The organism is Cohnella nanjingensis, from assembly GCF_014212125.1.
GTDB classification, from domain to species: Bacteria; Bacillota; Bacilli; order Paenibacillales; family Paenibacillaceae; genus Cohnella; species Cohnella nanjingensis.
The window spans coordinates 57,672-115,342 of the sequence record NZ_JACJVP010000021.1 but is presented as its reverse complement, the minus strand read 5'-3'; the positions used below and the strand labels follow the sequence as shown (position 1 = coordinate 115,342).

Sequence of the window (57,671 nt, the reverse complement as noted above, 5' to 3'; positions counted from 1 at the left end):
TTAAGGTTGACAGGGCCTGGTTAAACAAGGACCAATCGGCTTGGAGGAGCGCATATCTAAGTTTGGCGATACGTGGCGTCGATTTCGACTCTTGCGAGCCGTTATTCCAATACTTGATGGCAAGTCCACGAAGTCCAAGCTGGGCGCATGCATCTAAGAGCATCGTCGTTTGATGTTCTTCGGGGCGCGGATAGAGCTTCTCTATGAAGGGCGTTAAGCGTTCCTCCGGCTCCGTGGGAGCGGTGAGCTTCAGCAGCTCGATCAATGCAGATTGCAGGTTGGGATTGGCATAGCATAGCTTGGTCAATACGTTTACGGCTTCGCCGTTCGCGAATCGGCGCAGATAAAGAGAGGCCAACTGCTGCAAAGGCAGCGTACTGCCATAGTTGGGGCTAATGAGCCAAGTCGGTTGGCGGGAGACCGAATCTGCTTTTTGGAGGCAAGTTCGTAAAGCGTAGATCGCCTCTTCATCCAGTCCCAGCAGCGAGAGGAGGTGGCCTTTGAACCAGTAGAAGTCGCAAGCATGTCCCCAACGCTTAATCGCGTGCTCAATGCGGCTGTAGGCATCCGTATAGGCATGCTGCTTCAAGTGACAGGCAATGATATTGGCGTAGCATTGCGGGAGCCACGTCTTGTCCCGTTCCGATGGCTGATCCGCCTCTAGATAGCAGGATAGAGCCTCTTCATACCGATCCTGCATCAAATACTCGTTGCCTAGCGTGAACGAGTCGTAAGGAGTAAATCTGCCTTGCGCACGCAATTCCCGAAAGATCGCTTCGTTGCGTTCCGACTTTTGCTTGCTCTCGATCATCTCGGACGTATAGCCGGCGTGATAGATCGGCAAGTCGTATTCCAATTGAACGAGGGGACCGGATCGGGATGCGAGTTGTTCATGAATCGGACGATCGAAGCGGAGAGCCGGATGACGATTGAACAGCCGGATCGCTTGTGATTGCGAGATTTTCCCTGAACTAGCATGACCTACGAAGTTAAAGATGGGCAAGACGATGCCTGTCGGCTTAGAGGAGTCGAGGCTATGCAAGTAAGCGCGCAGCGCTTCGGCTTGATCCGTACGATTCGATTCCAGATATTCATCGGCGTCTAGTACAAGGATCCATTGCCCCGTTGCTTTGGCGGTAGAGGCATTGCGTGCCGCCGCAAAGTCCTGAACCCATGTGAAATCGAAGACATGAGGCGTAAATGATGCCGCAATCCCCTTTGTCCCGTCTGTGGAGCCGGTGTCCAAGATGACGATCTCGTCGACCCATCCAGATACGCTCTTTAAGCATCGGGCCAACGTAGCGGCTTCATTTTTAACGATCATGCAAAGGCTGATAAAAGGTGTCATACAAACCTCGCGGTGGATGTTATTTCCAAGAGATCGCGCTTCAGTTCTCTTCGAATTTTGTCGATACATGTTATAGACAGTATACCAGAATGGACAGGGCCTTAATATGGAGGAGATCCCGTGCTGACGAGTATCGTTATTGCTACTTTTAATAAATTGGACTACACGCAGCAATGCATAGAAAGCATTCGAACCTATACGGATGCGGGAACTTACGAGATCATTGTCGTGGACAATTGTTCGACAGACGGAACCGTAGAGTGGCTGAGCCAGCAGGCAGATATAAAAAGCATATGTAATGCGGCTAACGAGGGCTTTCCGAGGGCGTGCAATCAAGGGATCGAGATCGCGAGCGGAGAAAACATCCTATTGCTGAACAACGACACCGTCGTCACGGAGAGATGGCTGTCCCAATTAACGGCCAGCCTCTATAGCAGCGAAGATATTGGAGCAGTTGGCAGTGTAACGAATAATTGTTCCTATGCCCAGACGATACCTGTCGACTATGCTTCCATGGCCGAAATGCAAACTTTTGCGGGTAGTTACAATCATGCGGATCCCAACCTCTGGGATGAGCGATTGAAACTCATTGGATATTGCATGCTCATTAAGAAGTCCGTCGTAGACCAAATCGGACTATTGGATGAACGCTTTACGCCGGGCAATTACGAAGATGACGATTACTCTTTGCGCATTCGGTTGGCTGGGTACAAGCTGTTGCTGTGCAAGGATACGTTTATTCATCATTATGGCAGCGTATCTTTCCGTGAAGCGCCACCGGCATATCTGGAGTTAATGAGGAACAACCGTCAAAAGTTTTCCGATAAATGGGGTTACGATCCGGAGAGAGAAGCAACGTTTCGCCATGATTTGCGGTCGCTTCTTAACAAAGGTGACCCCAATATGTCTATACGGTTTCTGGAAATTGGCTCCGGCTGTGGAGGCAACCTTCTTGAAGTTCGAAATGGATTCCCGTATGCGGAGCTCTTCGGTACCGAGAGAAGCGCTAGAGCGGCAGACATCGCTGAACGTTCGGGGGCCAGCATTTTCGTCGGTGCGGCGGAAAATATCATTTGGGAACTGCCGGAAGGTGCGTTCGATTATATACTCGTGTCGGAGTCGATGGCCGAGTGGCCATCGCCTGCCACAGCTCTCGCCCGTCTTCGTGCCCTGCTGAAGCCGGAGGGCATCTTGCTGGCTTATGTACCGAATGCGATGCATGTCCATCGTCTTCGCGCATTGCTTCGCGGCGAAGTCGGACCGCGTCAGCTTAACGGTTTTACCCTCCAAGAAGCGCAAGAACTGTTTCAAAGCGCGGCTTTCGATCAAATCCAAATTTCGGGCGTTAAGCTGCCTTTGTCTGAGAAAGATCGGTTGCAATTACAACACCTTGCCCAGGCTGCAGGTCTCGATGAAACCCTGGCTTACGAGCTGTCGGAATTTCTATTCTTGGCTTCATCGGCAAAAGAGAATATAGAGCCTGAAAGCAATCCAGATCGAATCAAAGAAGTGGTTAACGGGATTCTCATGCAGGAAGATATGGAGGCAAACATTACTGCGTTAGTCGCTTACGACGTAGACGAAGTTGCTGCCGTTATCGACCATGCCGGTGGAGAGCAGAGAGAAGAGCTCACGAACTATCTTGCTGTTCAATTGCTTGAACGGCAGGAGCTAAAGCTAGCGCAAAAGTATCTTCAGCAGGCTTTTGAATGGAATCCGAATCATGAATCGACGATTTTTAATTTTGGATTGGTTGCCTATAGGCTAGACCAATTGGACTTGGCGCTTGAGTGGTTTGAACTGCTGCCAACAAAATCAGAACAGATACAGACTTGGATTCAAAAAATCCAGTTCGAGAAAAATCAAGGAAAGCCGGATGAAAAAAAGTTTGTATTTCTGCTTAGACGAATTGAACAGGATATCGATCGAGAAGAAAGTCTTCAAGAATTGGTCACCTGTATTCAAATGGGGGAAGTTACGCCCGATCAACTGCAGAAAATCGCCCAAATCGCTTTAATCGAGAAGGCGGAGGTGCTGACGCAAGTAGCTATCTTTGCTTTTAATACAGGCGTATTCGACTCCGTGTTGGCACTCTTTGAAGCGGCATTGGCTTTGGAGCCGAATCATGACAGCGCCAATTACCATCTTGCAGAAGTCCTGAGTATATTAGGAGAGAAGGAGTTGGCGTTGACTTATCTAGATCGCGTGAGCCACGTTTTCCCTTCTCTACAACAACTGAAGGATCAACTTAGAGGAGCATGAATATGAGGAGCTTGAATCCCGACAAAGTTTGCTTTATCACCTGCTACAATGACCAAGATCTATACGAAGAATCGCTTCGGTACATTCAGGTCTTGCATGTGCCTGAAGGCGTTGAGGCTGAGTTTATTTCGATTGCAGGCGCAACGAGTCTGGCTGCAGGCTATAACCATGCCATGCAACAATCGGACGCCAAATATAAAGTGTATCTTCACCAGGACGTCTTTATTATCAATCGTAATATGATTCAGGATGTAATATCGCTATTCCAAGAAAACCCCAACTTAGGCATCATGGGATTGGTAGGTGCCGAGAAACTTCCTATTAATGCGATATGGTGGCAAGCCTCATCCATCTGGGGGAAAGTTTATGAAAACCACACAGGTCGAATGGACCTTTTATCATTTCAGGATGTCAATCGTCCCTATCAAAGCGTTGAATCTTTAGACGGCCTACTCCTTGTCACGCAGTTTGATCTTCCTTGGCAGGAGGAGCATTTTGACGGATGGCATATGTACGATCTTTCACAATGTATAGAATTCAAGAAACACGGTTATGACGTCGGCGTTCCCCATCAGCAGAAAGCATGGGCTATCCATGACTGCGGGATCGTCAACGTGAACAATGGGTTCGAGAAGTACCGATATAAGTTTCTTCAGATGTATGGACCTATTCTATTCCCAAAAGTCAGTGTGCTCATCCCTACCTTTAATCGGCCTGAGCTGTTTGAAGCGGCGCTTCAAAGCGCTCTTGGTCAATCTTATCCAAACATCGAAATCATCGTTGGGGATGATAGCACGAATGATGAGACTGAAAAGCTTATGCAAAATTATTTAGCCGCACATCAACATATTCATTATTACCGTAACGAGAACAATCTAGGTCAATTTCAGAACGACTTGAAGCTAATGGAACTTTCCAGCGGAGAGTATGTCAATTTCTTGATGGACGACGATCTCTTTCATCCGGAGAAAATAAGTAAAATGATGAAGGCGATGCTGGAGTTCCCGAATGCAGTTATAGCCACATCTAAACGGCAGGTGATTGATAATCAAGGAAGGAATATGGAGGATATAAGGTCTTCCTCGTCTTTATTTGATCATGATGTGATCGTGAACGGCCTTGAAGCGGGCGAATACGTTTTAGAATCGATAGCCAATACGATTGGGGAACCTACGACAGTCCTGTTTAAAAAATCAGCGTTAATAGAACCATTCGGTACATTTAACGAAAGGATGTATACTTGCAACGTAGATTTGGCTTCATGGTTCACATTGTTAGCAAAGGGAGACTTAATCTATTTTGTCGAGCCGCTTAGCTATTTTAGATTACACGATGGACAACAGCAAAATGGATTGGAGCAAGTGCTCAAGGGAATTGTGGATTATTCGCATTTAATACTCCATGCTCCTTCCAAAGGATTCTTTAAAGATGACTTGATATACTTTCGCACGCTACGGAATTGCGTGGAATACAATCAAAAAATTTTTGATAAAGCATCGGATGAGAAGGAAGCAAGCGAAGCTTTTAAAGTAGCACGTTCATTTCAAGATCAGATAAAGATAAAAATGAAGGAGGTTTCCGAGCGATTACCGCTAGTTAGCATTTTAATACCGGCCTATAATCGTCCGCTTTTTTTGAAGTTGGCTGTAGAGAGCGCGCTGGGGCAAACCTATCCTAATATAGAAATCGTAATTAGTGACGACAGCACAAATAATGAAGTGGAAGAAATGATACGTCCCTTCGTTCAACAATATTCTAACATCAGGTATATTCGCAATGTCACACCGCTTGCTCATTTAAATCTTCAGCAATGCCTAGATTTGGCTTCCGGTGAGTATGTTCAGTTTTTAATGGATGACGATCTTTTTTTACCGAAAAAGATCGAGAGCATGCTTGAATACTTGCTGAGAGATAACGATATTACATTGGTAACATCCTTCCGTGAGATGATCGATGTTAACGGGAATATCATACCTGAAAATGGAATCAATCAAAGGCTATTTGCGAACAATACTATAGTCGAGGGACGCGATATTGGGGAGCATTGTTTGCATCATTTGAGCAACAAAATTGGAGAACCTACAAATGTGCTGTTTAGGAAACAAGACATTGAAGAGTACGGAATGTTTAACGGCAATGCTTTTAGATTTATTAATGACTTTGCAACATGGATGCATCTGTTGTCCAAAGGGAAGATGGCCTATATCGCTGAATCCTTAAGCTATTACCGTATTCATTCTGATCAGAATCAACAAAAAATTCATCTGCGCATGTGGAATATTTATCAATGGTACTCGATGCTCCAAAATGCGCGTTCCGTTGGTTATTTGAAAGAGAATCGTCAATACAAGCAAGCTTTGCATAAGCATCTCAGAATGAGCGTTGATATAATGGGTGAGGCCTTGAGCTTGAATCGGTTGGATTTGTTGGAGGACAAGCAAGCTCGCACGGCACTCCAAAACGTCATTAACGATATTACGGCCGAACTTGCTGAAAATAAGGGTTAACATGATGATTAATGTTACCAAAGCCTATCTGCCCAACCGTGAAAAGTATAAAAGCTACGTAGATCAAATATTTGACTCGGGTCAGATAACCAATCATGGACGATTCACAAAAGAATTGACGAATCGATTGGCTCATTACTTGGGGGTCAAAAATTTATTGCTCGTCTCTAACGGTACATTAGCGCTGCAGGTGGCTTACAAACTGCTAGAGCTCAAAGGCGATGTGATTACGACACCATTCTCCTTCGTAGCTACTACAAGTAGCTTGGTATGGGAAGGGCTAACACCGGTCTTTGTCGATATTGACAAGAATAGCTTTAATATGGATCCCCAAAAAATAGAAGAACGAATTACGGATGCAACAAGCGCAATTGTTCCCGTTCATGTATTCGGTAACCCTTGCAATGTGAAAGCGATTGAGAACATCGCTAAGAAGCATCGGCTAAAGGTCATTTACGATGCTGCACATGCCTTTGACGTGAAGTATAAGAGTGAGAGCGTTCTAAGTTACGGGGATGTCTCTATTCTAAGTTTTCACGCCACTAAGGCATTTCACACCATTGAAGGAGGAGCTCTCATCATTAAAGATGATGAGCTTTTTGAGAAAGCAAAGTGGATGATTAATTTTGGCATTCGGGGCCCTTCCCATATCGTGGGTTTGGGCATTAATGCCAAAATGAATGAATTTCAAGCCATAATGGGATTATGCATACTTGATGATATGGATTATTTATACCAAGCGCGAAGAATGAGGCATGACCGATACGTTCAAGCTTTGCAAGGCATACGGTCCATAGAATTGCCCGAATGGAACCCATTCGGATCAGACAATTATAGTTATTTTCCGGTCTTGTTCGAGTCGGAATCCACGCTGCTGAGCATCGTAGAGGATTTAAAGCGTCTCGACATTCACCCGAGAAGGTATTTCCATCCGTCTTTAGAGAGTTTGAATTATGTGACACCACAAGAAGTGCCAATCTCATCTGATATTGCAAGACGGATTCTCTGCTTGCCTTTATTTGGTGAACTTGATGCAGTGAATCAAGACTGTATTATTGACGTAGTTCGTCAAAGGACTTCATAGACCGCAGGAGGATGTTGGTTTGAATAACTCAAATCATGCGGCTTTTATTATTTTTTCCGGATTCAATCAGAGAGCGGTAATCGCTTTTTGCAGAGTACTTACGACGAGGAGAATTCCCTTTTTTATCGTTGCCTTATCGGAACAGGACCAGATTTTGCAGACGAGTTACAAGGAACGGGTCGTTGCGATTCGTTCGAAATTGAGTTTGCACCAAGAAGATTTGCTAGAACAAGTTAATAAGGTCAGAGAGAAGAGTGGGGTGGAATTACACTATATCTTACCGAGTTCGGAAGCCTTGAATAGGCATCTTCTGATTCATCGAAGGCAATTCGAGAATATAAATTGTCTCATTCCTCTAGTAGATGAGGATTTATACGCTAAGATATCGGATAAGTATTCGTTCGGCTCTATTTGTAAAAAATATGGAGTAGATGTTCCGAATGAGTTGTCTATAAACGACTCAATACATTTCCCGGTTATTGTTAAACCTAGAGAATACCTCGATAGTAAGGGGGCGGCGCACTCACCTCAATTTATCAACAATTTTCAAGAGCTTGAACGGTTCTATGAAGAAGTAAATCATCGAGATGACTTCTACATGCAAGACTTCGTTCCAGGGGATTCTTATTATCTGTTGTATTATATCTCTCGCGATGGCAATATTCGCTCGTTCTCCCAAAAAAATTTGATTCAACAAGGCGCTGGGAAGTCGATTTTGGCTGCTGTACCGTCGAATCTTCATCATTCGGAAATTTCGCATCGTTTTGAGAAATTATTAAAACGTGAAGGCTTTTTTGGATTAATCATGATAGAGGTGAGGTATTTCCAGAACAAGTATTACATGATCGAGGCTAATCCTAGACTGTGGGGGCCCTCGCAATTAGTGGTAGACAGCCGAGCGGGATTATTCGAAATGATGCTTCTGGATCTAGGCTTCGATCTGCAACTAGTAAGAGATGAGATAAACATGTCGGCCCGGTATTTTTGGTTAGGCGGCTTTATGGATGCCATTGCCCATCAAAGCATAGACTTTTACGGCATTTCGCCGGAACAGTTTTTATTTAGCATGAATGAGTTCATCGGCAACGAGGTCTATCTAAGGAATGACACCGTAGAGATTGCCATCTGCCAGAAAAAGATTTGAAACAGGACAGGAGTATATAATGGAACTAAAATCAATACTCGAAAAATTATACAATGATGAATCGAAGCATTCCCGCTACCAAAATATCCCACAATTTGTCAAGGAAGCGTCGAACTATTCCGAAGAAATTAATGAGAATTGGCGCGGGGATACGGCTAGATATGATTATATTAGGCGAACTGTCAAGTTTGGCGACGGCGAGAGCATTGCCGATATCGGAGCTAATACGGGGTTTTTTACGTTAAGCTTAGCCTACGATAACAGAATCAATCAATTTATAGCGTATGAGCCTAATCCCAATCATGCTGCTTTTATTTCAGAGATTGCGGATCAATTTCAATTAACGAATGTTCAGACTAGAAATCGAAGTGTAGGACTACAAGAAATTAATCATATTGAGCGGGTTGACCGAATGATTTTTTTTAATGTGCTCCATCACGCTGGCGTTGACTTTGATCAGGAATTAGTACCTTCAAAAGCGGAATTTAATGATTATATCTTTCAATACATAAGTCGACTTAGGAATAAAACAAAACAACTCATGTTTCAAATGGGTTATAACTGGGGCGGGGATAAGACCAATCCAATCGTTGATTCGGATCAGGTGAGAGAGATGACTCTATATGTGTCGGAGTTATTTATGGATGCCGGATGGAAAATAAAAAAAATTGCGTATTTTTCCTTCAGAAACAAAAGAGGATCCTATGAAGATCTTCACGAAGATCTCGTAAGTGGTATTAGTCGAAATATCAGAGACTCATCGGTATCGGAAAGCTTGGATAAACATATCCAAGAACTTAACATGCTAGGGAATAGCGAGTTCTACAAACGTCCAATATTTGTAGTTGAGGCTTGATTCAACCGATATGCATCATTGTGACATGGCTCAGCCAGATGATAGGCTCCTTTAATATCAGGTGTGGTATTCTCAAGGTTATAAAGGTAGTTTGACACCGCTTTCAAAAAACCCATTGACACAAAACTTTCCATGATGGTATATTCGGGTTGTGGGCCAGGCCAAATCGCCTATGTCAATTGAACATGAAGGGAATGTTGTAGCACATGCAAGGTAAAGTGAAATGGTTCAACGCAGAAAAAGGTTACGGCTTCATCGAAGCTGAACAAGGCGGCGACGTGTTCGTTCACTTCTCCGCAATCCAAATGGACGGATACAAGGCGCTCGAAGAAGGCCAAGCCGTCGAATTTGACATTGTGCAAGGCGCAAGAGGCCCGCAAGCAGCAAACGTCGTTAAAGTGTAATCATACGGCACCTTCTGGTGCTCCTACGAATAGAGATACTGGTTACCTAGTAACGATTTGCCGGCCACCCCGCCTCGGAGAGATCCGAGGCTTTTTTATTATTCCCCTTGGAGGATTCGGCTGAGAAAGAGAAGAGGTGCAAAGCATATGAAGATAGCGTACTTTATCATGGCACACCAGAATATGTCGCAGCTGTTTAGAACGATCAATGCGATCTACGATCCCTGGAATGTCTATCTCCTTCATATCGACGTCAAGGCTGGGGATTCTTATAAGCAAACGGTTGAGCAGGCATTCGCGAATTTTGGCAATATCACCGTCATGGATCCGCGCGACATTACATGGGGAACCTGGACGCAAGTGGAGATTCAACTGCAAGCCATAACCGATTTATTGTCCAATCATGCTTGGGATTACTTCATTAACTTATCAGGCGTGGACTATCCGCTGAAATCCCAAGCGTATATCAAGGAATATCTAAGAGTCAATCCAAGCAACTATTTACATGTCCTCGATGAGCCTAAGGGGCATCGCTATGCGACAGAGAGGTTCACATACACGCAAGACGAAGCGGGGAACCTTGTCCGGGGCGAAGAGAAACCGATGTTTGCCGAAAGTTTTCCGGGTATGGAATCCCATTTCGGGTCCGGATGGTTCATGCTAACCAGAAGCTTCTGCGAATACCTGGTGACCGATTCCCAGCCTCGACGGATGGCAGACTACTATCGCTACTGCCTGATGTCGGATGAGACGTATTTCCAAACCGTCATGATGAACAGCGGCGGGGCATTTCCGCACTTCAAGCACAATCTAAGATACATCGTCATGGATCAAACGGGCCAATTCACCTTGAATGCATCGGTGCTGGATCCTTCCCACGAGGAGAAGATGCTGGGTTCGGGGCTATTGTTCGCGCGTAAAGTGGATTGCACCCTTCATCCGGAGATGGTCAATCGGATTGATCAGGTGCTATTCGAATAGGCAGTTTTACCCGGTTCCATACCTAAGAGCGCTGCACCTCGGCGCTTGATCAGACAAGTTAACAGAAAATTCTCATTTATTTTCGGAATGTTTTGAAACGCCTCCTCGGACTGTGTTAAAATGGAGTCAGCAAAGGAGGTTTCAGCATATGAAATACAATGTTCGTGGTCAGCGCATGGAAGTGACGAACGCTCTTCGGGATTACGTCGAGAAGAAGCTCAGTCGGCTGGAACGGTATTTTGAAGCGCCTCCCCAATCCGATGTCCATGTCACCCTCAGCGTCACCAAGGGCCGGCATGCCGTCGAGGTCACGATCCCTCTCCCGAACTTCATGCTGAGGGCGGAAGAGAAGAGCGGCGACATGTATGCGTCGATCGATCTCGTAGTGGACAAACTGGAACGCCAAATTCGCAAGCACAAGACGAAGATGAACAAGAAGCTGAAGCACCTGAACTCCTCCAAGGTCATGTTCAGGGAAGACGCCGGATCGGCGGGACATACGGCAGCGGCGCTGCTGGTGGACGAGGAAGAGGATTTCGAGCTCGTGCGTACGAAGCGGTTCAAGTTCAAGCCCATGGACGTCGATGAAGCGATCTTGCAGATGAACCTCGTCGGACATACGTTTTACGTCTTTGCGAACTCCGCCACGAAGGAAGTCAACGTAGTCTACCGCCGCACGGACGGTACCTACGGGCTGATCGAGTCGGACAACTAAAACTTAACAATTGGATGCCCCGGCAGATATTGCCGGGGTTTATTAATAGCCGCGCCTCGCGGCGTTCCTTGCCCCCATATCTTCAAGCTGTTAAAATAAGTAGATACGGCCATACCCGCATAAGGAAGGGGTCCAAACATGCTCGGATTGGTTAAAAAGATATTCGGAGACGCCAACGAACGCGAAGTGAAAAGGCTCGCCAAGACGGTGGAGCAGATCAACGCGCTGGAGTCGTCCGTATCGGGACTTAGCGACGAACAGCTTCGCGCGAAGACGGAGGAGTTCCGGGGCCGCCTGGAGAAAGGCGAAGAACTGGACGACCTGCTGCCGGAAGCGTTCGCCGTCGTCCGCGAAGCCGCGAAGCGCGTCCTGAAGATGCGCCACTTCGACGTGCAGCTCATCGGCGGTATGGTGCTCCATCAAGGCAAGATCTCGGAGATGAAGACCGGGGAAGGCAAGACGCTCGTCGGCACGCTCGCCGTGTACCTCAACGCGCTGTCCGGCAAGGGAGTGCACGTCGTCACGGTCAACGATTACCTGGCGCAGCGCGATAGCCAGCTCATGGGTCAAGTCTACGAGTTCCTCGGCATGACGGTCGGGTGCAACCTGAACGGACTGTCCCACGAGGACAAGCAGCACGCCTATGCCTGCGACATTACTTACGGCACGAACAACGAGTTCGGGTTCGACTATCTGCGCGACAACATGGTGCTCTACAAGGAGCAGATGGTTCAACGTCCGCTGCAATACGCCATCATCGACGAAGTCGACTCGATCCTGATCGACGAAGCGCGTACGCCGCTCATCATCTCCGGACAAGCTCAGAAGTCGACGCAGCTGTACTATGCCGCGGATCGCTTCGCGAGCCGTCTCTCGGAGACCGAAGACTATACGATCGACGTGAAGATGCGATCGATCGTACTGACGGAGCAAGGGGTGTCGAAGGCCGAGGAAGCCTTCAACATCGACAACCTGTTCTCGCATGAGCATGTGCTGCTGAACCACCATGTGAACCAAGCGCTTCGCGCGCGTTATATTATGAGGCGCGACGTAGACTACGTCGTGCAGGAAGACGAAGTCATCATCGTCGACGAATTCACCGGCCGTCTGATGTCGGGCCGCCGCTACAGCGACGGGCTGCACCAGGCGATCGAAGCGAAGGAAGGCCTCGAAGTCCAGAACGAGAGCATGACGCTGGCGACGATCACCTTCCAGAACTACTTCCGCATGTACCGCAAGCTGGCCGGCATGACCGGTACGGCGAAGACGGAGGAAGAGGAGTTCAAGCGCATCTACGGCCTTGAGGTCATTCAAGTCCCGACGAACCGCCTGAACATCCGCAACGACATGCCGGATGTCGTGTACAAGTCGGAGAACGGCAAGTTCCGCGCCGTCGTCGAGGAGATCGTGACCCGTCATCAGACGGGCCAGCCCGTGCTGGTCGGTACCGTCTCCATTGAGAATTCCGAGCGCGTGTCCGAGATGCTGAAGAAGAAAGGCATCAAGCACCAGGTCCTGAACGCCAAGTACCATGCCGAAGAAGCGACGATCATCTCGAGCGCCGGCCAACGGGGCACCGTGACGATCGCTACGAATATGGCGGGTCGCGGTACGGACATCCTGTTGGGCGAAGGCGTGCCCGACCTGGGCGGCCTCCACATTATCGGTACCGAGCGGCATGAGAGCCGTCGGATCGACAACCAGCTGCGCGGCCGGGCAGGCCGTCAGGGCGATCCGGGCTCCTCGCAGTTCTACCTATCCATGGAAGATGAATTGATGCGCCGCTTCGGCGCGGATAATATCATGGGAATGATGGAACGTCTCGGCTTCGACGAAGATTCCCCGATCGAGAGCAAGCTCATCAGCCGAGCGATCGAATCCGCGCAGAAGCGGGTCGAAGGCAGCAACTTCGACGCCCGCCGCGTCGTGCTCCAATACGACGACGTCATCAACTTGCAGCGGGAGAAGATCTACGGGGATCGCCGCCAGATTCTGAATGCCGAGAACATCCGCGACATCGTATCCGGCATGATCAAGTCCGTCGTCGAGCGCGCGGTCGACAAGCACTGCCCGGGGGACGACGTGCCGGAAGATTGGGATCTCGAAGGTCTCGTGACCTATGCGCATGCGACGTTCCTGCCGGAAGACACGGTCGAGAAGGACGAAGTATGGGGCAAGGAGAAAGAAGAGATCGCCCGGCTGCTGCTCGGCAAGATCGAGAAGGTATACGACGAACGCGAAGAGCAGATCGGCGTCGAGACGATGCGCGAGTTCGAGAAGGTCGTCGTCCTCCGCGCCGTCGACAGCAAGTGGATGGATCACATCGACGCGATGGACCAACTGCGTCAGGGCATCCATCTTCGCGCCTATGGCGGCAACGATCCGCTCCGCGAGTATCAGTTCGAAGGCCACAACATGTTCCTGAGCATGGTCGAGCGGATCGAGGAAGAGATCACGCTCTACATCATGAAGGCGCAGGTCGAGAGCAACGTGAAGCGTGAAGCGGTCGCCGAAGGCCAAGCGGTCGACACCAAGGCCGAGCAAGGCCCGAAGCGTCCCGCGAAGCAGGAGCAGCGTATCGGACGCAATGACCCGTGCCCATGCGGCAGCGGCAAGAAATACAAAATGTGCCATGGTCGCATAGACTGACCATGACGCGGAAGCGGTGCTTTTCCGTCGGTTCGCCGGGCGGAAGCACCGTTTCGCATGTCGTGCAGCGACGAACTTTCCCATGAGGTGATGAATGATGGCCATCAACGATGCAGCCTACAAGCAAGACCTTCGCGAGACCGCGAAGCGACTACAGTACCTTAGGGGGTCTCTTTGACTTAGATCTGAAGTTAGAGATGATCGCGAACTTCGAAGAGAAGATGAGCGCCCCCGACTTCTGGGACGACAACGACAAAGCGCAAGGCGTCATCGCCGAGCTGAACGCGATTCGGAGCGTCGTCGAGCAGTACCAGCAGCTCTCCTCGGAGCAAGAGGATCTGGAAGGCATGCTCGAGATCCTCGAAGAAGAGACCGACGAAGAGATGGAAGCGGAGTGGGAGACCAGCGTCAAAGCGCTGACCGGGAAGGTAGACGGCTTTGAGCTCCAACTGCTGCTTAACCAGCCTTACGACAAATCTCACGCCATTCTCGAGCTGCATCCCGGCGCGGGCGGGACCGAGTCGCAAGATTGGGCCTCCATGCTCTACCGGATGTACACGCGCTGGGCGGAGAAGAAGGGCTTCAAAGTCGAGCTGCTGGACTACCTGCCGGGCGACGAAGCCGGCATCAAGAGCGTCACGATCATGGTCCGCGGCTACAATGCCTACGGCTATCTGAAGGCCGAGAAAGGCGTTCACCGCCTCGTACGCATCTCGCCGTTCGACGCCTCGGGACGCCGTCATACGTCGTTCGTCTCCTGCGACGTCGTGCCGGAGATTCCGGACGACATTCAGATCGAGATTCGGCCGGAGGATCTCCGCGTCGATACGTACCGCGCGAGCGGCGCCGGCGGTCAGCACATCAACAAGACCGATTCCGCGATCCGGCTCACGCACTTGCCGACCGGCATTGTCGTGGCCTGCCAGACCGAGCGTTCGCAGATCTCGAACCGCGACCGCGCGATGAAGATGCTCCAATCCAAGCTGTACGAGAAGAAGATCCAGGAGCAGCAGGCCGAGTTGGCGGCGATCCGCGGCGAACAGCTTGACATCGCATGGGGCAGCCAGATCCGCTCCTACGTCTTTCATCCGTACAGCATGGTGAAGGACCATCGTACCAGTGTGGAGACCGGCAACGTGCAAGCGGTTATGGACGGCGACCTCGACCCGTTCATCGACGGCTATCTGCGCAGCCAGATCAAGCAGGATCCGTCGGCTTAAGCGCCCGACGTAGACCAGTGGGAACGGGAGAGCCGTATCCGGTACCCGGCGCCGCGTGAACAGACAGACGCCGATGAAGCCCTTCGTTTATCTAAACGCGATAACGCCGCTCTCCCGAATCCCGCTTATCTACCGAATCGCATTTGCATAGCATGAACCACAAGTTCTTACACTATGAAGTGTAGGAACTTTTTTGAGCGTATCAGAAAGGATAAGTTTCGCGCCTGCTTTTCTGATACGTCTCCGATAAACACGTGTCGCCGCTTGGGAAGACGGCCAAGCCGTTTTTACTTGTCCATTCGGATCGGTTCCGTCCTCGCATCCTAACTAGCGACGAACCGTTCTCGCCGACGACGGCTTCGCCTTCTTTTCCGCATGGCGAAGCCGTTTTTTCTTGGTCCTGCGGCAATATACGTTTCACGCCCCATTCATTTCTGGATTATGCGTATCTGAAGGGAAGTCGTCATCGTGTCCAATTCGTCCAATCCCCCCCGCGGCGTGCAGCTGCCATCCGAGCCGCGCCCCAACAAGCGCCGCCGCAAGCCGCGCTCCCGCGCGTTCCAGGAGACGGCCTCGGTCCTCCTCCTGATCGTCGGAGCGTTTATGGTCGCGTTCAGCTTCAACATGTTCCTCCTGCCGAACAAGATCGCCTCCGGCGGCGTGTCCGGCATCTCCGTCATCGTGAACGCGATGCTGAACATCCCGCCGGCTTACACCCAATGGGTGCTCAACATCCCGCTCTTCATCGCCGGCATCTTCTTCTTCGGCAGCCGCTTCGGCATCAAGACCGCCGTCGGCTCCGTCGTGCTGCCGCTCTTCGTCCTGCTCACCGCCCACTGGACGCCGCCCACGCAGAACCCGCTGCTCGCGGCCATCTACGGCGGCCTGGGCGTCGGGATCGGCCTCGGCCTCGTCTTCCGCGGACGCGCCTCCACCGGCGGGCTAGACGTCGCAGCGCAGATCATCCATCGGTTGACGGGCCTTACGCTCGGCATCGCCGTCGCGACCCTGGACGGTCTCGTCATTCTCTCCGCCGGCATCCTCATCTCCCCGGAGAACGCCCTGTACGCCCTGATCGGCCTGTTCGTTACCAGCAAGACGATCGACGTCGTCCAATCCGGCCTGCAGACGTCGAAGGCGGCCTTTATCGTGACCACGCAGCCCGACAAGGTCAGCCAAGCGGTGCTCATCGACTTGGACCGCGGACTGACCAAGCTGCAGGGAGAGGGCGGCTATACCGGCGAGCATCGCCCGGTGCTCCTGACGGTCGTCGGCCAGAACGAGGTGTCCCGGCTGAAGGCGCTCGTGCGCGAAGCGGACCCCGGCGCCTTCGTCATCATCACGAGCGCGGCCGAGGTGTTGGGCGAAGGATTTCACGATCATCCATTGAATAAATAATCATTCGGATGTATAATGATTCACATCGAGAAACAGCGGAAACAGTATGCCGAATGGCTTTAGACATCCCCGCCGGAATTCGGTACAATGGGGATAGTTTGCCATTTTTAATGACGCATTGACTTGCAATCTTGATTTGCGGACACGCATCGCTCCCGAAGGGGCGGTGCAATCGATATTTTATCGCAGAGGAGCGTCCTTATGTCATCTTCTTCCCTCGTACGCGCCGCTATCATCGGCTCTACCGGCTACGGCGGCGTCGAACTCATTCGTCTGTTGGCCGCCCATCCGCGCGTGACCGTCACTTCGGTCGTTTCCTCATCGAACGCGGGGGAGCCCTTTGCGGCGGGTTATCCGCATCTGACGGAGATCCGCACCGACACGCTGGACGCGGTCGATCCCGCGCTCATCGCCGGCAAGGCCGACGTCGTCTTCTTCGCCACCCCGCACGGCGTCAGCACGAAGCTGGCCGGCGACTTTCTCGCGGCGGGGCTGAAGATCATCGACCTGTCCGGGGACTTCCGGTTGAAGTCGAGAGAGACGTACGCCCAGTGGTACAAGAAGGAAGCGCCCGCGCAAGCCGAGCTGGACCGCGCGGTATACGGCATGTGCGAGCTATTCGGCGACGAAGCGGCGGGCCAGGACTTCATCTCCAATCCGGGCTGCTTCCCGACGGCGACGACGCTCGGGCTATACCCGGCCGTGAAGGCGGGCTGGATCGACCCGGACACGATCATCGTCGATGCCAAGACCGGCGTCTCGGGCGCCGGCCGGGGCTTGAATATAAGCTCGCATTACGCCGAAGTGAACGAGAATTTCAAAGCCTACAAGATTCACCAGCATCAGCATACGCCGGAGATTGAGCAGGTGCTCGCGCGTGCGGCGGGCCGTCCGGTGACGACGTCCTTCACGACGCATCTCGTTCCGATGACCCGCGGCATCATGAGCACGATGTACGCCTCGCTCACGGACCGCGGCCGCACCACCGCCGACTTCGTCGAGCTGTATCGGCAGTTCTATGAAGGGCGCAAGTTCGTCCGCGTCCGGCAGGCCGGCACGTGGCCGGCGACGAAGGAAGTGTACGGCTCGAACTACTGCGACATCGGCGTGCTGGCGGACGAGCGGACGGGGCGCCTCACGGTCGTGTCGGTCATCGACAACCTCGTGAAGGGCGCATCCGGACAGGCGATTCAGAACTTGAACTTGATGATGGGCTGGGAAGAGACGCTGGGTCTCGAATTCGTCCCGGTCTATCCTTGATCGAATCTATCTATGCGGCAGGGGAAACGGGGGAACGGATTGACCATGGGGAAGCGGTATGACATCGTGCCCGAAGGCGGCGTGACGACGCCCAAGGGCTTTACAGCAGGCGGACTGCATTGCGGTCTGAAGAAAACGGATCGCCACGATCTGGGCGCGATCGTCTGCGAGGTGCCGGCAGCGGCGGCGGCGGTCTACACGACGAATTTGTTCCAGGCGGCTCCGCTGCAGGTAACGCGCGAGAGCCTGGCCGAAGAGGGGGCGCTGCGGGCGATCCTCGTGAACAGCGGCAACGCCAACGCTTGCACGGGCGAGCAGGGCGACCGGGACGCGCTTGCGATGCGCGCGCAGCTGGCCGAAGCGATCGGCGTGCCGAAGCACCAAGTGGCCGTCGCCTCGACGGGCGTCATCGGCGAACTGCTGAAGATGGACCGCGTATCCGCGGGCATCGAACGGTTGCCGGGGCGGCTGAAAGCCGACGCCGACGGCTCGGATGATTTCTGCCAGGCGATTCTGACGACCGACCTCGTCAAGAAAACCGCTTGCGTGCGGCTCGCGATCGACGGCCAGGCCGTGACGATCGCGGGCGCGGCCAAGGGCTCGGGCATGATCCATCCGAATATGGCGACGATGCTCGGCTTCGTCACGACGGATGCCGCCATCGGCGCGGCGGAGCTTCAATCGCTTCTGCGCGAAGTGACGAACCTGACGTTCAACATGATCACCGTCGACGGCGACACGAGCACGAACGACATGCTCGTCGCCATGGCGAGCGGCCTTGCAGGCAATCGGGAACTGAACCGCGGCCACGCGGATTGGGAAGCGTTCGCCGAAGGCCTGCGCTACGTATGCCAAGAGCTCGCGAAGGCGATCGCGCGCGACGGCGAAGGCGCGACGAAGCTGATCGAGACGACCGTGGAGGGCGCGGAGAGCGACGAAGCCGCGCAAGCGATCGCCAAGACCATCATCGGTTCGAGTCTCGTGAAGTCCGCCGCGTTCGGCGCGGACGCGAACTGGGGACGCATCATCGCCGCCGTCGGGCGCGCGGGCGTGCCGGTCAACGTGAACACGGTCGACGTCCGCCTCGGCGACATCCTCGTGCTGGAGCAATCCCGGCCGATTCCGTTCGACGAAGAGGTCGCGCTCGCTTATTTGAAGGGCGACACGGTCGCCATCAACGTCAACCTCCATATGGGCAGCGGGCGTTCGCTCGCGTGGGGCTGCGATCTAACGTACGATTACGTGCGGATCAACGCCGCTTACCGGACCTAGGAGGGAGCGGGCATGGCGACGACAAACCGATTCGTGATGAAGTGCGGCGGCAGCACGCTGGCTGCGCTGCCGGACGCTTTTTTCCAAGACTTGAGGGAACTGCAGGAGAGCGGCGTCCAGCCGGTCATCGTGCACGGCGGCGGTCCCGCCATTAACGAGACGCTCGGCAAGCTGGGTATCGAGAGCAAGTTCCTGAACGGCCTGCGCGTCACCGACGAAGCGACGCTCGACGTCGTAGAGATGGTGCTCGCCGGCCGCATCAACAAAGAGATCGTGCGCAAGCTGCAGCGCAGCGGCTCCCGCTCGCTCGGGCTCTCGGGTACGGACGGACGCTTGATCGAGGCGCAGCCCGTGGCGAACGCGCATGAGGTCGGCCTCGTCGGCGACGTCACCGGCGTCAACGCCGCGCTGATCGAAGGCGTCGTGGCGCTCGGCTATCTGCCGGTCATCGCCCCGATCGGCATCGACGCGGCGGGCCAGCGGTACAACATCAACGCCGACACGGCGGCGGGCGCGGTCGCTTCGCATCTCGGCGTCGACACGATGATCGTCGTGACGGACGTGCCCGGCATTATGCGGACCGTAGACGGCGAGAAACGGGTTCTGCCGCAAGTCACGTTTGCGGACATCGAAGAGATGATCGCGAGCGGCGAGATCTACGGCGGCATGATCCCGAAGGTGCGCGCGGCGATGGCGTGCCTCCACGGCAACGTGCAAGAAGTGCTCATCGTGGACGGATCCGCGCCCCGCGTGCTGAGCCGCGCGGTGCGGGAAGGCGGCATCGGCACGCGAATCCTGCGGGCGTAGCGTTCCTTTCCGAGCCCCGGCATCATTCCGCCGTCGGCGGTCGAACTTAGCAACATCCGACTTTATCCGCCGTTAGCAGACGGAACCTAGCCACAACCGGCACTATTCGCCATTGGCGGACGAACCTAGCAGCATCTAGCTCCAACCTGCATGGGCGGGTGAGCATTTGAAGCGCCAAGCACCACCCCGCCATTGGCGGATCCGAGGAGAAGGAGTGGGTAGAATGAGCAGCTTGTTCCCTACTTATGCGAGATACCCGATTACGCTCGTGAAGGGCAAAGGCAGCCGTCTGTGGGACGACCAAGGCAAGGAGTACCTGGACTTCATGGGCGGTCTGGCGGTGACCGGTCTCGGCCACGCGCCGGACGAAGTGAAGGACGCGATCGTCGCGCAGCTGGGCGAACTGTGGCACATGTCCAACCTTTTCAGCAATCCGAACCAGGAGAAAGCGGCCAAGCTGCTCGTCGATAACAGCGGCGCCGACGCCGTCTTCTTCTGCAACAGCGGCGCGGAAGCGAACGAAGCCGCCATTAAGCTGGCCCGCCGCTACCACCAGAAGGTGCTCGGCAACGGCCGCTACGAAGTGATCACCTTCAACCAGTCGTTCCACGGCCGCACGATCGCCACGCTGACGGCGACCGGCCAGGACAAGGTGAAGGAAGGCTTCCTCCCGCTGCCGGAGGGCTTCGTCCACGTCCCGCTGCATGATCTGCCTGCGCTCGAAGCGGCGGTCAACGACCGTACGGCGGCGATCATGCTCGAGCTTGTGCAGGCCGAAGGCGGCGTCATCGTCGTCGATCCCGGCTTCCTGCGCGGCGTACGCGAGCTGTGCGACCGTCACGGCCTGCTCCTCATCCTCGACGAGATCCAGACCGGCATGGGCCGCACGGGCAAGCTGTTCGCTCACCAGCACTACGGCGTCGAGCCGGACATCTTCACGCTCGCCAAGGGCATCGGCAGCGGCTTCCCGGTCGGCGCGATGCTCGGCAAAGCCAAGCTCGTCCCCGCCTTCGTCGCGGGCGCGCACGCTTCGACGTTCGGCGGCACGCCGATCGCCATGGCGGCCGTCGCCGCTACGATCGAGACGATGCTGAAGCTGGACGCCCCGGGCCGCGCGGCCGAAGCCGGCGAATACCTCATGGGCAAGCTGGAGGAGGCGCTCGGCGGGCTGCCGAACGTGACCGAGATTCGCGGCAAAGGCCTGCTCGTCGGCATTCAGTGCACGGGTCCCGTGGCGGACCTGGTCGCCGAGCTGCATCGCCGCGGCCTGCTCGTCGTCACGGCGGGACCTACGGTCATCCGTCTGCTGCCGAGCCTCCTCGTCACCCATGAAGACATCGACCAAGCGGTGAGCCTGATTGCCGCCGTATTAACCGAACAGGCGGCGGCGAAGACCGTTACGCCTTAAGAATAGGAGGGACTGCCTTGCAACCGACCGCGAACGTGGAGGAGCTTGCCTTGCAGCTTAAAGGCCGGGATTTTCTCGGACTCGTTGACTACCATCCCGATGAGATTCGCTACTTGCTCGACCTTGCGATCGAGCTGAAGCGCAAGCAGAAGTCCGGAGAGATCTATCAGCCCCTGAAAGGCAAATCGCTCGGCATGATCTTCGAGAAATCGTCCACCCGCACGCGGATTTCCTTTGAAGTCGGCATGTATCAGTTGGGCGGCCAAGCATTGTTCCTCAGCAAAAACGACATTCAGATGGGCCGCGGGGAGACGATCCGCGATACGGCGCAGACGATGTCCCGCTACCTGGACGGCATCATCATCCGGACGTTCGGCCACCGCAACGTCGTCGAGCTCGCCCGGTCCGCGACCGTACCGGTCATCAACGCTTTGTCCGACCAGTCCCATCCTTGCCAGGCGCTTGCCGACTACCAGACGATCCTGGAGAAGAAGGGTAAACTGGAAGGCCTCAAGATCGCCTACATCGGCGACGGCAACAACATGGTGCATTCGCTGATGATCGGGGCTAGCAAGCTGGGCATGCACTTCGCGAGCGCGTCCCCGGAAGGCTACGAGCCGGACGCCGAGCAAGTGCGCTTGGCGCGCGAGTTCGCGAACGAATTCGGCGGCAAGGTGGACATCTTGCGCGACGCCCGCGAAGCGGCCGAAGGCGCGGACGTCATCTATACCGACGTCTGGGCGAGCATGGGCTTCGAGGAAGAGCAGAAGGAGCGCGAGCGCGCCTTCAAGGACTACCAAGTGAACGAGCAGCTCGCGGGGCACGCGAAGGGCGACTACCTCTTCATGCACTGCCTGCCCGCGCATCGCGGCGAGGAAGTGAGCGAGGGCGTCATCGACGGCCCGCACTCCGTCGTCTTCGACGAGGCCGAGAATCGTCTGCACGCGCAGAAAGCGATCATGGCCGCCATCATGTAACTATTTTTCGAATAGAGGAGCGTTATCCCCATCATGGCTAAAGAAAAAATCGTACTCGCCTATTCCGGCGGCCTCGATACGTCCGTTATCCTGACGTGGCTGAAGGAGACCTACGACGCCGAGATTATCACCTTCACCGCCGACATCGGACAGCGGGAGGAGCTGGAAGGCCTCGAAGAGAAAGCGATCAAGACCGGCGCCTCCAAAGTGTACATCGACGACCTGCAGGACGAGTTCGCGAAGGACTTTATCTTCCCGATGTTCCAAGCCGGCGCGCTCTATGAAGGGCAATATCTGCTCGGCACGTCCATCGCGCGTCCGCTGATCGCGAAGCGCATGGTCGAGATCGCCCGCGCCGAAGGCGCGACCGCCATCGCGCACGGCGCGACCGGCAAAGGCAACGACCAAGTGCGCTTCGAGCTGACGGCCGCCGCGCTCGCGCCGGACATCAAGGTCATCGCGCCGTGGCGCGACGAAGCGTTCCGGGCCGCGTTCCCGGGCCGCGCCGAGATGATCGCCTACGCCGAGAAGCACGGCATCAACGTCCAAGCTTCCGCGGCGAAGCCGTATTCGATGGACCGCAACTTGCTGCACATCAGCTTCGAGAGCGGCATGCTCGAAGATCCGTGGTTCGACTCGAGCGCGGACGACGTGCAGGACATGTACGTGCTGAGCGTCTCTCCGGAGCAGGCGCCCGACACCGCCGAGTACGTCGAGCTCGACTTCGAAGCCGGCGACTGCGTGGCGGTGGGCGGCGAGCGCCTCACCCCGCTCGGCATCATGAACAAGCTGAACGAGCTGGGCGGCAAGCACGGCATCGGCCGCGTCGACATGGTCGAGAACCGCTTCGTCGGCATGAAGAGCCGCGGCGTGTACGAGACGCCGGGCGGCAGCATCCTGTTCGCCGCGCACCGCAAGATGGAGTCGCTGACGATGGATCGAGACGTCATGCACCTGCGGGATTCGCTCATCTCCAAGTACAGCTCGCTCGTGTACAACGGCTTCTGGTTCGCGCCGGAGCGCCTGGCCATCCAAGCCCTCGTGAACGAGTCGCAGAAGAACGTCACGGGTACCGTGCGTCTGAAGCTGTACAAGGGCAACATCCTGGCCGCCGGCCTCAAGAGCCCGGTCAGCCTGTACAACCCGCACATCGCGACGATGGAAGCGGACCCGACCCAAGCGTACGACCAAGGCGACGCGACCGGCTTCATCCGCCTGAATGCGCTGCGTCTCAAGGTATCGTCCGGCGTCAATGGCGCTTCCGGCTTGAACTAAGGCGGGAGCGGGAGGCGGGGAGGAAGATTGCGGCCTCCAAGGCGACGCCGGCGCCGGCCGGCGAAGGCCGGCAGGGAGCACCGCGGGCGCCGGGCGCCTTCGGGGCTCCCGTTTTTGCCGTTTGGGCCGGGCGGTGGGGCCGCTGTTGCCGATCCGAGCCGACCGGTGACTGGGCAGGCAGGCAGGTCCGCAACAGCCGATCCGAGCCGATCGATGACCGGGTAGGCAGGTCCGCAACAGCCGATCCGAGCCGACCGATGACCGGGTAGGCAGGTCCGCAACTGCCGATCCAAGCCGACCGATGACCGGGTAGGCAGGTCCGCAACTGCCGGTCCGAGCCAACCGACGACCGGGCAGGTTCGCTGCTGCAGTCCGAGCCGGCCGATGACCGGGTAGGCAGGTCCGCAACTGCCGATCCAAGCCAAGCCGACGACCGGGCAGGCAGGTCCGCAACTGCCGATCCAAGCCAGCTTTTGGGGTCCAAGTCGCGTTTTACCCGATTTAGTTGCATTCGTACAACTAGATTCCTGAAAAATCATCGATACCGCGAGAATTCATGAAATTAGTTGTACTTTTGCAACTAAAAGGCTCAAATGGGCGTGTTGGCGGAAAATAAGATGTACTTTTACAGCTTATTCCCAACATGAAGATCGCAAATCAGCCGTTGCGAAGCAAGAGGCACCGCGATCGGAGATTCGGAAGCCGGTCGGAGCGAACCGATCCGGCTCGCAAGCAAGCGAACTCGAATAAGCACATGACGAAAGGGGCAAACGCAGGCATGAGCAAGCTGTGGGGCGGACGGTTCACGAAGAAGACCGACCAATTGGTTGAGGAATATACGGCGTCGATCACGTTCGACAAGGAGTTGGCCGAGGAAGACATCCAAGGCAGTCTGGCGCACGTCGCGATGCTGGGACACTGCGGCATCTTGCCGGCGGACGACGTCGAGAAGATCAAGGAAGGCCTGCTGAAGGTTCGCAATCGCATCCAGCGGGGCGAACAGGAATTCGCGATCGCCGACGAAGACATTCACATGAACATCGAGAAGGCGCTCATCGACGAGATCGGACCGGTCGGCGGCAAGCTGCATACGGGACGGAGCCGCAACGACCAGGTCGCGACGGATATGCACTTGTACCTGCGTAAACGCGTCGTGGAATTTGTGGATCTGCTGTCCAAATTGCAAAACGCGCTGATCACGCAGGCGAAGGCGAACCTCGATACGATCGTGCCGGGCTATACGCATCTGCAGCGGGCGCAGCCGATCCTGTTCGCGCATCACCTGATGGCATACGTGTCCATGTTCGGCCGCGACATCGAGCGCCTGCAGGACAGTTACAAGCGCATCGACGCGCTGCCGCTCGGCGCGGGCGCGCTGGCCGGCACGACGTTCGCGATCGACCGGCTGTACACGGCGAAGCTGCTGAACTTCGGCCGCGTCTACGAGAACAGCCTGGATGCCGTCAGCGACCGCGACTTCATCGTCGAGTTTCTGGCGGGCGCCTCGCTCATCATGACGCACTTGTCGCGTCTCAGCGAGGAGCTCGTCCTGTGGTCGAGCACGGAGTTCCAATTCGTCGAGCTGGACGACGCGTTCTGCACCGGCTCGAGCATCATGCCGCAGAAGAAGAATCCGGACGTACCGGAGCTCGTCCGCGGCAAGACGGGCCGCGTCTACGGCAACCTCGTCGGCCTCTTGACGGTACTGAAGTCGCTGCCGCTCGCTTACAACAAGGACATGCAGGAAGACAAGGAAGGCATGTTCGACACCGTCAAGACGCTCCAGGGCGCGCTTCAGCTGTTCGCGCCGATGATCGAGACGATGAAGGTGCGCAAGGAGCGCATGCGCCGCGCCGTCGACCAGGACTTCTCGAACGCGACCGACATCGCCGACTTCCTCGTGAACAAAGGGCTGCCGTTCCGCCAGGCGCATGAAGTCATCGGCAAGACGGTGCTGTACTGCATCCAGCAGAACAAGTTCCTGCTCGATCTGACGCTGGACGAATTCAAGCAATTCTCCGCGCTGTTCGACGACCGGATCTACGAAGTGCTCCAACCGGCGACCGTCGTCAACGCGCGCAACGTCTACGGCGGCACCGCGACGAACCAAGTGTCGGACGCGATCGCCCGCGCCGAGGCCGAGCTGACACGGACGCAGGCATGGACGTCCGAGTACGAAGCGAAGAGCCGTTAAGTGAAGTCGGCGCATCCGCCGCAACCCCAATAGCGTCTCGCAATGAACACAACCAAAAGAGGATCCCAAGTCCGCGTACGTCGCGGCTGCGGGATCCTCTTGCTCGTCATCCGGCTTTGATTCGCCAGCCTTCCGAAGGGGCGGCAGAATTACGTCACCCCAGCTTCACCGTTACACCTTAGCCAAGGCGCCTTCGCCGACCATCGCACCGGCTCCGCCTTCGCGTCCTAGCCGTAGTCGCCGTCCTTCCGCCGTCTCGTCACACCGGCTCGACCGGCGTACCCTTGCCGCCATCGCCATCCGGCGACGGAGACGGCGCACCCTTGCCTTCCGGCGGCGCGAGGCGCGGATCGGCCGGGTTCACGGCGAGCACCTGGTTCTGCGCGCGGTAGGTGGAGCGATTCAGCTTGTCGCGGGCGGTTAGCTTGCCGTCGACGTATTTGAGCCGGTACGTGTCGATGACGACGCCGGCTGCCCCTTGCTCCAGCACCTTCGTCCCGCCGAGGGCGACGCCTTCGTCGCGCACGTACGACAGCTTCGGTTCGAGCACCTTCACTTGCTCCGTGCTCAGATCGTAGCGGACGCGCTCATCCATCGTGCCGAACAGCTTGACGGTCAATTTCTTGCCTTCGACGACCGTCTTGATGAGGAGCAGCTTCCCGGTCGCGTTGCGGAACCGGAAGTCGATATAGCCGTCCGCGAACGTCGCATCCAGGCCCACGGGGAGGTAGCTGACGGGCAGGGAGTGGTTCCGGCGCTCGACGATCTCGATGCCGGACGCGCGGATGATCGCGTTGTAAAGCGTGCTGGACACCTGACAGATGCCGCCGCCGATGCCGGGCGTCAGCTTCCCTTTGACGATGACCGGCGCCTCCTTGTACCCGTACGCCTTCTCCGCCTTCGCGACGATGTCCCCGTAGGAGAATTCGTCTCCCGGCTTCAGCAGCGTATCGTTAAGCGCTAGCGCCGCCGCGGTGACGTTGTGCGATCGGCCCTCGCCGCTCGTCGTGAACGCCGTCGTGAACTCGACGATCTTGCGCGCGAGACCTTCCTCCCGGAGGGACGCGACCGTCACCTCGGGAACGATCTTGACGAGCGGCAGGCCAACGCCGAGCGCGCGTACGCTGCCGTCCGCCGCCCCTCCGACATCCGCCAGGGAGCGGGGCGCGCGCCGCTTCACCTCTTCGAACAGCGCGGCCGTGTCCAGCGCGGTGCCGGCCACTTCGGGCGTATAGACCACTTCGTCCCGTTCGTTGATGGTCCGTACGGCGTTCTTGGGCGCGGTCTCTGCGCCGCTCGCCCAGCGGGCCTCGGCTTGGTCCGCGAACGTCTCCTCGTTCCAGGTGACGACCGCGGGATAGGACGGTTTGAGTTGGCGCTTGATCTTCCCCTTGGTCCACCAGCCGGCGTCCCGGTACTTCTCGAAGTCGCGGACCGCCTCCGACACTTCGACCGACATGCCGAGCTCGCGCAGCGCGAACGCGCCGTCGGCCGCTTCCTTTCCCGCGCCTTCCGACTGCGTCCCGCCGCCGAGCGAGACGCGCGCGCCCGCCAGCGCTTCCGCCCGCGCCCGCACCTCCGCGATCGCTTCCTCCGCCCCCAAGCCGCCTACCGCCAACCCGCCTACCGTCAGTCCATCGGGCAACCGTCGATCCGCGTCCTGGCTGAACGCGTACCCGCTAGCCGCTCCGACCCCGAGACCCATGGCGACGACGATGACTGCGGCCCACCTCCACGCTTTTCTCATCGGACAACCTCCATCCCATTTCCATCCAGATCCAAAAGCGGCTTCCATATTCTAGACGTAACGAACCGACGGAACGTTTTCCAACAGATTAGAAATTTCTTAAAAATTTCCTAAAGCTCAAGCCCCATAAAGCCTCCCGGGTTTCGACACGCCGGAGAAAGATGCGGAGAAAGATCGACAAATAAAGGATTTTATTGCATGATGTCGAAGTACCTAAAGTCCAAGCTTGAAGCCGTGTTTACTCCAAAATACAGAATCAGTCCGACAGGAAGTGACCGCATGATCGAAATGCACGACATATGGAAGACCTATCCCGACGGAACGCCGGCGCTGCAGGGCGTAAGCGTCGTCATCGACCGGAACGAATTCGTCTATGTCGTCGGCCCTTCGGGCGCAGGCAAGTCGACGTTCATGAAGCTGATCTACCGCGAGGAAGTGCCCACCAAGGGGCAGCTCTCCGTCAACGGATTCAATATAGGCAAGCTGAAGCAACGCAAAATTCCGTACGTGCGCCGAAATATCGGCGTCGTATTCCAAGATTTCCGCCTCCTCCCCAAATTATCCGTGTACGAGAACGTCGCTTTTGCGATGGAGGTCATCGAGTCGCCCAAGCGGCAGATCCGCAAGCGGACGATGGAGGTGCTCGACCTGGTCGGCCTGAAGCACAAGGCGGCCAGCTTGCCGGCCCAGCTCTCCGGGGGCGAGCAGCAGCGCGTCGCCATCGCCCGCGCGATCGTGAACAGCCCTTCCGTCATCGTGGCGGACGAGCCGACCGGCAACCTCGACCCGGAGACGTCTTGGGGCATTATGAAGCTGCTGGAGGAGATCAACTTCCGGGGCACGACCATCGTCATGGCCACCCACAACAAAGATATCGTCAACAATCTGCGCAAGCGCGTCATCGCCATCGAGCGGGGCGCGATTGTCCGGGATGAGCAGAGAGGGGAATACGGCTATGAAGTTTAGCACCCTCGTGCGCCATATCCGCGAAGGTGGCAAGAACGTGTTCCGCAACGGCTGGATGTCGTTCGCGTCCATGGGCTCGATCGTCGTCTCCCTATTTGTACTCGGCGTATTCATGCTTCTTGCCTTGAACGTGAACAAGCTGGCGGACCAGTTCGACAGCCAGGTCCAGATCAGCGTCTTCCTCCAGACGGGGACGAATCCGTCCAAGGTCGAAGAGGTGCAGCGCCTGATCGGCCGGATTCCCGAAGTGAAGAAGGTCACCTTCATCTCCAAGGAGGAAGGCCTCAATCGTCTCCGGGAAGGCTTGGACGAGGATGCGCGCAGCGCGCTCGACGGCTACGAGAAGGAAGACAATCCGCTGCCGGACGCGTACGACGTCGAATTGTTCGACCCGCAGCAGGTCGCCTACGTCTCCAAGCAGATCAAGGCGATTAACGAGACCGACGCCTCGAAGCCGATACTCGGCGTCAAATACGGACAGGGCACCGTCGAGAAGCTGTTCCGCATCACCAACGCCGTCCGCAACATCGGCCTCGTCATCGTCGCGGGTCTCGCCATCATGGCGATGTTCCTCATCTCCACGACGATCAAGATGACCATCCTGGCCCGGCGCCGGGAGATCGGCATCATGAAGCTGGTCGGCGCCACGAACAACTTTATCCGCTGGCCGTTCTTCATCGAAGGCGTGCTCATCGGGGCAGGGGGCTCGGCCATCACGACCGCGCTGCTGCTCTATGGCTACTCCAAGCTGATTAAGACCGCGCAATACGATTTGGGTCTGATGCTGATCCAATTGGCCGACCTGCAGGAAGTCGGCTGGCTCGTCGGCGGCACGCTGCTCATTCTGGGCACGTTGCTCGGCGTCTGGGGAAGCGTCGTATCCGTCCGCAAATACTTGAAAGTCTAGTCGCCCGTCGCCCTTGATCCATTTGAAGGAGGACAGCCGTGAAGAAGAAATTGTTGGCCCTGTCGGCCATGCTGGTGGGCTTGGTATTCATTCTTCATCCTTACGACAGCTATGCGGAGACCAGTCTTCAGAAGATTGAACGAGAGCTGAAGCAGATTCAAGATCAGATGAACGCCGCGGCCAAGAGCAAGAAGGAAGCCGAGAAGAAGAATACGCATCTCACCGCGCAGAAGCAGGCCACCAAAGCGGACATCAACCAGTTGATGGTGCAGATTCAGAAGGCCGGAGACGATCTCGATACGACGCAGGGCAAGATCGACGCCGCGGAGACGAAGCTCCTCAAGACGACGGCCGAGCTCGAGAAGGCGGAGAACGCCCGGGCGCACCGCGACGAGCTGCTGAAGAAACGAATCCGACTGCTCTATACGAACGGCGCCGTCTCCTATATGGACGTGCTGCTCAGCTCGACTAGCTTCAGCGACTTCCTGAACCGGTTCCAGTCGCTGCAGTCGATCATGGAGCAGGACAAGGACGTGCTCGAGCAGACCAAGTCCTACAAGACGCTGGTCGAGAACAAGAAGGCGCAGGTCGAGACGGACCTGAGCAGCGTCAAGTCGCTCTACAAGGAGATGGCGAACCGCAAAGCCGAGCTGGAGTCGAAGGAGAAGGACAAAGAAGTCCTCGTCGCCAGTCTCAGCAAGGAGATCCAAGAGACCGAGGACATCAGCGAGGAAGCCGAAGCGGCGCTCATGGAGTTCGGGAAGAAGTATTCCAAGCTGCTCGAACAGAAGAACGCGTTGAAGAATTACTACAAGGGCGGCAAGCTCGGCGTTCCGCTCAAGATCGATTACCGCATCTCCTCTCCGTTCGGCTACCGGACGCATCCGGTCACCGGGCAGAAGAACAAGCTCCACACGGGAATGGACATGGCCGCGCCGAACGGAACGTCGGTCTACGCGGCGGAATCCGGCGTCGTCATCGTCGCCCAGTCGTGGAGCGGATACGGCAACTGCATCATCATCAACCACGGCGGCGGCCTGTGGACGCTCTACGGCCACTTGAAGCCGGGCGGCATACTCGTCAAGAAGGGCGAGACGGTGAAGCGCGGCGAGAAGATCGGTCTCGTCGGCATGACCGGCACCGCGACGGGGTATCATCTGCACTTTGAAGTACGGAAGGACGGCGAACCGGTCAACCCGGCGCCCTATCTGAAGTAACCGAACGATCCTTGTCAGACAGCCGTTGCAGCCACCCCCGCGTCGATCCGAACCGGGGAGGCGGGCGGCTGTTTGGCTTTGATGCCGGACAGCGGCTGACGGCATGCCCGGCGCGGTGGCAGTGCCGCGTGCGGAGGCGGAAGGATAAAGCTGGAAGTCCGATCATAAGTTAGTAGAGATGCAGACAAGGGTTTGGATCCAAGAGGAGGAAGACCGGTGCTGTTGCGGGGTCGAACGGTACTAGGGCTGATGGCGGGAGCGGCGGTCGTCGCTTGCGCGTTGACCATCGGCGCGATGAGCATGACGAAGGAGGGCTCGCTTCGACTTTTCTCGGGAGCGGAAGCGGAAGCGGGGCATGCGCCTTCCGGCGCGCCGCCTGCTCCGAACACGGGAGAGGGGCGCCGCTTGAGCCCGACCGAGCTGGCTAAGCTGAACAAGGCGTTGGAGCTCATCGAGAATAAATCGCTTCAGCCGATGAATCGGGACAGATTGCTGGACGGCGCGATTAAGGGCATGGTGGCGGCGATCGGCGATCCGTATTCGGACTATATCCCGAGCAAGGAAGCCGACAAATACACAGACAAGCTGCGCGGGACGTTCAGCGGCATCGGCGCGAAGCTGGATCAGGACGGGGACGAGTTCGTCGTCACGGACTTGATGAAGGACTCGCCCGCCGAGCGCGCGGGGCTGCAGACGAAGGACGTGCTGGTCTCCGTGAACGGTCAGTCGCTGCGCGGACTGAGCCTCGGGGAAGCGATCGCCAAAGTCCGCGGTCCCAAAGGCACCAAAGCCAAGCTGATCGTGCGCCGGCCCGGCGCCGATGGGCTGCTTCATCTGGAGCTCGTGAGGGAACAGCTCGACTACAAGACCGTCGGGAGCGAGCTCGGCCCGGACGGCGTAGGCAAACTATGGATCAGCTCGTTCACGTTCGACACGGCGGACCGGGTGTCGCAAGAGCTCGCGAAGCTGGAAGCCGGCGGGATGAAGGCGCTCGTGCTGGACGTCCGGCACAATCCGGGCGGCGTGCTGACGTCCGTGCTGGACGTGGCGTCCTTGTTCGTGCCGAAAGGCAAGACGGTCGTCGTCTATGCGTCCGCGGACGGCGTGCAACAGCCGGAGACGGCGAAGGGAGACCCCGGCGCGGGCAAGCCGTACCCCATCGTCGTCCTGATCGACAAGGGCACGGCCAGCGCGGCGGAGATTCTGGCCGGCGCGCTCCGGCAGACGATCGGCGCGACGCTCGTCGGGGAGACCACCTACGGCAAGGGAACGGTGCAGATCAGCTACGAAGAGCTCGGCGACGGGAGCTTGATGAAGCTGACGGTGTCCAAATGGCTGCTGCCGGACGGGACGTCGATCGACCGCCAGGGCGTGAAGCCCGACGCGGCGGTGGCGCAGCCGGACTACTTCGCCGCGACGAGGCTGCCGCGCGGCCAGGATTTGAAGCCGGATCAGACCGGCGAAGACGTCCGCAACCTGCAGCTGCTGCTAGCGGGCGCGGGATGCCCGGCGGACCGGGAGGACGGCTATTATAGCGAAGGCACGCGCGACGCGGTCGCGCGGTTCCAACGCGCGGCAGGGCTGCCGGAGACGGGCATCGCGGACGATGCGACGGCGGAACGGCTGGAAGCGGCCTCGTTCGAGGCGGTGCGGGACCCGGACCACGACTCGCAATGGAAGGAAGCGCAAGCGCGCGCGCTTCAAGCCGCGGCCGCGGCATCGGGAAGCTAGCGGGCTGGACGGACATCGGCGGCAGGATTTCGGCGCGCGTCCGTCGAATAGGTCGGAAGAAGAAAACGTCTCACCCTATTCCAAGGATGGCGAAACCGTTTTGACTAGGCGTGGAAGGTGTGACCGTTGACATGGAGCTTGGACTCGATTGGTTGCGGGCAGCGGGGCAGGCCCTGGCCGGGTTGTTCACGCTGCCGTATTTCTATATAGCGCTGCTGATTGTCTGGTGGCACAGCCGCCAGCAGGTCGTTCTTCAGCGCCAATTGTTTCACGTCAGGCTGCGCGGCAGCCTGACGATGGCGCTGGGCAAGACGGCCGCGGGACTTGCGGTCGGCGCGGCGATGTCTCTGCTGGGGTTGGCCGCAGGGGCGAATCTGACGCCGGATACGTTGATCTGCGTGTGGGCGGCGACCCTCGTGCTCGCGATTTTCCGGCTGCGCTACATCTGCTTGGCTTATGCGGCAGGGGCGCTTGGGATCGTGCAGGCCGTATTGTCTTGGACAAGCCTGGATACGACTTCGAATGAGACGTTGGGCCAAGCCGTCCGGGTGGTGGGGGGGATCGACGTGCCGGCCTTGCTGTTCCTGGCCGGATTGCTGCATATCGCCGAAGGGATTCTGGTTCGGATGCAGGGCGCCCGCTATGCGACGCCGCTGTTCCTCGAAGGGAAGCGCGGCAAACCCGTGGGCGCCTATTCGATCTCCGGCGTCTGGCCCGTTCCGCTGCTCTGGCTCATTCCCGCCGCGAACGGCGCGGGGCTGTCGCTTCCGTGGACGCCGCTCTTCGGCCTGGACGGCGCGGGAGGCGCTGCCGCGGCGGCGGGCTGGACGCTGGCCGCGTTCCCCGTGCTCATCGGCTTCAGCGACCGGACGGAGACGCGCTGGCCGGAGGACAAGGCGCGCGATACGGCGCGCGGGCTCGTCGCGTACGGCGCGATCGTCGCCGCCCTGGCGGCCGGAGCGGCCTTCTGGCCGCCGCTGACGGTTGCGGCCGCGATCGCCGCGTTTGCGTGCCATGAAGGGCTGCTCCTGCGCGGGCGCTTCCGCGAGCGGGGCCGTCAGCCGGTCTACGTGCAGAACGGCCGGGGCGTGACGCTGCTCGCCGTTCTGCCGGGGACGCCGGCCGCGGAGATGCAGCTGCAAGCGGGCGAGATCGTGACGAAGGTGAACGGCATGCCGGTCCGCAACAAGGAGCAGCTGCATGCGGCCCTGCAGCTTCAGTCGGCGTTCTGCAAGCTGGAGGTGCTGAACCGGGAAGGGCACGTGAAGTTCGCGCAGCGGGCGCGGTATGCGGGGGAGCACTACCAGCTGGGGCTCATCCTGGCGCCGGACGAAGACGCCGAGTACGTGGCGGCGCCGCGCTCGGCCTCGCTGTGGCAAGGGCTGCAGCGCGCGGGAGCCAGGCTTCGCGGCGCGCGGGGCGCCGGCCTGACGGGCGCGCGGGACGAGATCGCCGCGGCGGCCGAGGAAGCGGAGGCGGCCGGGACGCTTGCCGCACGCGAAGAAGACCGGGCTGTCGCGACGGGCGGAGACGGGACCGCCGCCAGCGAGACCGCCGCTGCCGGCGAGTCTCTCGCGCTGCCGGCGCCTGCGGCAGCGAAGCCGGTGGATCCCGGCTTGCCGCCACGGCGCAGCCGCCGCGGTTGAAGTTGACACTTGACATGAGGTGTCAATTCGGACTAAGATGTAGGGGATTCGTTCTCTAGGGTTCCGCGGCGCCTCCAATCGCCGGTCTGGTCCAAGGGAGAACGCGCGGTCCCGTTAAGCGGGAGGCGTCACGGAGGGATAAAAGCCCGGGAGTATCAGGATGTTCGGTCTCCATCAACGACGAAGTTGGTGGATCGCCGAACATGCCGATGCTCCCGGGCATTTTTTTGCGCTTCCTTCGGCATGGGAAAGTCGTACCGCCCTAGTCGCAGGAACTCGCCTGGACAACGGGCTCGCCCTCTTCCGGGGACGGCGAAGCCGTTTTTTCCGGCCCGGCCGTGAACCTTCCGTAGATTGGGACATCCTTAACCGTAGGGGGTCATCATCATGAATCGTTATTGGTTGTTGTTGTGGGTCGCGGGATTGAGCGAGATCGGATGGGTCTCCGGCTTGAAGCACGCGGACAATGTCTGGGAGTGGGCGTTGACCGTTTTGGCGATCGCCTTTAGCTTTGCAACGCTGCTGTACGTATCCAGCGCTCTGCCGGTCGGCACCGTCTATGCCGTCTTCACGGGGATCGGCGCGGCCGGCACCGTGCTGGGCGAATCCATCTTCTTCGGCGTTGAGCTCGATGCGGGCAAGCTTGCGCTAGTCATCATCCTGGTGATCGGAATCGCCGGATTGAAGATGACCACGGGGCACGCCCCTGCGAAGGAGGCGGAGTGACGATGGCATGGATCATACTCATCTTCGCCGGCATGGGCGAAGTCGTCGGCGTCCTCGGCCTCAACCGATTGAACCGGCGCCGCAACGCGGCTTCCTGGACCATGATGCTCGGCGGGTTCGCCGTCAGCTTCATTCTGCTCACCATCGCGATGAAGTCGCTCTCCATGGGCACGGCGTACGCCGTCTGGACGGCGATCGGCACGATCGGAGCGACGGTGCTCGGCATGGTCTTCTACGGGGAGTCGCGCCAGCCGCTGCGCATTTTCTTCCTCGTGCTGGTCGTCGGCGCCGTCATCGGGCTGAAGGCGCTGGAGTAAGGCGGAGAGGGGAGGCGGTTGGCGGTCTCTCCTCTGACAGCAGTGCGCCCTGAATCCGGACGACTATGACCGTCTGCTGCGGCTCTAGCTTGCCATCGGGTGAATTGCCGCACGAGAGGAGCGGCTTCCGCCACATGAATATACGGGTTCCGGCCTTCTCGCCCGGAACCCGTATTTGCGTTTGATGGGAAGTCCCCGTTTCGTCCGATCAGCTCGGCGTAGAACCGTCATACGAGACGTAGAGCAGGAGCGCGGCCAGTACGATCGCCACGCAGGCCAGCACGAACAGCGTGATCTTGAGCGCGCTGCGCGGCACGCGTCCCGAGACGAGGCCGGTCTGGCCGTTGACCATGTAGCGGTAGGGTTTGGCCTTGTAGTTGTAGCTGGCGTTCCAGACGGGCAGCAGCAGATGCTTGTAGGTCCGGTCGTCGTAATCGGTGGCGATGCGCAGAGACCGGATCTCGTCGCCGCCGATCTCCGAACGGATCTCCTTGGTCAACGTCTCGCTCATCCGTTCTCTTGCCTGCTTCCAGCCGTCCGAGCGCGACAAAGAGTACCGTTCGGCGATAAACCCGCTTAAGTACTCCGGCTTGTACGAAATCAGCTGCTGCAGGTCGAAGTTGCCCAGGCGCTCCAGCAGCACGGTATCGTATTGCCCGGAAGCGGGAATGAGGACGTCGTCGAACGATCGGTCATAATAGCCGCTAGTCGAATGCCACACGGTGTAGCGCTCGCGATCCGTGTACGTCTCCGTCTTGCCGTTCACGGTGCGGGTCTTGGTCACGGTGCGGTAGTGATAGACGCCGACCTCCGCCGAGTACGATGACGACGTGTTCGCATCGAAGGTCCAGTAGGGGATGTAGATCCCGGTCAGCTTGGCGTTGATGTCGCCTTTCTTGAAGGCGTTGGGGACGAACCACCGCTTCCGCTTCCAGGCGATGAAGCGGTCCGCGGCTCCCGACAGGGAGATATGGAAGGGAATGAGCGATTCCGGCCGGATGCCGCGCGCGCCGCTCTGGACGAGCACCTTCGGCGAACCGCAGAATGCGCAAGTCGTCGCGGTCTGCGCAGCCGGGATCAGCGACCGGCCGCCGCATTGCTCGCACTGGATCGCTTGCTGGGCGACGCCCCAATCGGTAGAGACGGCCTCCTCATCGTCCTCCGGACCGTCCGGCAGGGCGTGCTCCTTCGGGGCGCCTCCCTTATTCGCGATCACCTGGTCGGTACCGCAATAATCGCACTTCAGCTGCCGGCTGTCCGCGTCGAACCTCGTCGGTCCTCCGCATGCCGTACAGGGAAAGCCGACCGCGGCTATCGCCTGGGTATCCATGGCCATCTCTCGCTGCTCCTTCATTCCGCGTCTGTCGTTGCCGACCTATGCGACAAGATTTACCACTATTATAAGCTTAAAATCCGTAGATAGGATGATAAATTGCGGGATTTTGTCGCCTTTTCCTGCATCCAGTCCCGCCCTTAAGGCGTGAGAATCCGCCCTTGAAGATCGCCTTCGATGGCCGCCGCATACGCGCGCGCCACTTCGCTGGCCGGCGTCCCCGCGCTCGGGTCCATGCCCAGCTTCGCGAGCGTCTCCCTCACCCAGCCCGGACTCACGACATTCGCGCGAATGCCCCGGGGAAGCTCCACCGCAGCCGCGCGAACGAATCCTTCCAGACCGCTGTTCACGATATGGCCGACCGCGCTGCCGACCATCGGTTCTTTGAAGGTGCCGCTCGTCAGCGTGATCGAGCCGTTATCTTTCAGGCTGCGGATCGCGCGGCGAAAGAGGGCGACTTGCCCGGTCAGCTTCTTCATGCCTAGATCGAAGTCTTCGTCCCATCGGTCGGAGTCGATCGGCGTCAGCGTTCCGCTTTGGGCGACGCAGACGACGGCGTCGATCGGTCCCGTCGAAGCGAAGAGGGCGTCGACCGACGCGGGATCGTCCAGATCCGCGCGGACCTCGCCATGCCGGGAAGCGCGAATCACCTCATGCTTCGGTTCGAGCGCCTCCGCCACGGCCGAGCCGATGATTCCGGTGCCGCCTATGACGATCATTCGTTTTTTCATATCTATCATCCTCTCCGCTTACGATTGTTTGCACATGCAAATATTAGATGGGCATTATTGGAATGCCAACCTCGAAATTGACGATGAACGCTCCATTTTCCATTTCGCCGTGCTATAATGACAAGAAATAAACATGCGCGATGAGGAAGAAGAGTAAGCGCCGGGAAGATTCCAGAGAGCTGACGGGAGGTGCGAGTCAGCGTCGGAACGGCGACGAATGGGCTTCGGAGCGTCCAATCCGATCCGCCGGCGGCGGGGTAGGTGCGGCGGGAGGTCTTGCCGATACAAGAGACGGGGCATTGATGGATGCCTGTTGAAGAGGGTCTGCCGCCGCATGCGCGGAAGACCAATAAAGGTGGTACCGCGAAGCGAGAACTTCGTCCTTTAACCGAGGACGGAGTTTTTTTGTTTTTCAAGCGCTTGAAGGGAGGTGATGGCCGATGGATGACGGCTGGCGTTGGCGACGGAAGAGACGGTGTACGAAAGTGCCATTAGCGCGGTTCACGCCTAATCGAAAACCCATTTCAAGGAGGAATTACCATGTTAGAACGCGTATTAACCGGAGACCGGATCACGGGCAAGCTGCACCTCGGCCATTACGTCGGCAGTCTGAAGAACCGGGTGTTGCTGCAGGATCGGCATGAATGCTTCGTCTTATTGGCGGACGTACAGGCGTTGACGACACACTTTGACAGGCCCGGATTGATTCGGGAGCATCTTCGCCAAGTGGCGCTGGATTATCTGGCCGTCGGGATCGATCCCGGTAAGTCGACGTTGTTCGTGCAGTCGCTCGTCCCCGAGATTGCGGAGCTGACGGTGTATTTCTCGATGTTCGTGACCGTCAATTCGCTGCGTCACAATCCGACCATCAAGTCGGAGGCGGAGGCGCGGGGCTATACGGACATGTACTACGGCTTTCTCGGCTACCCGGTCAGCCAGGCGGCGGATATCGCCTTCTGCAAGGCCGCGCTCGTCCCCGTCGGGGAGGACCAGATTCCGCATATCGAGCAGACGCGCAAGATCGTACGGCGGTTCAACGATCTGTACGCTCCCGTACTCGTCGAGCCAAGGGCTTTGGTAGGCGAGCGGCTGGAGGGATTGGACGGCAACGGGAAGATGAGCAAGAGCCTCGGCAACGCCATCGCGCTCGACTGTTCGACGGCGGAGCTGACGGACAAGGTGAAGCGGGCGAAGACGGACCCGAGCCGCATCCGCAAGCACGATCCGGGCCATCCGGAGATCTGTCCGATCTACGGCTATCATCAAGCTTTCAATACGGACGAGGCGGTCGAGATTCAGGAGAGCTGCGCCAAGGGATCGATCGGTTGCACGGACTGCAAGGCGAAGATCATCCAAGCGATGGACGGCCTGCTGGACCCGCTGCGCGAACGGAGGCGTCTATACGAGGGGAGAGAAGCCTTCCTCGACGAGGTGCTGATCAGCGGGACCGAGCGGGCGCGCGCGATCGCCAAGGAGACGATGGGCGAGGTGCGGGAAGCGATGAAGATCGATTATTTCGCGAGAAAATAGGGAAGGCGCGTGCGCGGATGGAGACGGATCGAATGTGGCTGGAGCTGACGGAGGCGCTGCGGGAGCGGCTCGGGCTGGAGGTGGCAGCGGCCGTCCCTTTGACCCTCGGTTGGATGAACCGGAAATGGCGGATTCGCACGAACCGCGGCGAATACGTGCTGAAGCAGTACCATCGCGGCCGGTACACGGATGCCCGGGTGCCGGAGCTGCGCCGCGCGCTCGGTCAGCAGCAGCGGCTGCATGAAGCGGGCCTGCTCTGTCCGAAGCTGCTCGAACGGGACGGACGAGTGCTGCACGAGACGGCGAGCGGCGAGCGGTTCAGCGTTATGGCTTTTTGCAGGGGCGAGGTGCCGGCCCAAGGGCGCCTCTCGCCGGGACAGCTTCATCATCTCGGCCGATTGACGGCCGAGATGCACCGGTTGCTGAACGACGGCACGCTCGGCTCGGAGACGCGGCCCCAGTCGGTCTTGCAGTCCGTCGCGGAGAGATTGGACTACCTGGACGGCGTAGAGCTCGCGCTGCGGGAGCAAGGAGCGGAGGATGCCTGGCTGCGGATCGTCGAGTCCCACCGGGAGACTGCGGCGTTCATCGACATTGCCGAGCTCCGCGAATCGCCGCCGGGTTGGGCGCATCGCGACTTGTGGCGGGACAATCTACTGGTGGAAGGCGACGGCGTCGCTGCGCTGCTGGACTTCGACCGGCTGCACTACGATCATCCGGAGCACGACATGGCTAGGGCGCTGTTGTCCGGCTGCTATGCGGACGGCATTTACGACGCGGACCGGGCGGCGCACTTCGCCGCAGGCTACCGTACGGTGCTGCCGCTGCCGGAAGAGGCCGAGGAACGAGCCTTGAAGCTGCTCTACTGGATCGAGTGCCAGTGGTGGATTCGCCCCAACATGACGAGAGAAGGGGAAGGGCCGCCCGTGCAATTCAGGGAAGAGATGGCCTGGCTGGCGAGACGATTCGGCGGGGGGCGGGGATGAGGCGGAAGTTTGATGAGAGCGGCCATCGCGAGCTCTCTGGCCGGCTGGATCGGCAGCTACATTTATTTTCCGCGCGTGCCCGAGGAATTGTCGATGAACAGCAAATGACGCGGATGGCGAAAGCGGTTGCAATTTGCCGGATAAAAGCCCTTTCTGTAAGAATGAAAGGGCTTTATTTTTGTCGATTCTCGAAAGTTATGATAGCGCTTCCTTTTCTCTCATTTTTCTCATCCGATGCCCGCCTAGCGCGCTTTTTACGCCACCGAGGCGCGATTAGACAAGGATCGTAAAAACGCTTTCAAATTAAATAATACCAAAATATAGAAATAAAATCTTTGGTTTTCCTGGAATTTCCAAAAAACGGACTCGGTTCTTAAGGCCTATTATTTTGAATTCAAGAAATGAAAACTCGCAAAATCCGACATTTGCTAAAATTTGCTTGGACACCGCACTATGGCATACGTTTCACAGTTGGACTGGATATTTTTGGATTGCAAAGCGCCGAAAAGCGTCTCCGGTCATGACCAAGGTAGCAACAATCCTTATCCAACTACCTACTCGATAATCGGTACTCCCGTAGCATGGGCATGTCAATTTCGGCAGGGTATGTTGAAAATGAACGCTAATGCGCAGAAACGAGGGAACCTGACGAAAAGATTGGAATTTTCTCATCATACACACGGGAAAGGTGATGATTGGGATGGCTATGCAGAGCAAGGTAGAACCGTATTTACTGTTCGAGGAACGCAACCGGATCGCAGAAGAACTCCACGATCGCATTTGCCCGCATCTTTTCGGCATCTCCTGCGCGGTCCATTCCGCGGAGCAGGACGGGGGCGGCATGACCGACGCGGAGCACCTGGAGCTGTTGAAGGACATCCGGGAGGCCGCGGCGGCCGCGACGCGCGAGCTGCGCAAGACGATATACGATCTGAGCCTGTCCGAGCACGGCGGCAACTCGTGGCTCAGCAGCGTCGAATCCCTGCTGGCGAGCCAGGCCAAGCTGAGCGGCGTCAGGATCAGGTTCAGGCCGCCCGCCTTGGACCGGCGCTTGACCGTTCACCATCAGAAGGCGCTGTACCGGATTATCGCAGAAGCGATCGGCAACGCGATCCGGCACGGCGAGAGCAGCGTCGTCGACGTCAAGCTGACGCTGCGGCGCAGTTCGGCCACGCTGCGGATCTCGGACAACGGCAAGGGCTTCGAGGGCTGCGCCGCGCGCCAAGGCAGCGGAGACTCGGGCTTCGGGTTGAGGAACATGAAGGCGTTGGCCGCCTCTCTCGGCGGCAATCTGCAGATCGACAGCGGCGAAGGCAGCGGGACGCGGATCGTCGTGCGCCTGCCGCTGGTCGACGGGCGCGGGGAGCCGGTATAAACCGCAACTAACAAAAACGACAAACGGGTGATGATATGAAAATCGTAATCGTGGATGATCATCCTCTCGTTCGCAAAGGGTTAAGGGCCGTGCTGTCCGCGGAGGAGGGGTTCGAGATCGCGGGAGAAGCCGATACCTTATTAGGCGCGCTGTCGGTCATCGAGGTGGCGAAGCCGGATCTCGTCATCCTGGATATTCGGCTCGGCTCCGCGTCCGGCTACGACTTGGTCCGTTCGCTCGGAGGCATGTCCTGCCGGTTCATGATGCTGACTTCTTCGGCGTCCGAGGCCGACATCCGCAGGGCGAAGGAATGCGGGGCCGACGGGTATGTGCTCAAGGACGCGGCGCCGGACGAGCTGCTGCTCGCCGTCAAGATGATCGGCAGAGGCCGCAAATACTTTGATCAAAGCCTGCTCGGCACGCTGCTTCACAAGGAATCCGACGATCCGCTCGAGAAGCTGACGCCCAAGGAAAGAGAGGTGCTGAGCGCGCTCGGGGAGGGCTTGTCCAACGGCGCCGTGGCCAAAAAGCTCGTCATCAGCGAGTTCACGGTCAAGAAGCACGTCAGCCGGATCTTCCAAAAGCTGAACCTGACCGACCGGACGCAGGCCGCCCTGTACGCGCAGTCGCAGGGGATAGGAGACTTCGCTCCCCCGGATATCCGGACGGAGAGCGGCTTCGAGCTTCCGAATGGTACGAAAGTATAATTCGAATACCTACCGACGCGGCAGGACGATGGCTTCCGAAGAAGAAGCAAAATCATCCTGCCGCGTAATAGTTTTGAAAGTCGCAGGCGATTTACAATAAGAGCAGGACGAGGCAGGGGAGGCCAAAATGGAAGCGAATATCGGAAAATTAGTCAGAAAATTCTGATATTTTTTTCATTTTCAAACGAATTAGCATCGGAGGAAGCGTTTTGGAAATTCAACGGTATTGGAGCGTAGTCAGGAAAAGGCTCTGGCTGATCGCCTTGATTACGATCGTCGGCTGTACGGCGGTCGGCTATTATACCAGTCAAAATGTGAGACCGAACTACCAAGCCGCCGCGAAGCTGATGGTGTTCCAGAGCGAAGCCCCCGGCAAGACGACCTCAGCGCCCGACGCCGGCGCGATCACCTCCAACATCTTGCTGATCAAAACCTTCAAGCAGCTGATCCTTACGCCTCGAATATTGGACAAGGTCGCAGCCGCGTATCCCGATCTCCACACGACCGCAAGCGAGCTCGCCGCCAAGGTCGGCATCTCTTCCGTCAGCGAGACGCAGATCATGACCGTCGTCGCGACGGACGGCTCCTATCCGCGAGCCGCCAAGATGGCAAATGCCGTCTCCAAGGTATTCCAAGCCGAGATTCGCACGCTGTTGAATCTAAATAACGTTATCGTCCTGAACTGGGCAGACCCGGAGGCGAACCGGGCGCCGTCCTCGCCCAATCCCGTCAAGAACGTCGCGATCGTGTTCGTCCTGTCGCTTCTGATCGGCACCGCCCTCGCATTCCTGCTCGAGCACATGGACGATTCGGTCAAGACGGAGCAGGAGGTACGCGCCAAGCTGGGACTGCCGCTGCTGGCGGATATCCCCCGGATCGCGAGTCGGGATCTGAACGAGCCCGACGATACGGAACGAACGACGATGGGAGCGAGGGGGAAGCCGAATGTCACGATGGATGCGTAAACGAGGATTGATCGCGGCGAGCAACCCGAATTCGGAAGTCGCCGACAGGTATCGCAGGTTGAAAACGGGCATCGAGTGGACCTGCCGGGACGTCGGCATGAAGACGATCGCGATCGCGTCCGCGTTGCCCGGCGAAGGCAAGAGCACCACGTCCTCCAACATTGCGGTCGCCTACGCCAAGGCCGGCCGGCGGGTGCTGCTGCTGGACACGGACCTGCGGTCGCCCGCGCAGCACCAAATCTTCGAGCTGCCTAACGAAGCAGGGCTCAGCACGGCGCTCGCCGGACGGGGCGGACTGGACGAGGTCGCGCACAAGACGGCTTACGCCAACCTTCAGGTGGTGTGTGCCGGACCGCCGCCGCCCAACCCGTCCGAGCTGCTCGATTCGGAAGCGATGAACGCGCTGCTCGAGGCCGCCAAGGCGCGCTTCGATATCGTCATCGTCGACACGACCTCGATGGCCGCCGCGTCCGACGCGATGATCGTCGCCGACAAGTGCGATGGCGCCGTGCTGGTCATCCGTCGCGGCAAGACGAAGATGGACGCGGTCCTGAAGGCGAAGGAGACGCTGTCGTCCGGCCGGGTTCGGATCTTAGGGGCAGTGTTCAACCGCAGAGGGCGCTAGGTGAAGGATTGCCTAGCCATTCCGCATTTTTACTTGATCATACAGAATGTATAAGTTTCACGATTATCCATTTCTGTATGACCGACGATAAAAACGTATCGCCCTCTTTGGAGGACGGCGAAGCCGTTTTTACTTGAGGAAATGTCTCCTGCTCCTTTATCACCGGAGGCACTCGGCCATGCTGTGGGTCAGCGGACCTTAGACGTTCATCGTCAGGGGTGTGGCGTGAGGATGGGTTCGATGCCCGCTTTTATTTTCGATTTACTGCCACAGTGTAGTTGGTTTGCTCCATACGGAAGCAAGCGAGCGAATGAGGCTGAAATAGGTGTCTAGCCTCGCTCGAAACAAGCCGCATGGGATAAAGAGAAATACGGATGGGGTGAGAGCGAATGAAAAAAGTGAGAAAAGCGATTATTCCCGCGGCAGGCCTGGGCACCCGCTTCCTGCCCGCCACCAAGGCGATGCCCAAAGAAATGCTGCCCATCGTCGACAAGCCGACCATTCAGTACATCGTGGAAGAAGCGATCGAATCCGGCATCGAGGATATTATCGTCGTGACCGGCAAGGGAAAACGGGCGATCGAGGATCACTTCGACATCGCCTTCGAGCTCGAACACACGCTGGAGGAAAAGGGCAAGCTCGATATCCTGAGCAAAGTCCGCAAGTCGTCGAAAGTCGAGATCCACTACATCCGTCAGAAAGAAGCTAAAGGCCTCGGGCATGCCGTATGGTGCGCCCGCAACTTCATCGGCGACGAACCGTTCGCCGTGCTTCTGGGCGACGACATCGTGCAGTCGGATACGCCGTGCACAAGGCAGCTTATCGACCAGTACGATCAGACCGGCAAGTCGGTCATCGGCGTGCAGGCCGTCGGCACCGACCAGACGAGCCGCTACGGCATTCTCGATCCGATCGAGCGGCGCGGCCGGCTCTACGAGGTCCGGCGCTTCGTGGAGAAGCCGCCGCAGGCACAGGCTCCGTCCAATCTGGCCATTATGGGACGCTACGTGCTGACGCCGGAGATCTTCGAGTATCTCGGCAAGCACGAAGTCGGCGCGGGCGGCGAGATTCAGCTGACCGACGCGATCCAACGCCTGAACGAAACGCAGGGCGTTCACGCTTACGACTTCGAAGGCATGCGCTACGACGTCGGCGAGAAGCTCGGCTTTATCATGACGACGATCGATTTCGCGCTTCGCGACGAGGAGCTCAGGCACCGCCTAATGGACGGGCTCGAGTCGCTGATCTGGCGCGAGAAGATGGGGGAAAGCCATGGGCCTGCGGTATGACGGGGAGCTGGTCGCCCGGCTGACGGACTTCGAGCGCAAGCGGCTCGCGGCGCAGAACGGCGGCAAGCTGGCGTTCTACACGTCGGTCAAGCGCGGCATGGACGTTGCAGGCGCCCTGTTCGCGCTCGCGCTGTTCAGCCCGGTGTTCGCGGTCACGGCCGCGCTCATTAAGCTGGAGAGTCCGAAGGCGCCCGTTTTTTTCCAACAGACGCGCATCGGCAAAAACGGACGGGAGTTCAAAATGTACAAGTTCCGCTCGATGGTGCCGGACGCGGAGCAGAAGCTCGCGACGCTGCTCGCCCAGAACGAGATCAAGGGCGCGATGTTTAAGCTCAAGGACGACCCGCGCATCACCCGGATCGGACGGTTCATCCGCAAGACGAGCATTGACGAGCTCCCGCAGCTCGTGAACGTGCTGAAAGGCGAAATGTCGCTCGTCGGCCCCCGGCCGCCGCTGCCCAGGGAGGTGGAGGAATACTCGGACTACGACAAGCTTCGGCTCGCCGTAAGCGGGGGATGCACGGGTCTGTGGCAGGTGAACGGACGCAGCAAGCTCAGCTTCGAGCAGATGGTCGAGCTGGATCTGGAATACATTCGCAAACGGAGCATTCGGGGGGATCTGAAGATTATTTTTCGAACCTTCAAGCTGCTGCTTGGAGCCAAAGACGCATTTTAAGGGTGGCGACAAAATGAACAAAATTTTGTTTATTACGAATCGGCTGCCTTTTCCCGGTACGGACGGCCGCAAAAACATGCTGCTGCAGTACGTTCGGCAAATGAAGGACATTTACCCCGACGGCGAGATCGTTAATTTGTCGTTCGTGGACGATCCCAAGTATTTGGCGCAGCGGCCGTCGGAGATCGGCAGGCTCGTCGAGCTGAAGCCGCCGGGCAAGGCCGAGAAGCTGTACAACATTCTAGTCCACTCGCTGATCCGACGAAAATGGCCGCTGCAAGTATCCGTGTACTACAGCCGCAAGACGCACCGCCAGATCCGGGACTTCGTCCGGGAGGAGGAGCCGGACTTCGTCCTCTACGACATGGTGCGGGTGGCGGAGTACCTGTCCCCCGGACGGGGTCGCAAGGTGCTCAGCTACGACGACCTGCTGTCGCTGCGCTACCGACGCCAGCTCGACTGGTTCCAATACATCCCGTCCGTGCTCGGCGGATTCTCGGACAAGCTGCCGAACGGATTGAAGCGGTTCGCGGATCTGAAGTTCGTGCAAAAGTGGCTCATCGCCTTCGAGAGCAAGATGCTGGGCCGATACGAAAAGCAAGTGGCCTCGCGCTTCGACCATCTGATCTTCACCTCCCCGGCCGAAGCGCAAAACTTCAAGAAAACGACGCTCCACGAATCCTGCCACGGCGTCCCGATGAAGGTCGAGCCCGACGAGCGGATGCAGGCGAGAGGTTCCCGGCGCTACGACAAGAACAAGGTCGTGTTCGTCGGGAAGATGGACATTCCCCACAACAGCTCGGCCGTCGTGTACTTCTGCGAGCGCGTGTGGCCCCGGATCAAGCAAAGCAATCCGGCAGCCGTCTTCTACATCGTCGGCAAAAACCCGACCGCCGAAGTGCAGCGTCTGCAGAGCGAGTATCCGGGCGTCGTCGTCACGGGCGAGGTGGACGACGTCAAGCGGATCGTAGGCGACTCCGCCCTCATGATCGCGCCGCTCCTGTTCGGCACCGGGATCAAGACGAAGATTCTGGAGGCGATGTCCTGGGGCGTGCCGGTCGTGACCAACCGGATCGGGAGCGAAGGGCTCGACGCGAATCACGGGGAGGATTTGTTCGTGTGCGAGTCGGAGGACGAAATGGTACGCAACGTGCTGCTGCTGATGGGCGACAGCGAGATCAACGACAGCATATCGGGCAATTCGATCCGGTATGTGAGCCGCCGGTTCAGCGGTTCGGCCACGCGCAAAAACATGGAGCTGATCTTATCCTAGCGCAGAGCCGCGAAGAGCCGACCGATATCGTGCGCGCGGCGGTCGTCGCCCTGTTTTTGTTCTCGCTGGCGGTCATCACTTATGACAGCATGCCGTACTTCGCCTTTTCCGTCTATCGCCCGTTGGCGATGTTCCCGATGTTCGCCGCCTCGCTGCTGCTGTTTTTCACCGACTTCCGGTTCCGGCCGGGAGACGTGCCGCTCCTGCTCTTCGCCGCTTACAGCATCGGGCATTCGCTGCTCGCTTCGGCGGGCGGGGACATGGGCGCGAGCCTCAAGCACGCCGCGACGCTGCTGTTCGGGCTCTCGATGTACCGAGTGTCCGTCTACGTAGCCGAGCAGTCGAGAGCGGATCCCGCGCTGCGGCGCCGGATCGCGGTTTTCCTGTTGGTCGGGTTCGTCCCCCCGCTTGCGGCCGGCCTCTTGCAGCTGGCGGACGCTTACTTTATCCATAGCGGCTTCTCCGGCACGCTGACCGGACTGTTCTCGGAAAAGGTGTACAAGGGCCGGATCCAGATGCTGTCCGGAGAGCCGTCGTGGGCAGGCATCCATCTGCTGTGCGGCGGGCTGCTGCTGCTCTTCCTGTACAAGGAAGGGTACCGGAAGGTCGTGCTCGTCCCGCTGATCGGCTGCGCCGTGCTGCTCGTGCTCTCGTTTTCGGCCTACGCCTACAGCGTGCTGCTGACGGCGCTGCTCGTCTACGTCTTCATCGCGAATAAATACCGCGGCCGCATGCTGCTCGCGCTCGGCGCGATCGGCCTCGTCGTGGTCGTGGGCGTCCCCTTTTTGCTGGAGACGCTCAAGGTGAGCGGTTATTTCACGGACCGGTTCCAATTCGATTTCGGCCATCTGATCATGGCAGACAATTCCTTTTTTATCCGCGTCGTTTTCCCGGCGATCGGCTTTATCGAGTTTTGGCAGCATCCGCTCTTCGGCGTCGGCGGCGGATATTATTACCGACAGTTCGCGGACCTGCTGCTCGCGCACTTCGATTACGGCATGAAGTTCACCGAGGTCGCCAACCTGGTGAACGATCATCCCGAGATGGCCACCTCGCGCAACATGTGGTCCAAGCTGTTCGCCGAGGAAGGGCTGGTCGGCGCGTTATTGTTCGTCGGGTTCATGGGAGCGGCCCTGCGCAGCTCGCGCAGTCATCCTTACGCCCAATTCGCGTTCGCGTTGTGCGTTTCGCTCGTCATGAATTTCGATTCCTATTCCTTCGTGAACTTCTGGCTGCTGATCGGATGGATCCGGGGCGGATTTTTCGAAGGACGGCAGGCCTCCCGAGCGGCAGAATGGGATACGCAGAACGGTAGGGAGTTGAGACGTACCGCATGAAAATCGTCATTGTCAACAGTTTGTACGCCCCCCACATGATCGGCGGGGCGGAGATATCGACGCAGATCCTGGCGGAGACGCTCGCGTCCACGGCGGACGTGCACGTATTGACGCTGGGCGGTCACAATCGCGCGGGCGGCGTCGCCGAGGAACGGATCGGCGGCGTCACCGTGCACCGCCTGCCGCACGCCAATCTGTACTGGATCGGCGACGCCAAGCGGCGCGGCGTGCTGATGCGCACGGCCCGCAGGCTGACCGACCTGTACAATCCGCGGATGACCAAGACCGTGCGGGAACTGCTGTCGCAGATCCGGCCGGATCTGATCCATACGCAGAATCTGTCCGGCTTCGGGGCGGGCATCTGGACGGCGGCGGCCGGGCTCGGCGTGCCGATCGTGCACACGCTGCGCGATTACTCGCTGCTGTCGCCGGTCAGCTCCCCGATCAAGAATCCGCTGCTGGCCCGGCTGTACGCGTTGGCCTCGGCCGGATACAGCAGGCGGGTCACGGCGGTCGTCGGCATCTCGTCGCACATCCTGAGGCGCCATACGGACGCGGGACTGTTCCCCCATGCCGCGAGAAGGGTCATTCCGAACGCGGTGGAGGGCGGAATCGCAGCCAGCGCCAAGGACTTCGACCGCAAGCCGCTGCACATCGGCTACTTCGGGCGAGTCGAGCCGGAGAAGGGCGTTCGCGAGCTGGTCGAGGCGGCGATGTCCCTGCCGCCCGACGTCGTCGAGCGGATCGTCGTCTGCGGCGAAGGGAGCCTCAGGGGAAAGCTGGCCGAGAGCTGCCGCCACGACGGTCGCTTCGTATTCCCGGGCAAGGTGAAGCCCGCGGAAGCGCGTCGAATGATGGCCGAGGTCGACGTCAGCTTCGTCCCCTCGGTGTGGGAGGAACCGTTCGGCCGGGTCATCATCGAGTCGTATCAGGTCGGCACGCCGGTATACGCTGCGGACGTAGGCGGCATCCCGGACGCGGTCTGGAACCCGGACGAATTCCTGTTCCCGCCGGGCAGCGCCGCGGCCATCCGGGCCAAGCTGCTCTCGTACCATTCGTTGCCGGGCGGCGAGAAACGGCGGATTCAGGAAGCCTGCCTCAAGCATTGCCGCGGCTTCACGCAGGCGGCGCTGCTCGACCGGCATCTGAACCTGTACGACGAGACGCTGGCGGGCGGCGGGTACGCCGCGGTAGCGACCGCCGTCGGGCAGGTGCACTAGATGAGCGAGCCGATCGTATATATGTGGCCGAGGACGAACCCGCACAACAAGTATACCGAGCTGCTCGCCCGGTCGCTCGAGCGGCGGGGCCTGCGCGTCGATCACTACGCCAAGGGCTCGCAGTTCAAGCCCCGCAGAGGAGACATCGTTCATATCCATTGGCCGAGCTATACCTACCAGGCGTCATGGTTCGCGCTGACATTCGCGAAGTCGCTGTTTTTTTTGGCTCTGCTCTGTTGGTACAAGCTCCTGGGGGTGCGGCTGTACTGGACGATCCACAACATCTGGCCGCACGAGGGCCGGTCCCGCTGGGATGCGTTCATGCGCAAGCGGCTGCTGCGCCTGTGCGACGCGGCCTTCGCCCTCAGCGAGACGGTTAGGCGCGAGGCAGCCGACGTGTTCGGCGTCCCGGAGGACAAGATCGTCGTGACGCCGCACGGGCATTACGGCGGCGCATATCCGATCCGCGGGACGGATATCCGCGAACGATTCGACATTCCCGCGGACCGGTTCCTGTTCCTGTTCGTCGGGCGGATCAATCCCTACAAGGGCGTGGACCGGCTCGTCGAAGCCTACCGGTCGCTCGCGCCGGAAGAAGGCGCCCTGCTGATCGCGGGGCAGGCGGACGGGGAATACGACCTCGGCTTCATCGGCGAGCGCGGGAAAGCGGGGGGCGGCGGGGCGATTCGGCTGTACCCGAGCTTCGTGGCCGACGGCGAGCTGGCCGACTACCTGCTCGCGGCCGACGCGGTCGTGCTCCCGTACAGGCAGATTTCGACGAGCGGGAGCGCTATTCTGGCGCTGACCTTCAAAAAGCCCGTCGTCGCGCCGCGGATCGGCTCGCTCGGCGAGTACGTGTCCGAGGGCTGCGGCGTGCTGTACGACCCGGACGACAAGGACGGGCTGCGCAAGGCGCTGCGCGACGTCATGAACATGGACCGGCGCGAGACGGAGAGCCGGATCGCGGACAAGCTCCGGGAGCTCGATTGGGACCGGATCGCGGACCGGATGCTCGCCGTCTACGCCGGAAGGATACCGCAAGAGGTGAACGCATGAAAGCATCGGTAGCCATATGCACGCACAATCGGGCCGCGGATCTGCAGGAGGCGCTGCTGAGCCTGCTGCGGCAGCGGCACGAGTCCTTCGAGGTGATCGTGGTGGACAACGGCTCCACCGATCAGACGGCCCAAACGGTGCTCGAGTTCGAGCGGGTGGTCAGCTTCCCGGTCCGCTACATCTTCGAGGAGCGGCTCGGCCTCTCGGTCGCCCGCAACCGGGCGATCCGCGAATCGCGGGGCGAGTACGTGCTGTTCCTGGACGACGACGCGGTCGCGTCCGAGGATTGGATCGGCGGGATCGTCTCCCTGTTCGAGCGGGATTCCCGCATCGGCTGCGTCGGCGGCAAGATCGAGCCCGCCTGGGAAGGGGAGGCGCCGACGTGGCTGTCTCCCGAGAACCGCACGCTCTACACGATCCTCGACTACGCCGACGAGGTCGTGGAGATGAAGCGGCCGGCGATTCCGTTCGGCGCCAACGTGGCCTTCCGCCGCTCGGCGTTCGACATGGGGGCGCTGTTCCGCGAGGACCTGGGCCGCGTGGGGAGCAACTTGCTCTCGAGCGAGGAGGCCGAGCTGATCGAGCGCATCCGCGCCCGGCATTCGGTCTATTACACGCCGCACGCCTCGGTGCTGCACAAGATCCCGCGCAGCCGCATCAGCCGCAAGTGGCTGCTGCGCCGCATCTACTGGCAGGGCGTCAGCAGCGCGGTCAGCTCGAAGAGCAAGTTTCGGCTGTTCGCGCAGTCCGTCGTGAAGGTGCCGGTCTTCGTGCTGCTCTCGCTCCCGATCCTGTACGACAGGCGGCGGGTGTTCCGCAACGTCAGCCGGATCGCCTACAACAACGGGCTGATCAGCGGCGTGCTGGGCACGTACGAATGAGGAGGCTCAGCCGCCTATGGCGGGGGGAAGGCGCGCTGACGGCGATCATGCGGACGAGCGCCGCCAATCTGATCATCGTGCTGCTCGGCACCGTCACCTCGATCGTGACGGCGCGCATGTTCGGCGTGGCGGGCAAGGGCGAGTTCTCGGCGATCCTGTTCTGGCCGACCCTGCTGGCCGGCCTGCTCAGCTTCGGGCTGCCGACGTCCCTGATCTACAACCGGCGGACGCATCCGTCGCTCGGGCCGGCGTACGTCAGGGCCGGATTCCTGTTCCAGCTCCCGATCTGCCTGCTGGCCGGCACGATCGCCTGGATCTTCTTGCCCGCGTGGCTGGGCAACTACGGCGCCGAGATCGTGAGCATCGCCAGGTGGTACACGGTCCTTACGCTGCCGCTGCTGCTGGCGGTCGGTCTCATGTCGGCGCTCGCGCAGAGCATGGAGAATTTCGGCCTCTACAACGGCATCCGGCTCTACGTGCCGCTCAGCAATCTGCTCGGGTTGACGGCGCTGTGGGCGTGCGGGACTTTAAGCCAATTTTCCTCCGCCCTCATGTTCCTCGTCACGAGCCTGGGCGTCGTCTGTTGGGCGCTGTACCGGATGAGACGGGAGCTGGCCGCCTCCTGGTTCGCCAAGCGAGGCGGATCGGGGGACAAGACGAAGGAGCGCGGCGCGATCAAGACGCTGTTCGGCTACGGCGGGAGAGTGTACGGCGTCGAACTGCTCGGCACGCTGTACGGCCAGTGCGACAAGCTCATCATCCTGTCGCTGCTCGCGCCGCGGGAATTCGGCCTCTATACGGTCGTATACACGCTGTCCCGCGTGTTCAACATCGTCCAGACGGCGATCTCCGGCGTCGTCTTCCCGAAAGTGACGGGGCTCGCGCCAGACGAGATCGTAGCCAAGGTTAGCCGGGCGTTCCGGGTTTCCTTTCCGCTGATGCTCGGCGCGCTCGTCCCCGGCGCGCTCGTCGGACGCTGGCTGCTCGGCCTGCTCTACGGAGAGCCGTTCCTGGCCGCGGATACGGCGTTCTACCTGCTGTCGCTGGAATGCGTCGTGGGCGGAGGCTCGTGGATTCTGGCCTCCTCGTTCAACGCGATGGGACGTCCCGGTCTCGTGGTCGTCCGGCAGGCGATCGCGCTAGCGCTGACGGTAGGGCTATGCTTCGCGCTCGCCCCTGCTTATGGGCTGAACGGCATCGCGCTGGCGATGCTGATCGGCGCGTTCAGCCGGATCGTCATCTCGGTCGCGGCGATGAAAATCGTGTTCAAGGCGCCCGTCATGGGCGTGCTGTTCGACAAGAGCGACTGGCGCTTCCTGGCGGGACGCCTGACCAGGGCGGCGCAATCCTGATCGAATGAATGGAAGGACGGCATCGCACGTATGCAACTGCGCGGTAGAAGCGTTAGGGATTATATGAAGTACGGCTACCGGGTGCTCCGCGGCGCGCTGTTCAGGCGCAAGACCGACGGATGCGGCCGGCTGCTGCGGGTATGCGGCGCCGTGACGGTATCCAAGTCGAGGCGAGCCCGGCTCGTCCTCGGCAGCCATGTCATCCTGCACCGGGACACCGGGTTCTATCTGGACTCGGAGGAGGCCGTCGTGGAGATCGGAGACCATACGTTCCTCAACCGGAGAAGCGAGGTCATGTGCAAGCGGCACGTTAAGATCGGCAGCCATTGCGCCATCTCGTGGGACGTCACCATCACGGATACCGACTATCACGCGCTGGAGGGTTCGGAGAAGACGCGGCCGGTCACGATCGGGGATCACGTGTGGATCGGCAGCCGGGCGACCATCCTGAAGGGCGTCACGATCGGCGCCGGGGCCGTCGTCGCGGCGGGCGCGGTCGTATCGAAGGACGTGCCCCCGCGCGCCCTCGTGGCGGGCGTCCCGGCGCGGATCGTCCGCGAGAACGTGAGCTGGTCCCTGTGACGGGACGCCGGAGGCAACGATACAAGCGAGAAGGAGACGAATGGATGGAGATCGCACCACTGCCGGCTCACCCTATGGATGAGCTGAAAAACCAGCTCAGGCAGATATTGAACGTCATTCCGCCTGGCTCGAGCATTTATTATATCGACTATCCCGTTCACGCCAACGGCGGCGATCTGCTGATCATGAAGGGGACGGAAGCCTTCTTCAAGGCGAACGGCATCCGGGTCCGCGCGCGGTACAGCGCGCTGGATTTCCCCGACGGGCTCGCCGTGCCGAAGGACCATATTCTCGTGCTCCACGGCGGCGGCAACTTCGGCGATCTGTACCCCGTGCACCAGAAGCTGCGCGAGCGCGTCGTCGCCGGCTATCCGAAGCATCGGGTCGTCATGCTGCCGCAGACGATATTCTACAAGGACGTGCACGAGTTCGAGCGGACCGCGGACATTCTGAACCGCCACCGGGACGTTCATCTGTACGTTCGCGACACGCTCTCGCTGGACATGGCGAGGGACAAGCTGAAGCACTGCAACGTCTACTTGTCCCCGGACATGGCCCACCAGCTGTGGCCGATCCGCGGCGCCGCCGAGCCGGAGCGGGAGCTGCTCCGCTTCCTGCGCACCGATATCGAGAAGACGGCCGGGCAGGAGATAATGGCCGCGGACGGCGCGGGCGATCGCCTGGACTGGTCGACGCTCTACAGCCGGACGGAGCAGCGGTCGATTCGCGCGTTCGGAGACGTGCTGCGGTTCTCCAAGGGCAAGCTGCCTGTCGGCAGAATTTGGAGCAAATACACGGACCGTCTGGTGAACAAGGCGATAGGCCGGTTCGCCCAGTACAGGACGGTGCAGACCTCCAGGCTCCATGGCCATATCCTGTCCTGCCTGATGGACAAGCCGAACGTGCTGATCGACAACGCTTACGGGAAAAACGCCAGCTATTACCGGACCTGGACCCAAGGCATCGCTTCGGCGAGGCTCCTGGCGGAGCCGGCGAACAAGCAGAGCGGAGGGATGGCATGAAAATCGTTCTTCTGTCGGGCGGCTCGGGCAAGCGGCTGTGGCCGCTGTCCAACGATTCCCGCTCGAAGCAGTTCCTGAAGGTGCTGAAGGGCCCCGACGGCCAGCCCGAGTCGATGATCCAGCGCGTATGGCGGCAGATCGAGGACGCCGGCCTGCGGGAGCATACCTACGTGGCGACGGGCAGGTCCCAGGTCGAGATTCTCTACGGCCAGCTCGGCAGCGACGTCCGCCTGATCGCCGAGCCGTCGCGGAGAGACACCTTTCCCGCCATCGCGCTCGCGGCGACCTATCTGTACGCCATGGAAGGCGTGAGCCTCACCGAGACGGTGGTCGTCATGCCGGTCGATCCGTACGTCGACGGCCGGTTCTTCGCGGAGCTCGGGATGCTGGAGCGCGCGCTGGACGCGTCCGCCGCGGATTTGGCGCTGATCGGCGTGCAGCCTACATACCCCTCGGAGAAGTACGGATATATTTTGCCGGGCGCCGAGGACGCGGCGGACGGCCCGTACACGACCGTACGCGGCTTCCGCGAGAAGCCGGCCAGGGCCGAGGCCGAGGCGATGATCGCGCAGGGAGCGTTGTGGAACTGCGGGGTGTTCGCGTTCAAGCTCGATTTTCTGATCAACATCCTGATCGCCCACGAGCTGCCGATCCAGCACGAGGAGATGGCGAAGCGCTACGACACGCTGCCGCAGATCAGCTTCGACTACGAGGTCGTCGAGAAGGCGAACCGGATCGCGGCCGTCCGCTACGACGGGGACTGGAAGGATCTCGGCACCTGGAACACGCTCACCGAGGAGATCGATTCGGCGCTGACCGGCAAGGGCATGATCTCGGCGCAGACGAAGGGCGCGCACGTCATTAACGAGCTGGACGTCCCGATCGCGGTTCTCGGCCTCTCGGACGTCATCGTGGCGGCGAGCCCGGACGGCATCCTCGTGGCCGAGAAGGCGCTCAGCCCGCTGGTCAAGGACCTGCTCAAGACTTCGGAGCAGCGTCCGATGTACGAAGAGCGGCGCTGGGGACGTTATCGCGTGCTGGACTACGCCGTTTATCCGGACGGCCGCGAGGTGCTGACGAAGCGGATCTTCATCGCGGGCGGACGCAACTTGAGCTACCAGTACCACAGCCTGCGGGACGAGGTATGGACCGTGATGGCCGGGAGAGGCATCGTCGTGCTGGACGGGCGGATGTTCGCCTTGTCCGTCGGCGACGTGCTCCAGATTCCCAAGGAGAGCAGGCACAGCGTGCTGGCGGAGAGCGACCTCGAGATCATCGAGGTGCAGACGGGCACGCTGCTGATCGAGGAGGATATCGTCCGGCTCGAGATGGCCTGGGACGAGATCGTTCAACTCTGCGAGACATAGGAGGGTTCCATTTGAAAATCGCGGTTATTGGCACCGGCTATGTCGGGCTCGTGTCGGGCATCTGCTACGCGGAGCTCGGGCACGCGGTCGTCTGCGTCGACAAGGATCCGTACAAGATCGCAACGCTGCAAGGCGGAGGCGTCCCGATCTACGAGCCGGGGCTCGAGGAGCTGTCGCGGCGGGGCGTCGCGGCCGGCCGGCTGCGCTACACGCACGACCTGCAGGAGGCCGTCCGCGGGACCGACCTCGTCATCATCGCGGTCGGCACGCCTCCGCTGCCGAGCGGCGAGGCCGATCTCTCCTATATCGATGCCGCGGCCGCCGAGATCGCGGACGCGCTGGACGGCTATGCGATCGTCGCCGTGAAGAGCACGGTCCCCGTCGGCACGAACGAGCGGGTGCGCGACCTGATCCGCGCCCGGACCGCCGTGCCGTTCGACAGCGTGTCGCTGCCGGAATTCCTGCGGGAAGGCTCGGCCGTGCGCGATACGCTCGAGCCGGACCGCGTCGTGATCGGCGCCGATTCCCCGGCCGCGGCCGAACGGATCGCCGAGCTGCACCGGCCGCTGACGCAGAAGGTCATGGTGACCGACATCCGCAGCGCGGAGATGCTGAAGTACGCGTCCAACGCGTTTCTAGCGACGAAAATCTCGTTTATCAACGAGATTGCGAACATCTGCGAGAAGGTCGGCGCGGACGTCGCGGAGGTCGCCGCGGGGATGGGACTCGACCGAAGGATCGGACCGGCGTTCCTGGGCGCGGGCATCGGCTACGGCGGCTCCTGCTTCCCGAAGGACACGCGGGCGCTCATCCAGATCGCCGGCCACGTCGAGTACGAGTTCAAGCTGCTCCGCTCGGTCGTCGAGGTGAACCGGGACCAGCGCATGCGCATCGTCCGCAAGCTCGAGACGATCTTCGGCGGCGAGCTCCGGAGCAAGACGATCGGGGTGTGGGGGCTGTCGTTCAAGCCGAACACGGACGACGTCCGCGAATCGCCGGCGCTCGAGATCATGCGGCATCTGGTCGATAGCGGCGTGCGGGTGCGGGCTTACGATCCGATCGCGACGCCGAGCTTCCGAGGCCTGTTCGGAGACGGCGGCGTCGTCTGGTGCGACGGGGCGCTCGAAGCCGCGAGCGGCGCGGACGCCTTGTGCCTGCTGACCGAATGGGAGGAGTTCGCGCGGATCGATCTGCGGCGGCTGCAGGAGACGATGCGCCGGCCGATCCTGATCGACGGCCGCAACGTGTTCAAGGAATCGGATCTTGCGGGAACGGCGTTCATCTACTATTCAATCGGCCGTCCGAGCCTGAATCAGGGCATCAGAGAAGAGATGCCGATCCTCCAGTATTGAAGAAGGAGCTCGTCATCATGAAAAGAAAAACGGTCTGGCTCCTGGCGTACGTCATGTTGGTCGTGCTGCTCCCCGCGCACACGTACGGGGACAGCTCCGGCGGCAACGAGATCGAAGTCGACGACCTCGCCGATTGGCAGCAGGCGTACGCGCATTCGAGCACGCTTGCCTTGCGGACGATCGCCGGCGACGACCGGGATCCGACCCGCGTCGCGAGCGGCGGCCCGTCCGTCGAAGAACTGGTTTACCGGGCGGAAGGCAACCTGAAGTCCTTCGCGGTCCATACGTACGGGAAGGCGGACGGCACGGCCGGCCGGTTGAAGTTCCTGATCTCGCCCGACGGCAAGACGTACCGCGGCGTGGTGCCTGACGTGCACGAGGAGCCGGGCGATCCGCCAGCCGTGTCCTATGAATCCAGAGGGTTCCCAAGCGGCACGAAGTACCTGAAGATCGTATTCGAGGGCGGAGGGGCGGAAGCTTCTCCCGAGATTGGCCAGGTGGTGCTGAACGGGCCCTCTGTCGCCTTGGCCAGCAAGCCGTCGGGGCCGGTGCTGTACGGCAGCATGATTCTGCTGAATCCGAAACAGGACGGCGATATCGTCTACTACACGACGGACGGGAGCGACCCGCGCACCTCCCAGACCCGTAAGCCTTACAACTCGCCGATCCCGATCGAAGGCGAGACGCTGCTCAAGACGACGGAGGCGAGCGCGACTGGGGAGTCGCCGTCGTCCGCAGGCGTATCCACGTACGCGTATACGCCGTACCTGCTCGCGGCGCCGCCGCCCGGCATCGCCGATCCGCTGAACGACTTCGGCCTGACCGAAGTCCGCGCCAACGTCTACGTGGCGCACGACAACCCCGACTACTTCGGCAATGACGGGAGCCGCGCGGTACGCGCCACGCTGTCGCCGGGGGTGCTCGTCTACCGGGCCGATTACGAGATGACCTCTTTTTCGGTGCGCAGCTTTTATTTTGCCGGCCAGCCGCTCGA

At 59.3% G+C, this 57,671-nt stretch carries 48 protein-coding genes, 1 riboswitch and 1 other annotated feature (2 of these 50 cut by a window edge); of the genes, 44 read left to right on the top strand and 4 right to left on the bottom strand.

Translation table 11 applies throughout. From position 1 onward, the window contains the following. Positions 1–1,348 carry the 5' portion of a glycosyltransferase family 2 protein gene (locus H7C19_RS12535; RefSeq protein WP_185142989.1) on the bottom strand. Its footprint begins 533 nt before the window's first position, so the window shows 1,348 of its 1,881 coding nt (coding positions 1–1,348); it begins with the start codon at positions 1,346–1,348; the stop codon falls past the left edge of the window. Between the two features lie 120 nt (positions 1,349–1,468). Here H7C19_RS12535 and H7C19_RS12530 point away from each other — a divergent pair, with 120 nt between their 5' ends. From H7C19_RS12530 to argH, 18 genes are all read left to right on the top strand, one after another. Next, positions 1,469–3,610, top strand: a complete 2,142-nt coding sequence (locus H7C19_RS12530; RefSeq protein ID WP_185142988.1) for a glycosyltransferase — start codon at positions 1,469–1,471, stop codon at positions 3,608–3,610. Continuing rightward, complete coding sequence (locus tag H7C19_RS12525; RefSeq protein ID WP_313731597.1) at positions 3,607–6,117, top strand: glycosyltransferase; 2,511 nt, start codon at positions 3,607–3,609, stop codon at positions 6,115–6,117. The genes H7C19_RS12530 and H7C19_RS12525 overlap by 4 nt, the downstream gene beginning before the upstream one ends. A 1-nt stretch (position 6,118) precedes the next feature. After that, complete coding sequence (locus tag H7C19_RS12520) at positions 6,119–7,201, top strand: DegT/DnrJ/EryC1/StrS family aminotransferase (protein WP_246469462.1); 1,083 nt, start codon at positions 6,119–6,121, stop codon at positions 7,199–7,201. A 19-nt stretch (positions 7,202–7,220) separates the two neighbouring features. Further along, positions 7,221–8,345, top strand: a complete 1,125-nt coding sequence (locus H7C19_RS12515) for an ATP-grasp domain-containing protein (RefSeq protein ID WP_185142986.1) — start codon at positions 7,221–7,223, stop codon at positions 8,343–8,345. A gap of 19 nt (positions 8,346–8,364) precedes the next feature. Continuing rightward, positions 8,365–9,201 (top strand): class I SAM-dependent methyltransferase, encoded by an 837-nt coding sequence (locus H7C19_RS12510; RefSeq protein WP_185142985.1) that lies wholly within the window; start codon positions 8,365–8,367, stop codon positions 9,199–9,201. A 206-nt stretch (positions 9,202–9,407) separates the two neighbouring features. Beyond that, positions 9,408–9,605, top strand: a complete 198-nt coding sequence (locus H7C19_RS12505) for a cold shock domain-containing protein (protein WP_185142984.1) — start codon at positions 9,408–9,410, stop codon at positions 9,603–9,605. A gap of 147 nt (positions 9,606–9,752) precedes the next feature. Beyond that, complete coding sequence (locus tag H7C19_RS12500) at positions 9,753–10,586, top strand: beta-1,6-N-acetylglucosaminyltransferase (RefSeq protein ID WP_185142983.1); 834 nt, start codon at positions 9,753–9,755, stop codon at positions 10,584–10,586. A gap of 148 nt (positions 10,587–10,734) precedes the next feature. Next, entirely contained in the window at positions 10,735–11,301 is a 567-nt protein-coding gene (hpf, locus tag H7C19_RS12495; protein WP_185142982.1) for a ribosome hibernation-promoting factor, HPF/YfiA family, read from the top strand. A 138-nt stretch (positions 11,302–11,439) separates the two neighbouring features. Next, positions 11,440–13,950, top strand: a complete 2,511-nt coding sequence (gene secA / locus H7C19_RS12490; protein ID WP_185142981.1) for a preprotein translocase subunit SecA — start codon at positions 11,440–11,442, stop codon at positions 13,948–13,950. 94 nt (positions 13,951–14,044) lie between these two features. Next, positions 14,045–15,170, top strand: a protein-coding gene (gene prfB / locus H7C19_RS12485) for a peptide chain release factor 2 (RefSeq protein WP_246469461.1) whose coding sequence is annotated in 2 segments (ribosomal slippage) — positions 14,045–14,125 and positions 14,127–15,170 — 1,125 coding nt in all. Because the reading frame shifts where the segments join, the coding sequence is not laid out codon by codon here. A gap of 468 nt (positions 15,171–15,638) precedes the next feature. Next, positions 15,639–16,568, top strand: a complete 930-nt coding sequence (locus H7C19_RS12480; protein ID WP_313731595.1) for a YitT family protein — start codon at positions 15,639–15,641, stop codon at positions 16,566–16,568. Positions 16,569–16,769: 201 nt separating this feature from the next. Next, a complete protein-coding gene (argC, locus tag H7C19_RS12475; protein ID WP_185142979.1) occupies positions 16,770–17,828 on the top strand; it encodes an N-acetyl-gamma-glutamyl-phosphate reductase in 1,059 nt (352 codons plus the stop codon). Positions 17,829–17,873: 45 nt separating this feature from the next. Next, positions 17,874–19,100: a bifunctional glutamate N-acetyltransferase/amino-acid acetyltransferase ArgJ gene (gene argJ / locus H7C19_RS12470; protein WP_185142978.1), complete on the top strand. Its 1,227-nt coding sequence runs from the start codon at positions 17,874–17,876 to the stop codon at positions 19,098–19,100. Between the two features lie 12 nt (positions 19,101–19,112). Continuing rightward, positions 19,113–19,907: an acetylglutamate kinase gene (gene argB / locus H7C19_RS12465; RefSeq protein WP_185142977.1), complete on the top strand. Its 795-nt coding sequence runs from the start codon at positions 19,113–19,115 to the stop codon at positions 19,905–19,907. Between the two features lie 223 nt (positions 19,908–20,130). Next, on the top strand, positions 20,131–21,315 hold the full coding sequence (gene argD / locus H7C19_RS12460) for an acetylornithine transaminase (RefSeq protein WP_185142976.1): 1,185 nt from the start codon (positions 20,131–20,133) through the stop codon (positions 21,313–21,315). A gap of 17 nt (positions 21,316–21,332) precedes the next feature. Continuing rightward, positions 21,333–22,292 (top strand): ornithine carbamoyltransferase, encoded by a 960-nt coding sequence (gene argF, locus H7C19_RS12455; RefSeq protein ID WP_185142975.1) that lies wholly within the window; start codon positions 21,333–21,335, stop codon positions 22,290–22,292. 33 nt (positions 22,293–22,325) lie between these two features. Beyond that, a complete protein-coding gene (locus H7C19_RS12450) occupies positions 22,326–23,567 on the top strand; it encodes an argininosuccinate synthase (protein WP_185142974.1) in 1,242 nt (413 codons plus the stop codon). A gap of 778 nt (positions 23,568–24,345) precedes the next feature. Beyond that, positions 24,346–25,761 carry an argininosuccinate lyase gene (gene argH / locus H7C19_RS12445; protein ID WP_185142973.1) on the top strand — a complete coding sequence of 472 codons (1,416 nt, stop codon included), beginning with the start codon at positions 24,346–24,348 and terminating at the stop codon, positions 25,759–25,761. Positions 25,762–26,020: 259 nt separating this feature from the next. On the opposite strand, the gene H7C19_RS12440 is transcribed toward argH, so the two are convergent. Continuing rightward, the gene (locus tag H7C19_RS12440; RefSeq protein WP_185142972.1) at positions 26,021–27,508 is read right to left on the bottom strand and encodes a VanW family protein; all 1,488 of its coding nucleotides are present in this window, start codon (positions 27,506–27,508) and stop codon (positions 26,021–26,023) included. 279 nt (positions 27,509–27,787) lie between these two features. Between H7C19_RS12440 and ftsE the strand changes: the two genes are divergently transcribed. From ftsE to H7C19_RS12405, 7 genes are all read left to right on the top strand, one after another. Further along, the gene (gene ftsE / locus H7C19_RS12435; protein WP_185142971.1) at positions 27,788–28,474 is read left to right on the top strand and encodes a cell division ATP-binding protein FtsE; all 687 of its coding nucleotides are present in this window, start codon (positions 27,788–27,790) and stop codon (positions 28,472–28,474) included. Then, positions 28,464–29,381, top strand: coding sequence for a permease-like cell division protein FtsX (gene ftsX / locus H7C19_RS12430; protein WP_185142970.1), 918 nt, complete (start codon positions 28,464–28,466; stop codon positions 29,379–29,381). The genes ftsE and ftsX overlap by 11 nt, the downstream gene beginning before the upstream one ends. A 38-nt stretch (positions 29,382–29,419) precedes the next feature. Continuing rightward, the gene (locus tag H7C19_RS12425) at positions 29,420–30,598 is read left to right on the top strand and encodes a murein hydrolase activator EnvC family protein (protein WP_185142969.1); all 1,179 of its coding nucleotides are present in this window, start codon (positions 29,420–29,422) and stop codon (positions 30,596–30,598) included. Positions 30,599–30,814: 216 nt separating this feature from the next. Beyond that, on the top strand, positions 30,815–32,329 hold the full coding sequence (locus tag H7C19_RS12420; protein ID WP_185142968.1) for a S41 family peptidase: 1,515 nt from the start codon (positions 30,815–30,817) through the stop codon (positions 32,327–32,329). Positions 32,330–32,448: 119 nt separating this feature from the next. Further along, entirely contained in the window at positions 32,449–33,975 is a 1,527-nt protein-coding gene (locus H7C19_RS35215; protein WP_185142967.1) for a PDZ domain-containing protein, read from the top strand. A gap of 44 nt (positions 33,976–34,019) precedes the next feature. Beyond that, positions 34,020–34,130: riboswitch (guanidine-I (ykkC/yxkD leader) on the top strand. 232 nt (positions 34,131–34,362) lie between these two features. After that, positions 34,363–34,701, top strand: coding sequence for a DMT family transporter (locus tag H7C19_RS12410; protein WP_185142966.1), 339 nt, complete (start codon positions 34,363–34,365; stop codon positions 34,699–34,701). Positions 34,702–34,703: 2 nt separating this feature from the next. After that, the gene (locus H7C19_RS12405) at positions 34,704–35,018 is read left to right on the top strand and encodes a DMT family transporter (RefSeq protein WP_185142965.1); all 315 of its coding nucleotides are present in this window, start codon (positions 34,704–34,706) and stop codon (positions 35,016–35,018) included. Between the two features lie 208 nt (positions 35,019–35,226). Here H7C19_RS12405 and H7C19_RS12400 read toward each other — a convergent pair whose 3' ends face one another. Continuing rightward, positions 35,227–36,354, bottom strand: a complete 1,128-nt coding sequence (locus tag H7C19_RS12400; RefSeq protein WP_185142964.1) for a TFIIB-type zinc ribbon-containing protein — start codon at positions 36,352–36,354, stop codon at positions 35,227–35,229. Positions 36,355–36,491: 137 nt separating this feature from the next. Further along, positions 36,492–37,082: a short chain dehydrogenase gene (locus tag H7C19_RS12395; RefSeq protein WP_185142963.1), complete on the bottom strand. Its 591-nt coding sequence runs from the start codon at positions 37,080–37,082 to the stop codon at positions 36,492–36,494. Positions 37,083–37,213: 131 nt separating this feature from the next. Next, positions 37,214–37,470 (top strand) — a binding site (T-box leader). A 152-nt stretch (positions 37,471–37,622) separates the two neighbouring features. Between H7C19_RS12395 and trpS the strand changes: the two genes are divergently transcribed. The 19 genes from trpS to H7C19_RS12300 all read left to right on the top strand — a co-directional run. After that, positions 37,623–38,612 (top strand): tryptophan--tRNA ligase, encoded by a 990-nt coding sequence (gene trpS, locus H7C19_RS12390; protein WP_185142962.1) that lies wholly within the window; start codon positions 37,623–37,625, stop codon positions 38,610–38,612. 17 nt (positions 38,613–38,629) lie between these two features. Beyond that, positions 38,630–39,598, top strand: coding sequence for a phosphotransferase (locus tag H7C19_RS12385; RefSeq protein WP_185142961.1), 969 nt, complete (start codon positions 38,630–38,632; stop codon positions 39,596–39,598). 700 nt (positions 39,599–40,298) lie between these two features. Beyond that, the gene (locus H7C19_RS12380) at positions 40,299–40,973 is read left to right on the top strand and encodes a sensor histidine kinase (protein WP_185142960.1); all 675 of its coding nucleotides are present in this window, start codon (positions 40,299–40,301) and stop codon (positions 40,971–40,973) included. Positions 40,974–41,008: 35 nt separating this feature from the next. Further along, a complete protein-coding gene (locus H7C19_RS12375; protein ID WP_185142959.1) occupies positions 41,009–41,680 on the top strand; it encodes a response regulator in 672 nt (223 codons plus the stop codon). Positions 41,681–41,889: 209 nt separating this feature from the next. Beyond that, on the top strand, positions 41,890–42,645 hold the full coding sequence (locus H7C19_RS12370) for a YveK family protein (protein ID WP_185142958.1): 756 nt from the start codon (positions 41,890–41,892) through the stop codon (positions 42,643–42,645). Next, positions 42,638–43,270, top strand: a complete 633-nt coding sequence (locus H7C19_RS12365; RefSeq protein ID WP_221469213.1) for a CpsD/CapB family tyrosine-protein kinase — start codon at positions 42,638–42,640, stop codon at positions 43,268–43,270. Before H7C19_RS12370 ends, H7C19_RS12365 begins: the two co-directional genes overlap by 8 nt. A gap of 389 nt (positions 43,271–43,659) precedes the next feature. Next, a complete protein-coding gene (gene galU / locus H7C19_RS12360; protein WP_185142956.1) occupies positions 43,660–44,559 on the top strand; it encodes a UTP--glucose-1-phosphate uridylyltransferase GalU in 900 nt (299 codons plus the stop codon). Further along, positions 44,543–45,235, top strand: coding sequence for a sugar transferase (locus tag H7C19_RS12355; RefSeq protein WP_185142955.1), 693 nt, complete (start codon positions 44,543–44,545; stop codon positions 45,233–45,235). Before galU ends, H7C19_RS12355 begins: the two co-directional genes overlap by 17 nt. A gap of 13 nt (positions 45,236–45,248) precedes the next feature. Further along, entirely contained in the window at positions 45,249–46,508 is a 1,260-nt protein-coding gene (locus tag H7C19_RS12350) for a glycosyltransferase (protein ID WP_185142954.1), read from the top strand. A gap of 29 nt (positions 46,509–46,537) precedes the next feature. After that, the gene (locus tag H7C19_RS35475; protein WP_185142953.1) at positions 46,538–47,845 is read left to right on the top strand and encodes an O-antigen ligase family protein; all 1,308 of its coding nucleotides are present in this window, start codon (positions 46,538–46,540) and stop codon (positions 47,843–47,845) included. Continuing rightward, complete coding sequence (locus tag H7C19_RS12340; RefSeq protein WP_185142952.1) at positions 47,842–49,065, top strand: glycosyltransferase family 4 protein; 1,224 nt, start codon at positions 47,842–47,844, stop codon at positions 49,063–49,065. The genes H7C19_RS35475 and H7C19_RS12340 overlap by 4 nt, the downstream gene beginning before the upstream one ends. Then, positions 49,066–50,121: a glycosyltransferase gene (locus H7C19_RS12335; RefSeq protein ID WP_185142951.1), complete on the top strand. Its 1,056-nt coding sequence runs from the start codon at positions 49,066–49,068 to the stop codon at positions 50,119–50,121. It begins immediately after the preceding gene. Further along, positions 50,118–51,002, top strand: coding sequence for a glycosyltransferase (locus tag H7C19_RS12330; RefSeq protein ID WP_185142950.1), 885 nt, complete (start codon positions 50,118–50,120; stop codon positions 51,000–51,002). The genes H7C19_RS12335 and H7C19_RS12330 overlap by 4 nt, the downstream gene beginning before the upstream one ends. After that, positions 50,999–52,354 carry a lipopolysaccharide biosynthesis protein gene (locus H7C19_RS12325; RefSeq protein WP_185142949.1) on the top strand — a complete coding sequence of 452 codons (1,356 nt, stop codon included), beginning with the start codon at positions 50,999–51,001 and terminating at the stop codon, positions 52,352–52,354. Before H7C19_RS12330 ends, H7C19_RS12325 begins: the two co-directional genes overlap by 4 nt. 30 nt (positions 52,355–52,384) lie before the next feature. Beyond that, positions 52,385–52,936: an acyltransferase gene (locus H7C19_RS35210; protein ID WP_185142948.1), complete on the top strand. Its 552-nt coding sequence runs from the start codon at positions 52,385–52,387 to the stop codon at positions 52,934–52,936. Between the two features lie 44 nt (positions 52,937–52,980). Then, the gene (locus tag H7C19_RS12315) at positions 52,981–53,958 is read left to right on the top strand and encodes a polysaccharide pyruvyl transferase family protein (RefSeq protein ID WP_246469460.1); all 978 of its coding nucleotides are present in this window, start codon (positions 52,981–52,983) and stop codon (positions 53,956–53,958) included. Beyond that, entirely contained in the window at positions 53,955–55,325 is a 1,371-nt protein-coding gene (locus H7C19_RS12310) for a sugar phosphate nucleotidyltransferase (protein WP_185142947.1), read from the top strand. The genes H7C19_RS12315 and H7C19_RS12310 overlap by 4 nt, the downstream gene beginning before the upstream one ends. 11 nt (positions 55,326–55,336) lie before the next feature. After that, positions 55,337–56,677: a UDP-glucose dehydrogenase family protein gene (locus H7C19_RS12305; RefSeq protein WP_185142946.1), complete on the top strand. Its 1,341-nt coding sequence runs from the start codon at positions 55,337–55,339 to the stop codon at positions 56,675–56,677. A gap of 17 nt (positions 56,678–56,694) precedes the next feature. Beyond that, positions 56,695–57,671 carry the start of a chitobiase/beta-hexosaminidase C-terminal domain-containing protein gene (locus H7C19_RS12300; RefSeq protein ID WP_185142945.1) on the top strand. It continues 1,951 nt past the right edge of the window, so only the first 977 of its 2,928 coding nucleotides appear in the window; the start codon lies at positions 56,695–56,697; the stop codon falls past the right edge of the window.

Excerpts from the sequence above, each read along its gene's own strand:
- H7C19_RS12525 (WP_313731597.1), top strand. The coding sequence starts at position 3,607 with ATGAATATGAGGAGCTTGAATCCCGACAAAGTTTGCTTTATCACCTGC.
- H7C19_RS12520 (WP_246469462.1), top strand. The coding sequence starts at position 6,119 with ATGATGATTAATGTTACCAAAGCCTATCTGCCCAACCGTGAAAAGTAT.
- H7C19_RS12510 (WP_185142985.1), top strand. The coding sequence starts at position 8,365 with ATGGAACTAAAATCAATACTCGAAAAATTATACAATGATGAATCGAAG.
- H7C19_RS12505 (WP_185142984.1), top strand. The coding sequence starts at position 9,408 with ATGCAAGGTAAAGTGAAATGGTTCAACGCAGAAAAAGGTTACGGCTTC.
- H7C19_RS12500 (WP_185142983.1), top strand. The coding sequence starts at position 9,753 with ATGAAGATAGCGTACTTTATCATGGCACACCAGAATATGTCGCAGCTG.
- hpf (WP_185142982.1), top strand. The coding sequence starts at position 10,735 with ATGAAATACAATGTTCGTGGTCAGCGCATGGAAGTGACGAACGCTCTT.
- secA (WP_185142981.1), top strand. The coding sequence starts at position 11,440 with ATGCTCGGATTGGTTAAAAAGATATTCGGAGACGCCAACGAACGCGAA.
- argC (WP_185142979.1), top strand. The coding sequence starts at position 16,770 with ATGTCATCTTCTTCCCTCGTACGCGCCGCTATCATCGGCTCTACCGGC.
- argJ (WP_185142978.1), top strand. The coding sequence starts at position 17,874 with ATGGGGAAGCGGTATGACATCGTGCCCGAAGGCGGCGTGACGACGCCC.
- argB (WP_185142977.1), top strand. The coding sequence starts at position 19,113 with ATGGCGACGACAAACCGATTCGTGATGAAGTGCGGCGGCAGCACGCTG.
- argD (WP_185142976.1), top strand. The coding sequence starts at position 20,131 with ATGAGCAGCTTGTTCCCTACTTATGCGAGATACCCGATTACGCTCGTG.
- H7C19_RS12450 (WP_185142974.1), top strand. The coding sequence starts at position 22,326 with ATGGCTAAAGAAAAAATCGTACTCGCCTATTCCGGCGGCCTCGATACG.
- argH (WP_185142973.1), top strand. The coding sequence starts at position 24,346 with ATGAGCAAGCTGTGGGGCGGACGGTTCACGAAGAAGACCGACCAATTG.
- H7C19_RS12440 (WP_185142972.1), bottom strand. The coding sequence starts at position 27,508 with ATGAGAAAAGCGTGGAGGTGGGCCGCAGTCATCGTCGTCGCCATGGGT.
- ftsE (WP_185142971.1), top strand. The coding sequence starts at position 27,788 with ATGATCGAAATGCACGACATATGGAAGACCTATCCCGACGGAACGCCG.
- ftsX (WP_185142970.1), top strand. The coding sequence starts at position 28,464 with ATGAAGTTTAGCACCCTCGTGCGCCATATCCGCGAAGGTGGCAAGAAC.
- H7C19_RS12410 (WP_185142966.1), top strand. The coding sequence starts at position 34,363 with ATGAATCGTTATTGGTTGTTGTTGTGGGTCGCGGGATTGAGCGAGATC.
- H7C19_RS12405 (WP_185142965.1), top strand. The coding sequence starts at position 34,704 with ATGGCATGGATCATACTCATCTTCGCCGGCATGGGCGAAGTCGTCGGC.
- H7C19_RS12400 (WP_185142964.1), bottom strand. The coding sequence starts at position 36,354 with ATGGCCATGGATACCCAGGCGATAGCCGCGGTCGGCTTTCCCTGTACG.
- H7C19_RS12395 (WP_185142963.1), bottom strand. The coding sequence starts at position 37,082 with ATGAAAAAACGAATGATCGTCATAGGCGGCACCGGAATCATCGGCTCG.
- trpS (WP_185142962.1), top strand. The coding sequence starts at position 37,623 with ATGTTAGAACGCGTATTAACCGGAGACCGGATCACGGGCAAGCTGCAC.
- H7C19_RS12385 (WP_185142961.1), top strand. The coding sequence starts at position 38,630 with ATGGAGACGGATCGAATGTGGCTGGAGCTGACGGAGGCGCTGCGGGAG.
- H7C19_RS12380 (WP_185142960.1), top strand. The coding sequence starts at position 40,299 with ATGGCTATGCAGAGCAAGGTAGAACCGTATTTACTGTTCGAGGAACGC.
- H7C19_RS12375 (WP_185142959.1), top strand. The coding sequence starts at position 41,009 with ATGAAAATCGTAATCGTGGATGATCATCCTCTCGTTCGCAAAGGGTTA.
- H7C19_RS12365 (WP_221469213.1), top strand. The coding sequence starts at position 42,638 with ATGCGTAAACGAGGATTGATCGCGGCGAGCAACCCGAATTCGGAAGTC.
- galU (WP_185142956.1), top strand. The coding sequence starts at position 43,660 with ATGAAAAAAGTGAGAAAAGCGATTATTCCCGCGGCAGGCCTGGGCACC.
- H7C19_RS12355 (WP_185142955.1), top strand. The coding sequence starts at position 44,543 with ATGGGCCTGCGGTATGACGGGGAGCTGGTCGCCCGGCTGACGGACTTC.
- H7C19_RS12350 (WP_185142954.1), top strand. The coding sequence starts at position 45,249 with ATGAACAAAATTTTGTTTATTACGAATCGGCTGCCTTTTCCCGGTACG.
- H7C19_RS12340 (WP_185142952.1), top strand. The coding sequence starts at position 47,842 with ATGAAAATCGTCATTGTCAACAGTTTGTACGCCCCCCACATGATCGGC.
- H7C19_RS12335 (WP_185142951.1), top strand. The coding sequence starts at position 49,066 with ATGAGCGAGCCGATCGTATATATGTGGCCGAGGACGAACCCGCACAAC.
- H7C19_RS12330 (WP_185142950.1), top strand. The coding sequence starts at position 50,118 with ATGAAAGCATCGGTAGCCATATGCACGCACAATCGGGCCGCGGATCTG.
- H7C19_RS12325 (WP_185142949.1), top strand. The coding sequence starts at position 50,999 with ATGAGGAGGCTCAGCCGCCTATGGCGGGGGGAAGGCGCGCTGACGGCG.
- H7C19_RS35210 (WP_185142948.1), top strand. The coding sequence starts at position 52,385 with ATGCAACTGCGCGGTAGAAGCGTTAGGGATTATATGAAGTACGGCTAC.
- H7C19_RS12315 (WP_246469460.1), top strand. The coding sequence starts at position 52,981 with ATGGAGATCGCACCACTGCCGGCTCACCCTATGGATGAGCTGAAAAAC.
- H7C19_RS12310 (WP_185142947.1), top strand. The coding sequence starts at position 53,955 with ATGAAAATCGTTCTTCTGTCGGGCGGCTCGGGCAAGCGGCTGTGGCCG.